The organism is Streptomyces griseoruber, from assembly GCF_001514205.1.
Classification (GTDB): Bacteria; Actinomycetota; Actinomycetes; order Streptomycetales; family Streptomycetaceae; genus Streptomyces; species Streptomyces griseoruber.
Window position 1 is genome coordinate 286,473 of the sequence record NZ_KQ948763.1, and the last position, 56,541, is coordinate 343,013.

Genomic DNA, 56,541 nt, shown 5'->3' on the forward strand with positions numbered 1-56,541 from the left:
GCGCCGCCGCGTCGAAGGCGGCCGTCCGCATCACCGTGTGCCCGAGCGCGGCGGCACCCCCGACCCGGGCGACACGGCGGTGGCCGAGCGCGGCGAGATAGCGCACCGCCTCCGTCACCGCCGTCGCGTCGTCCGTCCACACCGAGGTCAGGGACCCGGTCAGCGAGGGATGCCCGACCGCCACCACCGGCAGTCCGAGCCGCTCGGCCGCCACCACCCGGGGATCGTCGGCCCGGAAGTCCACCAGGATCGCCCCGCCGATCTGCCGCCCCCGCCACCACGACTCGAGGAGACCGGCCTCTTCCTCCACGCTCCTGACCAGCCGCAGCAGCAGCGCGCAGGCGTGCTCGGTCAGCACGCTCTCCACCCCGGAGACGAACTCCATGTAGAACGGCTCCAGGCCCAGCATCCGGGCCGGCCGGCAGATCGCCAGCCCCACCACGTCCACCCGCGAGCTCGACAGCGACCGCGCGGTCAGGTTCGGCTCCCAGCCCAGCTCCCGCGCCGCCGTGAAGATCCGCTCCCGGGTCGCCTCCGACAGGCCCGGCTTGCGGTTGAACGCGAGCGACACCGCCCCCTTGGACACCCCGGCGCGCGCGGCGACGTCCTTGATGGTGACGCGAGAGGTCGTCATCGGGAGGGCTCCAGGCAGTACAGGGCGGCACGGGCCGCGTCGGCATCGGGAGTCTCCCAGCCCGTCACACCGATCGTCACCCGTTCCCCGGGAAGCAGCGTCACCAGCCCCCGGTCGGCCCGTGCGTCCGGCCCCAGCCGGTCGGCCTGGAGCAGCAAATCCCGTACGAGGGTGAGGGCCGTCACCGTGACGCTCCCCGGTGCCACGCTCACCTCGAACTCGGGTGCCGGATAAGGGATGTCACGGTCGGGCAGCGGAAAGTACAGCGCCCGGAGCTCCTCCGCGTCCGCCACCAGGAACTCCTTCGCCCCGGTCGGCTCCAGCTCCGCCGGCACCCGCGCCACGCCCACCGCCCGTGCGCCCGCCGCCAGTTGGACGTCCGCCGTCCCGAGCACCTCCCCGTCGACGGTCATCCGCCGCAGCCGCAGCACCCCCGTCCACGGCTCGGCCGACTGGTTCACGGCCGCCGACACCAGCCCCTCGCCCCGGACCTGGAGCGTCAGCAGCCGGTCCGCGTACAGCCGCCGCAGCTCGTGGTACAGCGGCTTCTCCCGGCCGTCCCCGTCGATCGCCGCCCAGGAGGTCACCGGCCAGCAGTCGTTGAGCTGCCAGACGACCGTGCCCGCGCACACCGGCCAGTGCGACCGCCAGTGCTCGATCCCGGCCGCCACCGCCCGCGCCTGATTGACCTGCGTCAGATAGTGCCAGCGGTCGAAGTCCCCCTCCGGCGCCGCGAAATGCCGGGCGAGCCCGCGCGCCAGCTTGCCGTCGCCGTCGTCCGCCTTCTGCCGGTGCAGCATCCCGGGGGAGTCCGCGGCCAGCTCCTCACCCGGCAGCGCCCGCCGCAGCGTGGCGTACGCGGGCGGCGCCTGCCAGCCGAACTCGGCGACGAACCGCGGCACTTCGGCGCGGTACTCGGCGTAGTCCCGCCGGTTCCACACCTCCCAGGAGTGGTGCGTGCCGTGCGCCGGGTCGTTCGGATGGTGCGCCCAGGAACCCGACCAGGGGCTGCCGGCCGTGTACGGCCGCGTCGGGTCCGACTCGGCGACGACACGCGGCAGTACGCCCAGGTAGTACCCCTCCCCCCAGGAGTCCCCGGCGAGCCGCCCCTCCCAGCCCCAGTCCCGGAACCCCCACAGGTTCTCGTTGTTGCCGTTCCACAGCACCAGCGACGGATGCGGCATCAGCCGTACGACGTTCTCCCGGGCCTCCGCCTCCACCTCGCCGCGCAGCGGCTGCTCCTCGGGGTAGGCCGCGCAGGCGAACGGGAAGTCCTGCCAGACCAGGAGCCCCAGCTCGTCGCAGGCGTCGTAGAAGTCCTCGCTCTCGTAGATCCCGCCGCCCCACACCCGGACCAGGTCCACCCCGGCCCCGGCGGCCTGCCGCAGCCGTTCCCGGTAGCGCTCCCGGGTCATCCGGGAGGGGAAGGCGTCGTCGGGGATCCAGTTCACGCCGCGCGCGAACAGCCGCTCGCCGTTGACGACCAGGGTGAATCCGGTGCCGTGCGCATCGGGCCGCCGGTCCAGCCCGACGGTCCGGAAGCCGATCCGCCGCCGCCAGGAGTCCAGCGCCTCCCCTTCCTGATCCAGCGTCAGCTCGACGTCGTACAGCGGCTGTCCGCCGTAGCCGCGCGGCCACCACAGCCGGGCCCCGGGCACCTCCAGCCGTACGACCGCGCTCGTGCCCTCGACCCGGGCGTGTGCCTTCGCCCCGCCCACCCGGGCCGTCACCGTCAGCCCGGCCTCGACCCGGGTCCGCTCCACCTCCACCCGCAACTCGACCACCCCGGCGCCCTGTTCGACGGTGACCAGGGGCCGTACCCGGGCGATCCGCGCCGTCGACCAGCGCTCCAGCCGCACCGGCCGCCAGATCCCCGCCGTCACCAGGGTCGGCCCCCAGTCCCAGCCGAAGGAGCAGGCCATCTTCCGCAGGTACTGGTACGGCTCGGCGTAGGCGGCGGGCCGCTCGCCCAGCCGTCCGCGCACCGCCTCGGCCTCGGCGTACGCGGACGCGAACCGGACCGTCAGCCGCCCGCTCGCCCCCGTCACATCGAACCGGTACGAGCGGTGCATGTTCCGCACCGAACCCAGCAGCCGCCCGTCGAGCAGGATCTCGGCGGCCGTGTCCAGACCGTCGAAGACCAGATCGGTCTGCTCGTGCCCCGACGGCACGCCCGGCAGCTCCCTCTCGTACGTCCACTCGCGCCGCCCCACCCACGCGACCTCGCGTTCGCCCCGGCCGACGAACGGGTCCGGGATCACCCCGGCGGCCAGCAGATCGGTGTGCACACACCCCGGCACGGAGGCCGCCAGCGCCTCTCCTTCGTGCCGCAGGATCCATCCGTCGACGAGCGGTGAGGCCTCCAGCATGCGCACTCCCTAAACCGGTCGAGCCGAGTGGTGGGTGCCGTCTCTCCATCCTTGGCGGGAATGGGACTTTACCGGTTGAGGAAAGCGCTGTCAGAGTGCCGAATCAGCCAACCCCGTACCTTTCGCCCCACCCACCCGCACGTGCTCGTCCGTCCCCTCGAACGGAGCTGATGCACATGATCCGCCGTACAGCCCTGGCCGCCGCCGTGGGAGCCGCGCTGCTCGTCCTGCCCGCCTGCACCGCCACCGGCGGCACCTCGAAGGGGGCCGACGCCAAGGCCGCCGACGATCCGTCGAAGGTCACCGGCGCCATCACGGTCCTCACCCAGCGGACCGACCTCGTGCAGGACGGCACGATGAAGAAGTACGCGGCCGAGTTCAACAAGACGTACCCGAAGGTGAAGGTCGAGTTCCAGGCCCTCACCAACTACGAGGCCGAAGTCAAGATCCGGATGAACACGGAGAACTACGGTGACGTCCTGATGATCCCCGGGGTCATCAAGAAGAGCGACTACCCGAAGTTCTTCGCCTCCCTCGGCACGGTCGGGGAGCGCAGCGAGAAGTACCGGTTCACCGACTTCACCGCCGTCGACGGCAAGGTCTACGGCCAGAGCCCCATCGGGGTGATGCCCGGCTTCGTCTACAACAAGCGGGTCTGGAAGGAGGCCGGGGTCACCGACTGGCCCATCACCCCCGCCGCCTTCCTCGCCGACCTGAAGGCGATCAGGACGAAGACGGACGCCGTCCCCTACTACACCAACTTCGCCGCGGGCTGGACGCTCACCTCCTGGACCTTCGTCAACGGCTCGGTGCACTGCGATCCGCGGGCCACCACCAAGCTGGCCGAGGGCGACCCCTGGTCCGAGGGCGCCGATCTGCGCGTCGGCGACACGCTCCTGTACGACATCGTCCACGAGGGCCTCGCCGAGAAGGACCCCACCACCTCCAACTGGGAGGCGTCGAAGCCCCGGTTGGCCAAGGGCGAGATCGCCACGCAGTGGCTCGGCACCTGGGCGATCGTCCAGTTCCAGGACGCCGCGCGGAAGGCCGGCGTCGATCCCGACGACATCGGCTTCATGCCCTTCCCGGCCCAGGTGGGCGGAGAGTTCTGCGCGGTCGTCAGCCCCGACTACAACCAGGCCGTCAACGTCCACTCGAAGCACAAGGAGGCCGCCCGCGCCTGGATCGACTGGTTCACCGACAAGTCCGGCTACGACCAGGACAACCTCGCCATCTCCCCGCGGAAGGGCGCGGCCCTGCCCGAGGTGCTGAAGCCGTACGAGGACGCGGGCGTGAAACTCATCGAGCTCGACGACAGCAAGGGCGCCGACGTCAAGCTGATCGACACCGAGTCGGAGGTCGGCATCAACACCCCCGACTACCGCCAGGACCTCGTCGACCTCGCGCGCGGCGCCCGCAAGGGCACCCTGGACGACTTCCTCGCGGACCTCGGCAGGAAGTGGACGGACACGCAGAAGACCGTGGGGTCCTGATGGCGGACACCACCGAGAAGCCGGCGGTGGGACATCCGGGGGCGCGGCCGGTACCGGGGGACGCCCCCGTGCCGGCCCCGGCCCCCCGCCGGGCCCGCTTCTGGCGGCGGCTGACCCCCTGGCTGTTCCTCGCCGCACCGCTCGCCCTGCTGATCGCCTTCACCTACGCGCCGATCGTCAACATGGTCGCGTTCAGTTTCACCGACTGGGACGGTGTCAGCCCCGAGCTGCACTACACGGGCACCGAGAACTACACCGAACTCTTCACCCGCTCCGACCTGTTCGAGGTCTTCTTCGTCAGCGGCTACTACCTGGCCGCCTCGGCCGTGCAGATCGTGGCCGCGCTCTACTTCGCCACGATCCTCAGCTTCAACGTCCGCTTCCGGAACTTCTTCAAGGGCGTGCTGTTCTTCCCGTACCTGATCAACGGGGTCGCGATCGGTTTCGTCTTCCTCTACTTCTTCCAGGACGGCGGCACCCTCGACTCGGTCCTCGCCCTGTTCGGACACCACTCCGACCACGCCTGGCTCGGCACCCCGGCCTCCGCGAACACCTCCCTCGCGGGCGTCTCCGTGTGGCGCTATCTGGGCCTGAACTTCGTGCTGTTCCTGGGCGCGATCCAGTCCATCCCGGGCGAGCTGTACGAGGCGTCCGAACTGGACGGCGCGAACCGGTGGCACCAGTTCCGGCACATCATCCTGCCCGGCATCAAACCGGTGCTGACGCTGACCGTGATCCTCTCGGTCTCCGGCTCGCTGTCGGCCTTCGAGATCCCGTACATCATGACGGGCGGGGCGACCGGCACCGAGACCTTCGTGATCCAGACCGTGAAGCTGGCCTTCCAGTTCAACAAGACGGGCCTCGCCTCGGCCGCCGCCGTGGTCCTGCTGCTGATCATCCTGGCGGTGACCTGGCTCCAGCGCCGACTGGTCCCCGACGACAGGGTGGACCTCGTATGACCCGCCGCGCCGCAGCCCGCACCCTGACGTACCTGTCCCTGGTCCTCGCCTCGCTGGTCGTGCTGCTTCCGCTGGGCGTGGTCGTGCTGACCTCACTCAAGACCGACGAGGAACTGGCGGACGACAGCGGGGCCCTGACGCTCCCGGACGATCCGCTGAACTTCCACAACTACGTGACGGCGTTCCAGGACGGCCGGATGCTCGCGGCCTTCGGGCACACCGCGTTCATCCTGCTGTTCTCGGTCGGCGGGACCGTCCTCATCGGCTCCATGACGGCGTACGCCATCGACCGTTTCACGTTCCGCTTCCGCAAGCTGGTCGTGGCCCTGTTCCTGCTGGCCGCCCTGGTCCCCGGGGTCACCACCCAGGTGGCGACCTTCCAGATCGTCAACAGCCTCGGCATGTTCGACACGCTCTGGGCGCCCATCGCCCTCTACATGGGCACGGACATCGTCTCGATCTACATCTTCCTGCAGTTCGTCCGCTCGATCCCGGTCTCGCTGGACGAGTCGGCCCGCCTGGACGGCGCGAACGCCTTCACCGTCTACCGGAAAATCATCTTCCCGCTGCTGAAGCCGGCGATCGCGACGGTCGTGATCGTGAAGGGGATCACCGTCTACAACGACTTCTACATCCCGTTCCTCTACATGCCCTCACAAGATCTTGGCGTGATCTCGACGTCCCTGTTCCGCTTCAAGGGCCCCTTCGGCGCCCACTGGGAGACGATCTCGGCGGGAGCGGTCCTGGTGATCCTGCCGACCCTGATCGTCTTCCTGGCCCTGCAGAAGTACATCTACAACGGCTTCATGAAAGGAGCGACCAGGTGACGGACCCGTAGCCGCCGTACGACCGGAGGTCCCACGGCGGCCGGGCGCACTCAAGCGGACAGCGCCTTGACCAGCACCGGCGTCACCTGCTCCACCTGCCAGGGCCGGGCGCCGAGTCCGGACAGCACGGCCCCGACGGTCTCCGCGTCGAGCGGCTGGGGCGGCTCCCAGCACACCCGGCGCACACTGTCCGGGGCGATCAGGTTCTCCTGGGGCATGTTCAGCTGCTCGGCCAGCGCGGACACCGCGGCCCGCGCCGCGGAGAGCCGCGCCGCGGCCGCGGGGTCCTTGTCGGCCCATGCCCGCGGCGGCGGAGGCCCCGCGACCGGCTGCCCCGGCTGCGGAAGCTGGGACTCGCCGAGCGCCTTCGCCCGGTCGACGGCGGCCTGCCACTGCTCCAGCTGGCGCCGGCCCATCCGGTGCCCGTAGCCGTTCAGCGCGGTCAGCGCGTGCACATTGGCGGGGAGGGCGAGCGCGGCCTCCACGATCGCCGCGTCGGAGAGCACCTTGCCCGGGGAGACGTCCCGCCGCTGGGCGATCCGGTCCCGGGTCTGCCACAGCTCCCGCACCACGCCGAGCTGCCGCCGCCGGCGCACCTTGTGCATGCCGGACGTGCGGCGCCAGGGGTCCTTGCGCGGCTCGGGCGGGGGAGCGGAGGCGATCGCGTCGAACTCCTGGTGGGCCCACTCCAGCTTGCCCTGCCGGTCCAGCTCCTTCTCCAGCGCGTCGCGCAGGTCGACGAGGAGCTCGACGTCCAGGGCGGCGTACCGCAGCCAGGGCTCGGGGAGCGGGCGGGTGGACCAGTCGACCGCGGAGTGGCCCTTCTCGAGGACGAAACCGAGCACGCCCTCGACCATCGCGCCGAGGCCGACGCGCGGGAACCCGGCGAGTCGCCCGGCCAGCTCGGTGTCGAACAGCCGGGTGGGCACGAGGCCTATCTCGCGCAGACAGGGCAGGTCCTGGGTGGCGGCGTGCAGCACCCACTCGACGTCGGAGAGGGCCTCGCCGAGCCCGGAGAGGTCGGGGCAGGCGACGGGGTCGATCAGGGCGCTGCCGGCGCCCTCACGGCGCAGCTGCACCAGATAGGCGCGCTGTCCGTAGCGGTAGCCGGAGGCGCGCTCGGCGTCGACGGCGACGGGGCCGGTGCCGGCGGCGAAGGCGGCGATCGCCTCGGCGAGGGAGGCCTCGTCGGCGATCACGGGCGGGATGCCCTCGCGGGGTTCGAGCAGAGGGGTCGGCTGAGGTGTGGGCGCCCCGGAAACAGAAGCAGTAGATCCGCCGTCGTCCGGAGGGGCGCCTCCGGTGGTTCGCAGTGAGCTGGCTGCTGCGGTTTCTTGGGCGTCGGTCACCTGTCAAGGGTATCCGTGTGTGGACGGGACCCGCCGACGGAACGTTCCGCCGACGGGCGCCCCAGGGTCGTAAACCAGTCAGGGCCGGGAAGAGGCCGCAAAGGGGCCCGGAGGTGGCCGGCAAGGGACGGGGAAGGGCGGGAAGGGCGGGAAGGGCGGGAAGGGCAGGGAGGAGCGGGGAGGAGCGGGGAGCAGCGGGGAAGGGGCCGTGCGACACCGGGTGCGGGGCCGTGGAAGGCCGGGGGACGGGGAGAGGCCGGACGGGGCCGGGAGGAGGAGTGGGGAAGAGGAGCCGGAAGGGATCCGCCGGCCGGGGGAAACACTTGGGGGCCGGGGGGAAAGGGCCGGGGGGAAAGAGCCGGGGAAAGCTGCCCGGAGGGACCGGAAGTCGCGGTCCCGCCGGGTCTCAGTGGATGATGCCGGTCCGCAGGGCCACTGCGACCATCCCGGCGCGGTCGCCCGTGCCGAGCTTGCGGGCGATCCGGGCGAGGTGGCTCTTGACGGTCAGCGCGGACAGTCCCATCGAGACACCGATCGCCTTGTTCGACTGGCCTTCGGCGACCAGGCGCAGCACCTCGACCTCGCGGCCGGAGAGCTCGCGGTAGCCGCCCGGGTGGCTCGGGGCACCCGGGGGGCGGCGGTGCAGCCGGGCGGCCGCGGATCCGATGGGGGCGGCACCGGGCCGGGTGGGGAGCCCGACGTTGGTGCGGGTGCCGGTGACGACATAGCCCTTGACACCGCCCGCGAGGGCGTTGCGCACGGCGCCGATGTCGTCCGCGGCGGACAGGGCGAGCCCGTTGGGCCAGCCCGCGGCGCGGGTCTCCGACAGCAGGGTGAGACCTGAGCCGTCGGGGAGGTGGACGTCGGCGACGCAGATGTCCCGGGGGTTGCCGACGCGGGGACGAGCCTCCGCGATGGACGAGGCCTCGATGACGTCGCGCACACCGAGCGCCCACAGATGGCGGGTGACGGTGGAACGCACGCGCGGGTCGGCCACGACCACCATGGCGGTGGGCTTGTTCGGGCGGTAGGCGACCAGGCTTGCGGGCTGCTCGAGGAGAACGGACACCAGGCCTCCTGGGGTGGGGGACGGAGCCGGTTCGGGGGCTTGTGGGGAGAGGGCCGCCCGGACGAACCGTGCTTTCAAGGTCACAGTCGTCTTCGGCAGCGGGCCGGGGGTCCTTTAGAAAATGATCACGATCTAGTGAGTAACAATACGTGCAATTCGGACACGCGATCGATCATCCGAAGATCGAATCGGTTTGGGTGGATGCGGTCCGGGATCGAAAGTGGCCGTATCGACAAAGAGATGGTCAATCAGGACGGCCAAATGGGTCGGCCGCCGTTTCCGGCGGCCGACCCACTCGTACAGCTGTACCGGACAGGCCCTAACGCGACTGCGGCCCCCGGCGCTGCGGCAGGGTCACCACCGAGGCGTCGCCGGGGCCGGCCGGGGGCAGGCCCGCGACCTGGGCCAGCAGATCGCACCAGGACGCCAGGTGTGCCGCCGTGTCCGGGACCCCGCCCAGGCCCTCGCGGGGTGTCCAGGAGGCGCGGATCTCGATCTGCGAGTTCGCCGGCCGCTCCGCGAGACCGCCGAAGTAGTGCGAGCCGGCCCGGGTGACCGTCCCGCTCGGCTCGCCGTACGCCAGGCCGCGCGCCTGGAGCGCGCCGGTCAGCCAGGACCAGCACACCTCCGGCAGCAGCGGGTCGGCCGCCATCTCCGGCTCCAGCTCGGCCCGCACCAGCGTCACCAGCCGGAACGTCCCGCGCCAGGCGTCGTGCCCGTCCGGGTCGTGCAGCAGCACCAGCCGCCCGTCGGCCAGATCCTGCTCACCGTCCACGACGGTCGCCTCCAGGGCGTACGCGTACGGGGCGAGCCGCTTGGGCGCCGGGGTCGGGTCGACCTCGATCTGCGGCCGCAGTCGCGCCGCCTTCAGCGCGTCGACGGCGGCCCGGAACGGCAGCGGTGCCGACCTGCTTCCATCGCGGTCCCCCTCGTTCGCCTCGTCCATCCCGCCAGCGCCGTCCGACAGTCGTCCCTGAGCCGCAGCCATGCGGGGAAGATTAAGGGGAACGACCGCCTCGCGCAGGGCAAGACACCCGCGCGGCACCCGCGGGCGGCTGCGCGCTGGGCGAACAGGGCCCCCGCCCGCAAGGGCCGAACGGGTGTCTCGCAGGCACGGTGAGAGGCGGTGGGGGCGGCGCCACCGGTTCCGGCGCCGTGCGAGACTTGCCGTCGTGAGTGCGAACGAGAGCCCCGCGGGCCGGCAGCCGACAGCGACGTACGACAGCCCCTTCCTGAAGGCGTGCAGGCGCGAACCCGTGCCGCACACGCCCGTGTGGTTCATGCGCCAGGCCGGGCGCTCCCTGCCGGAGTACCGCAAGGTCCGCGAGGGCATCCCGATGCTCGAGTCCTGCATGCGGCCCGACCTCGTCACCGAGATCACCCTGCAGCCCGTGCGCCGGCACAACGTGGACGCGGCGATCTACTACAGCGACATCGTCGTCCCGCTCAAGGCCATCGGCATCGACCTCGACATCAAGCCCGGCGTCGGCCCGGTCGTCGAGCGCCCGATCCGCACCCGCGCCGACCTCGCCCAGCTCCGTGACCTCACCCCCGAGGACGTCTCCTACGTCACCGAGGCGATCGGCCTGCTCACCGCCGAGCTCGGCGCCACCCCCCTGATCGGTTTCACGGGCGCGCCTTTCACCCTCGCGAGCTACCTCGTCGAGGGCGGCCCCTCGCGGACCTACGAGAACGCCAAGGCGATGATGTACGGCGACCCGCAGCTCTGGGCCGACCTGCTCGACCGCCTCGCCGACATCACGGCCGCCTTCCTGAAGGTCCAGATCGAGGCCGGCGCGAGCGCCGTCCAGCTCTTCGACTCCTGGGCGGGCGCCCTCGCCCCCGCCGACTACCGCCGCTCGGTGCTGCCCGCCTCCGCGAAGGTCTTCCGCGCCGTCGAGTCCTACGGCGTCCCGCGCATCCACTTCGGCGTCGGCACCGGTGAGCTGCTGAACCTCATGGGCGAGGCCGGCGCGGACGTCGTCGGCGTCGACTGGCGCGTCCCGCTGGACGAGGCCGCCCGCCGGGTCGGCCCCGGCAAGGCGCTCCAGGGCAACCTCGACCCGACCGTCCTGTTCGCCGGCACCGAGGCCGTCGAGACCAAGACCCGCGAGGTCCTCGACTCGGCCGCCGGCCTGGAGGGCCATGTCTTCAACCTCGGCCACGGCGTGATGCCGTCCACCGACCCGGACGCGCTCACCCGTCTCGTGGAGTACGTCCACACCCGCACCGCCCGCTAGGGGGCGTCTCCCACCGCCGTTTCCCGCACACGCCGTTCCCCGGCCGGATAGCCTTCGCGGACCGGGGGAGAGGGGGACGGCGTGGCGTGGGCCTTGCGGGACGGCGAGCCCTGGCTGGTCCGCATCGAGGGCGACGACGGCCGACCGGCCGGATGCGGCTTCCTGGTCACCCCGGTGCTCTTGCTGACCTGTGCCCATGTGGTGACCGGCGCCCTGGGGGTCAGCGAGTACAGCGAGAACGGCCCGCGTGGCCCTTTGTGGGTGGTGCGGCACGGCACCCGGGACCGCCTCGCCACCCAGGTGGTGCCCGGCGGCTGGGTGCCGCTGAGGGAGTCCTCCGGCGATCTCGCTCTGCTGAGCCTGGACCTCCCGCTCGGCACCCCACCGCGGATCGGAACAGCCCGCATCGGCGACCCGGTTCGGGTGCTCACCCCGGACGCGGGGCTGCCGGGCGTCGTCGACGCCCTGCCCGGCGTCGACGAACCGGACAGCTGGGGCCGGCTCGCTTTCCGCGCGGCGACACCGGAACCGGGCAGCAGCGGCAGCCCCGTGGTCGACGACGAGGGCGCCGTCGTCGGCCTCTTCACCGCCGTCGACTCCCCTTCGGGGCTGCGGGACACCGGCCGGTTCCTGCCCCTGTCGACCGCCATGGAGCGGATCCCCGTACCGAGCCCGCGCCCCACCGGGCCGCAGCGCCGGCCGAACGACGGACTCACCCTCCGGGAGCGCGGCGAACTGGTGGAGGCCCTGCTGGCGGTGCCCGTCATGCACGACCCGTCGGCGTTCGAACTGCTCACCCGTGAACTGCGCCACGAGGATCCGGTGGTCGCCGGCCTGCGGGGCGGCATGCCGTCGAGCCGGCTCAGAGCCCTGGAGCTGGTGCGTCTGCTCATGGACCACCCCGATGGCCTGCGTCTGCTGGTCGAGGTCCTCCGCGCGTTCGAGCCGGGCAGTTCGGCGGTGGAGGCGTTCGCGACGCTGGTGGACAAGGTCGCGGCCCCGTCGCTGCTGCTCGCCCATGAGCGCGGGACCCTGCACCGGCTGCTGGCCCGTGCCGAGCCGGCCGACACCCGCGTCCTGCTGGAACGGGCGCGGGGCCTGGAGGGCCGCGGCACCCCGCCCGCCCTCCTGGACTTCGTCGCGGGGCTCGCCGACACGGTGCCGGGGGAGGTCGGCGCGGAACTGGACACCTGGCGGCGGTCGGTGGCCACCCGGCTGGGAGTGGAGCCGCCGCGCGCACGGACGACCGAGCCGCCGGTCCTCGTCATCGGTGTGGACCCCGTCGCCCAAGTGCCGGGCACCTACGACGTGACGGTCTCGGCCCGAGCCACCGACGGCACCACGACCTCGCTCGCGACGCACGACCGGCTGTCGCGCGAGGAACTGCGGACTGTGATCGCGCCCGAGCTGCACAGGCTCCTGGCGCAGCAGGCGGTCCCCTCGGGCCCCGCCGGGCGGGTCGAGTTCATCCTGCCGTTCCGGCTGCTGGACGACCTCCAGGTCGAGGAGTGGGACATCGGAGACGGTGGCGTGCGGCGTCCGCTCGGGGCGCATCACACCGTGGTCGTGCGAGCCGCCGAGCTGCAGGACCGGGAGAGTCTGCGCTGGCGCTGGCAGGAGCGGTGGTCGCGGCTGAAGGAGACCCCGCCCGCGGAGCGCGAACCCGTCTGGCTGGACGGTGCCGACGGCCGGGTCCTGCTGCTGGACGCCGAAGAGACGACATTCCGGTCCTCGGGTGACCCGGTCGCCGCCTGCCTCCTCCAGGGGATCCCGGTGGTGATCTGGTCGAAGGGCGCGTCGCCGGAGACGGAGGAGGAGCTGACGGACCTGGCCCGCACCGTGCCGCTGGAGGGAATCCCGGAGGCGGTGCGCTCCCTGCGGAGCAGGCAGCGGACGACCGGCGCCCGGGAGCGGGTGGGCCTGCTCTTCGCCGACCCCGAGCACTCGCTGCCCGACGGCAGGCGGTGACCCGTGGACCCGAGCGCCGTCCGGCATGCCCTGAGTCTTCTCGGCGGCGTTCCGGACCTCACCCTGGACCTCGTGCTCGACCGGGCGCAGTCCATGGATCTGTGGGCCCGGACCGTGCACGGCCTGCGGGAGACACTGAGCCGGGGGCCGCTTCCCGACCTCCGGGTCCGGACCGTCGACACGTCCGCACCGGGCGAGCTGCGGACCGGTGACACCGTCCAGCCCGTCCCGGGACAGCGGGTCCTGCTGTTGGTGAGCGACTGTGTGGCGCCTGCCTGGCACGACGGCCGTGCCCACGCCCTGCTCGACGAATGGTGCCGCTTCAGCGCCACCGCCGTCGTCCAGCCCCTGCCCCCCTCGCTGCGACACCGGGTGGGCGTCCCGCTCGCCCCGTTCCACTGGTCCGCGGCCCGGCCCGTCACCCCCACCGCATGGCTGACGTGCGGACTCCAGCCGGGCAGTCTGGAGGAGGCTGCCGGTCTCGAAGCGGACTGCGCCGTACCCGTACTGGGCCTGGAGGACGGCCGGTCCTTCACGGACTGGGCCCGTCTCGTGGCCGCCCGCACGGCCGACGGGTACGACGGCGAGGGCATGCCCCTCGGGCTCGCGCCCGGAGCCTGGGACGGCTTGGCCGCTGCCGCCCCGCCGACCGGACCGGCCGCCCAGGTCCGGACGCTCGAAGCCGTCGCGGGCCCTGCCGCGGTCCGGCTCGCCGCGCTGCTGGCGGTCGCCCCGCTGGTCACTCTCGATCTGATGCGCGCCACGCAGCGCAGCCTGCTGCCGGAGGCGGAGGAGACCGTCGCGGAGGTGTTCCACAGCGGTCTGCTGGTCCGCGCACCCGATCGCGACCGAGATGTCGAGGGGCAGCGCGCCCTTGTTCTCGTGGACGGGGCGGTCGACCTGCTCACCGAGATACTGACCCGTTCCGACAGGAGCCGCTCCAGGGATCTGGCCGAGGAGTTCCTGCCGCCGGAGGCATGGGCCCGGAACACGCGCCCGGTGCCGTCGTCCGTGCGGCCCTCGGACGCCGTCCGCCGCGACGGCCCCGCCCTGCGCGTCCGCTCCGCGCTGCCCGCCCGCAACCACCGCTTCGTCGGTCGTACGGCGCTGCTGGACACCGTCCGCTCCACCCTGCACCGGTCCGACGGCGACGGACTGTGCGTACTGCACGGCCTCGCCGGTGTCGGCAAGACCCAGACAGCCCTCGAGTACGCGCACCGTCATCGGGGCGACTACGACTTCGTCTGGTGGACCCAGGCCCGCGACGCCAGGGGACTCGGCCTCGCCCTGGCCCGGCTGGGCGAGGAACTGTCCGTCCCGCCCGGACCCGACGGCCTCGCCCCCGTCGAGGACGTCCTCGACCGGCTGCGGACCGGCCGCGTCGACCGCGGATGGCTGCTCGTCCTGGACAACGCCGACCCGCCGGCCCGGCTCACCCCGATGCTGCCGCTCGGCGCCGGCCACATCCTGATCACCAGCCGCCACATCAGCTGGACCGAGGAGACGGCGCATCCGTTACGCGTGGCCCCGCTGAGCAGGCAGGAGAGCCTCGCCCTGCTCCGCGCCCGCGCGCCCTGGCTCACCGACGACGAGGGGTACGCGGTCGCCGAGCGGGCCGGCTACCTGCCGCCACTGCTGATCCAGTTGGGCCGCTCCCTGTCCAAGCGCCGCCTCGACGTGGCCGAACACCTCGCCGGCTTCGACCGGCTCTGCGCCAAGCTGCTGCTGGCCTACGGCCTTCCCGACTACGACGTGAAGCTCGCGGTCGTATGGAAGCAGGCCGTGACGGAGCTGGCCGCCGCCGACCCGGACGCCGGCGAACTGCTGCGCGTGCTCAGCTGCCTGGGCACCGGTCCCGTCCCGTACGAACTGCTGTCCGCGGCGACCGGGTCGAAGCCGTCCGCCGGTTCCGACGGCGTGCTGCACGACAAGTTCGCCCTCCACCTGGCCCTGATGCGTCTGTCCGACGAGGACCTGGCCACCGTCGAGGGCGCGGGCGGACCGGTCGAGGTGCACCCCGCGCTCCAGACCGTGATGCGGGGCGTGGTCATGCGGCCCGACGAGTACGAGACCGCCGAGGAAGCCGCGTTGGGCCTGCTCTCGGCGGCCCTGCCCGCCGACCCCGGCACCCCGTCCGGCCGCGCCCGGATGACCGAGATCGCCCGTCGCCTGGACCTGCCCGCGGCCCTGCGCGCCCAGCCCGAGCGCACGTACGACCTCGTCCTCGCGGTCATCGACCATCACGCGGCCGTCGGTGACACCAGGGCCGCCGGCCGGCTCGCCCGCGCCGCACTCGATGTCTGGAGCAGGCGCTTCGGCGCGGATTCCGTCCGCATCGCCGCCCTGCGCGCCCACGCCGAACACCCGTCCCCGTCCCCGTCCCCGTCTTCGTTTCCGTCTTCGTTTCCGTCTTCGTCCCGCTGAACCGCCCGTACCACCCGAAGGAGCAGCCTTGCGCCCGCTGACCGACAACCCCATCTCCGACTTCGGCGACGACGCCTTCCGCTTCGAGCCCTACGTGGACGTGCTGCACGGAGCCGTCGAGCAGGCGATGCCGCTGCCCCTCACCGTCGGCGTGTTCGGTTCCTGGGGCACCGGGAAGTCCAGCTTCCTGCGGCTGTGGCAGCGGCGGCTGGAGGACCGGAAGGTGCGCACCATCTGGTTCAACCCCTGGAAATATGATCGCAAGGTCGAGGTGTGGGCGGCGCTGCTGCACACCATCCTGGCCGAGATGGAGGGCGAGGAGGGCCTGAAGGAGAAGGCCCTGCGGCTCGCCAAGGCCGCCACCTGGCTCTCGGTGCGCACGGGACTCGGCACGGCCGCCTCGGCGGCCACCGGCGGGATGATCAAGAGCGGTGACGTCGACTCCCTGCTCACCACGCTGTCCCAGGGCGACGCCGAGCAGTACCGCCAGATCAACCGGTTCGAGAACGACTTCCGGGACGCGGTGAGGGAGTTCGTCGGAGCGGACGGGCGGCTGGTGGTCTTCGTCGACGACCTCGACCGCTGTACCCCGGACTCGGCGATGACCGTGCTGGAGTCCCTCAAACTGTTCCTCGGCGAATCCCAGTGTGTGTTCGTCCTCGCCCTCGACCTCGACGTGCTGGCCGCCGTCGCCACCAACAAGTTCGGCGACGCCTTCAAGGACGCGCCCGCCGAGGTCGTCTCGGGTCTCGCCTACCTCGACAAGATCGTCCAACTGCCCTTCTTCCTCCCGGACGTGGGCTTCGACACCCTGCGCGAGGCGTTCACGCCGTACGTCCACCAGCCCATCGACGACGATGCCTTCTGGGAGCTGCTGCGGCGTGGTCTGGGCGCGAACCCGCGGCGGCTGAAGCGGTTCGTGAACGTCTTCAACATGGCGATGGAGGTGAGCATCGCCCAGGCGGGCGGAGCCTCGCTGGACAGGGCGTTCCACCTGCAACTGGCGGTTCTCCAGATGATCCGCAGTCGGCATCGCGCGTTCTTCCATGTGCTGGCCGCCGAACCGAGGTCCTGGGACACGCTGGCCGGATACTTCCGACAGGTTCAGGACGACCCCGCGGAACGCCCCCGGCTCCTGTCCGGTCTGCCCTCCGAGCTGCACCTTTTCGGCGCGGACCGGGCACTGGAGAGGCTGCTCACCCAGCGTGGCTCCCTGCGGGTGCCGCCGCCGACCCCGCAGACCGTCCGCGCGATGATCACGACGCTCCGTGCCACGGCCGGTCCCGACGGCCTCGGGTCGGCGGACGACTGAGGTACCCGCGACGTCAGCCGGGCACTCCCGCACCTCACCATCCCGGCCGCGCCCGCCGCCCGAACAGCAGGCCGCGCGGCTCCGGGGGCGGTGGGGTGCCCGGCTTGAGGGGCCAGGCCAGCAGCATGCCCGTGAGGAAGCCGACGACATGCGCCGCGTACGCCACCGTGCCCGCCTCGGAGACCCCCTCGCCGGAGGAGTACACCGCCTGGAGCGCGAACCAGAAGCCCAGCACCAGCCAGGCCGGCAACCGCAACGGCAGGAAGACCAGGAACGGCACCAGGACCCACACCCTGGCCCTCGGATACAGCACCAGATAGGCGCCGAGCACGCCCGCGATCGCCCCGGACGCGCCGATCAGCGGGTCGGTGGAGTCGGCGTTCAGCAGCGCGAAGCCGTATGACGCCGCATAGCCGCAGGCGACGTAGAACAGCGCGAAACGGATGTGGCCCATGCGGTCCTCGATGTTGTTCCCGAAGATCAGCAGGAACAGCATGTTGCCCAGCAGGTGCAGCCAGCCGCCGTGCAGGAACATCGCCGTGAACACACTCAGCACCGGCGACTTGGTGTAGTCCGGCGGGCCCAGCGGACAGCCGCCGCCGCGGACGGCGCCCGTCGGCACGAGCTGCGGGAGCTGATCGTGGATCAACTCGCGCGGCACGGCCGCGTAGTGCTCCAGGAAGGCGTGCAGATGGCAGGTCTGCGCCAGGGCGCTGTCGCCGGCCACGGAGCCCGACAGGCCCGGCATGAACCAGAAGACCAGCACGTTCGCCGCGATCAACGCGTATGTCACCACGGGCGTGCGGCGCACCGGGTTCACGTCATGGACGGGGATGACCACAAGGAAGTACTGCCCCCGATCCGTTCGTCGAATCGGTGAACGCGGTCGGCGGCGGCCGCGTATGAACCGGCAACTGCCCGCGGCCCGGGGAAGGCGGACCGTGGGGACGACGTGAGGAACAAGCGATGAACGACCGAGTTACCCCCGCGATGCACGCCACGCCCGACGGCGAGGCGGAGATCGCCCTGGTCATCCGGCTGCCCTGGGAGGACGTGGCCCGGCTCGGCCAGGAGGCCGGGCGGCTTGCTTCGCAGATGCAGCGGCCGGTGACCTTGGACGAGGCCGTCAGCCACCGGTTGCGTTCCCGGCCTGCGGCCGCCGCACATGCCAAGCCGGCTGAGCAGCCTGTCGCCGCGGCGCCGGTTTCCGCCCTGCCGCGGCTCGGTACGGCCTAGGCCGTCGTCAGGTCCGGGTGCGTGGGGGCTGGTCGCGCAGTTCCCCGTGCCCCTGGCTCGGCCGCCCTGCCCCGCGTAGCTTCGTCGCCGCCTTTCTGGCCGCCACCAGAACCGGGTCCCAGACCGGGCTGAACGGCGGGGCGTAGCCCAGGTCCAGGGCTGTCATCTGTTCCACCGTCATTCCGGCCGTCAGGGCGACCGCCGCGATGTCGACCCGCTTGGCCGCGCCCTCCCTGCCCACGATCTGGACGCCGAGGAGGCGGCCGGTGCGGTGTTCGGCGAGCATTTTGACCGTCATGGGGGAGGCGCCGGGGTAGTAGCCGGCGCGGCTGGTGGACTCGATGGTGACCGTCTCGTACTTCAGGCCCACCCTGCGCGCGTCCTTCTCGCGCAGGCCCGTGCGGGCGATCTCCAGGTCGCAGACCTTGCTGACGGCGGTGCCGACGACACCGGGGAAGGTGGCGTAGCCGCCGCCGACGTTGGTGCCGATGACCTGGCCGTGCTTGTTGGCGTGGGTGCCGAGGGCGATGTGGCGCTCCTGCCCGGAGACCAGGTCGAGGACCTCCACACAGTCGCCGCCCGCCCAGATGGCCCCGCCGGCAAGGGGTCCGCGCACCCGCATCGCCAGGTCGGTGAGCAGGCCGCCGTGTGCGCCCAGGGGCAGACCGGCGGCCCTGGCGAGGGTGGTCTCGGGGCGGACGCCGATGCCGAGGACGACCACGTCGGCCGGGTACTCGGCGTCCTTCGTCACCACCGCCCGCACCCGGCCGTCCTCGCCGGTGGCCAGTTCGGTGACCTCGGCGTCGTTGACCATGGTGATGCCGAGGCCCTCCATGGCCCGGTGGACCAGGCGGCCCATGTCCGGGTCCAGGGTGGACATCGGCTCGCTGCCGCGGTTGACGACGGTCACCTCGTAGCCGCGGTTGATGAGCGCCTCGGCCATCTCGACGCCGATGTAGCCCGCGCCGACGACCACGGCCCGCTTCCCCCGAGCGCGGGCCAGCGTGTCCAGCAGCGCCTGGCCGTCGTCCAGCGTCTGCACACCGTGCACCCCGGGGGCGTCCGCGCCCGGCATGTCCGGCCGGACCGGGCGTGCCCCGGTCGCGATCACGAGCTTGTCGTACGACGTCCAGTACGCCGACCCGGCCCCGGAATCGACGTCACGCGCGCGTACCCGCCGCCCGGGCACGTCGATCTCCGTGACCTCGGTGCGCAGCCGCAGGTCGATCCCGCGCGCGCGGTGCTGCTCCGGGGTGCGGGCGATCAGGTCGTCCCGGTCGGTGACGTCGCCGCCCACCCAGTACGGGATCCCGCACGCGGAGTACGAGGTGAAGTGGCCGCGTTCGAAGGCGACGATCTCCAGTTCCTCCGGCCCCCTGAGGCGGCGGGCCTGGGACGCCGCGGACATGCCCGCCGCGTCCCCGCCGATCACGACCAGTCGTTCCCGTCCAGGCATGCTCATACGAACACGCTACGGGGGAGGCGCACTTCAGTCCCCCTCGGGCCCGCCCGTGGGGCCGGTTCCGGTCGTCGGGCCCGCTTCGGTCTCCGTGCCCGCCGTCCGCCGGCGCGGCAGCCGCAGCCAGGCCAGCAGCAGCAGCGCGGCCACCACGAGGAACGGCAGTACCGCGCCGAAGACGACGGCGATCCAGCGCAGCATGCTCACGAACGCGTCCCAGCCGCCCGCCAGCGCGTCCAGGAAGCCCGGGTCGTCGTCCTCGGCCGCCTTCGGGGCAGGCTTCTCCGACAGGCTCAGCGTGATCGTCGCCAGGCTGGTGCGGTCCTTCAGGGACGCCTGCTGGGCGAGCAGCGCCTCCAGGTCGGCCTCCCGGCTGCTGAGTTCACCCTCCAGGGTGACCACGTCGCTCAGTTTGGTGGCCCGGTCCATGAGTTCGCGGACCCGGGCGACGCTGGCCCGCTGGGACTTGATGCGGCTGTCGACGTCGACGACCTGGTCGGTGACGTCCTGGGCCTTCGCCGTGCGCTCCAGCAGTTCGCCCGTGCCCTGGAGGGCGGAGAGGACCTCGTCGTACCGCTCGACGGGCACGCGCAGCACGACACGGGTGCGCTCGGTGCCGTCCCCGTCCCGGTTCGTGGTCTCGTCGCCGACGTAACCACCCGCGGTCTCGGTCGTCGTACGGGCCTCGTCGAGGGCCTTCGGAACGTCCTTGACCCGCACGCTCAGCGAGGCGGTGCGGATGATCCGGTTCGCGGTGAGTTTCGGCGCGGACGAGGCCTGGGAGCCGCTCGCCCCGGCGCCCGCCTTGGCGTCGGACCGGTCGACCTCGCCGGCGGCGGCCTTGTCGGCGAGGCTAGAGCTGTCGCCTCCCGAGTCGCTCGCACCGCTGCACCCGGTGAGCGCGAGCGCGGCGGCGAGCAGGACGCCGGCCAGGGCGTGGACGGGCCGTACGGATCGTCGTGCGTGCATGTGGACGTACCCCCGAGGGTTGTGACGACTGATGCTCCTTCGACGCCGGGGTGGGCCGGGACGTTGGACGGAATCGGTTCCGAAGAGGTCACGGTCGGGACTCGGAGGGGCCACATGGCCCTGGCGGCGGTGTCGGTGGGGTCTGAGAGAGTGGGGGACATGAGCGCAACGGGTACGCGTGCGGGGCAGCACGTCGTCGTCATCGGAGCCGGCATCGCCGGTCTGGCCGCCGCCCACCGCCTGCTGGCGCGCGGGGCGCGGGTGACCGTGCTGGAGGCCTCCGAGCGGGTCGGCGGCAAGCTGCTGCCCGGCGAGATCGCGGGCGTGCGCGTGGACCTCGGCGCCGAGTCGCTGCTGGCCCGCCGCCCCGAGGCGGTCGCCCTCGCGCGCGAGGCGGGTCTGACGGACCTGTTGCAGCCGCCCGCCACGGCCACCGCCTCGATCTGGACCCGCGGTGCGCTGCGCCCCATGCCCAAGGGCCATGTCATGGGCGTCCCCGGCACCGCGGCGGCCCTGTCCGGTGTGCTGTCCGACGAAGGCCTCGCCCGGATCGAGCGCGACGCCGACCTGCCGCGCACGGAGGTCGGCGAGGACGTCGCGGTCGGGGAGTACGTGGCGGCCCGCCTGGGCCGTGAGGTCGTCGACCGTCTGATCGAACCCCTGCTCGGCGGGGTGTACGCCGGTGACGCCTACCGCATCTCGATGCGTTCGGCCGTACCGCAGCTCTACCAGGCGGCGCTCACCCACACCTCGCTCACCGAGGCCGTCCGCGAGATCCAGGCCGGGGCCGCCGCGCAGCAGCAGACCGGACCGGTGTTCACGGGCATCGAGGGCGGGGTGGGCCGGCTGCCGCTCGCGGTCGCGGAGGCGGTCCGCGCGCGGGGCGGCGAGATCCACACGCGCGTGCCCGTCACCGGGCTGCGCCGCGAGCCCGGCGGCTGGCGGGTCACCACCGGCGAGCGCGCGCTGCACGCGGACGCCGTGGTCGTCGCCGTGCCCGCGCCCGCCGCCGCCGCGCTGCTGGCCGCCGAGTCCCCGGCGGCCGCCGCCGAACTGCGCACCGTCGAGTACGCCTCGATGGCCCTGATCACCCTCGCCTACCGCCGCTGCGAGGCCGCCCTGCCCGAGGGCAGCGGCTTCCTCGTCCCGCCGGTCGACGGCCGCACGATCAAGGCGTCGACGTTCGCCTCACGGAAGTGGGGCTGGATCGCCGAGGAGGACCCGGACGTGATCGTGCTGCGCACCTCCGTCGGGCGGTACGGCGAGACGGAGATCCTCGGCCGCGACGACGCCGGCCTGGTCGAGGTCTCCCGCCACGACCTGCGCGAGGCCACCGGCCTGACCGCCACGCCCCTGGAGACCCGGGTCACCCGCTGGACGGACGGCCTGCCCCAGTACCCGGTCGGCCACCACGCGCGTGTGGCCCGCATCCGTGAGCACGTGGCGAAGCTCCCCGGCCTCGCCGTGTGCGGCGCGCAGTACGACGGCGTCGGCGTCCCCGCGTGCATCGCGAGCGCCTACGCGGCCGCCGACCAGATCCACGGCGACCTGAGCGCCGTACAGGAGCTCACCGCCCACCCCGTGCAAAGTCTGCACGGCGGAGCAGGAGAATAAGAACCATGAGTGACGACGCCCCCACCACCGAGTCCGGCAGGATCCCGAACAAGGGCAAGCTGGCCAAGGACCTCAACGAGGTCATCCGCTACACGCTGTGGTCGGTCTTCAAGCTGAAGGACGTGCTGCCCGAGGACCGCGCGGGCTTCGCCGACGAGGTCCAGGAGCTGTTCGACCAGCTCGCCGCGAAGGACATCACGATCCGCGGCACGTACGACGTGTCCGGCCTGCGTGCCGACGCCGACGTCATGATCTGGTGGCACGCCGAGACCAGCGACCAGCTCCAGGAGGCGTACAACCTGTTCCGCCGCACCCGGCTGGGCCGCGCCCTCGAGCCGGTCTGGTCGAACATGGCGCTGCACCGCCCGGCCGAGTTCAACCGCTCCCACATCCCGGCGTTCCTCGCCGACGAGACGCCCCGTGACTACGTGAGCGTCTACCCCTTCGTCCGCAGCTACGACTGGTACCTGCTGCCCGACGAGGACCGCCGCCGGATGCTCGCCGACCACGGCAAGATGGCCCGCGGCTACCCGGACGTGCGCGCCAACACGGTCGCGTCCTTCTCCCTCGGCGACTACGAGTGGATCCTCGCCTTCGAGGCCGACGAGCTGTACCGCATCGTCGACCTGATGCGCCACCTGCGCGCCTCGGAGGCCCGTATGCACGTCCGCGAGGAGGTCCCGTTCTACACGGGCCGCCGCAAGTCGGTGCCGGACCTGGTCGCGGGCCTCGCGTAGAGCCGCCCCGAAGGGGGCGCGGGGAACTGCGGACCAGCCACAGCCGGTCCGCAGTTCCCCACGGCCTCACTTCTGCTTCGAGGCACCCGGTGTCGGCTCCACATGCCCGGTGCAGGCGGCCCGCCGCCCCGGCACCCGGTCCTCCAGCAGATACGCTTCGACGTGCCCGTTGACGCACTTGTTCGGCCCCCCGGCGATCCCGTGCGTCCCCGAGTCCCGTTCCGTCACCAGCACCGACCCCGACAGGCGCCGCTGCATCTCCAGCGCCCCGTCATAAGGCGCGGCGGCGTCCCGCTCGGAGGCGAGGATCAGCGTCGGCGGCAACTCACCGGGCCCGGTCCGCACGTCCACCGGCTTCTGCCGGGCCGCGGGCCAGTACGCGCAGGGCAGGTTCGCCCATACGTTGTCCCAGGTCTCGAACGGTGCCACGCGCGCGAGCCGGGTGTTGTCGCGGTCCCACACCTTCCAGTCCGTCGGCCAGGGCCCGTCGTTGCACTCCACGGCCGTGTAGACGGCGGCGGAGTTCTCCGACTCGGCCGCGGCCTCGGTCACCGGTCCGGCCTGTGCGATCAGCTCCTTCGGGTCGCCCCTCAGATAGTCCGACAGGGCCTGCGCCCGGTACGGCCAGTAGTCGTCGTAGTACCCGGCCTGCAGGAACGCGCTCTGCAGCTGCGCCGGTCCGACCTTCCCGCCGGCCGGCTCCGCGGCCAGCCGGGCCCGGGCCCGCTCATAGCTGTCCAGCACCTTCTCGGGCGTGTCGCCCAGCCGGTACACCGTGTCGTGCTTGGCGACCCACTCCCGGAAGTCGGTCCAGCGGCTCTCGAACGCCATCGACTGGTCGAGGTTGTTGCGGTACCAGATCCGCTCCGGGTCCGGGTTGACCGCCGCGTCGAACACCATGCGCCGTACGTGCGAGGGGAACAGGGTGGCGTACACCGCCCCGAAGTAGGTGCCGTACGACGCCCCCATGAAGGTGAGCCGCTTCTCGCCCAGCGCGGCCCGCAGCACGTCCAGGTCGCGGGCGTTGTTGACCGAGTTGTAGTGCCGCAGGCCGCTGCCGGACCGCTCGGCGCAGCCGCGCGCGTACGCCTTCGCCTCGGCGATCCGCTCCCGCTTGTACGACTCGGAGGGGTGGACGGGCGACTGGGAGGGGCCCTTGAAGAAGTTCTTGGGGTCCTGACAGGACACCGGGGCGGAGCGGCCGACGCCGCGCGGATCGTAGCCGACGAGGTCGTACGCCGCGCCGATGCGCTTCCACTCCGGGAGCAGGCCGGCCAGCGGGAAGTACAGCCCGGAGCCGCCCGGGCCGCCGGGGTTGAAGACCAGCGCGCCCCTGCGGGGCACCCGGTGCTTGCTGTTGCGCGGGTCCCGCTGGGTGGCCCTGACCCGGCTGACGGTCAGTTCGATCTGCTTGCCGTTCGGCCGCGCGTAGTCGAGCGGGACGCCGACCGTGCCGCACTCCATGCTGCCGGGCAGGTCCTGTGCGTCGGAGCACTTCCCGAAGGCGATGCCCCGGGCGGCGGCCCGGGCGGCGGCGAGCGCGACACCGGCGGGAGCGGCTCCGGCCCGCGGAGAGCCGGGGACGCCCGGGGTGGTCGGAAGGCCGCCGGCGGGGGCGGCGGAGAGGGTGGTCAGGAGCAGGGCTCCCATGGCCGAGTAGAGCGCGCCAGCTCTCATTCGCGTGTCCCTTCGGTGCGCTGCTGCGACAAAAGGGATGTTTCGTACGGCCGTGAGGGAAGGCAAGCACCGCCCCCGGGTGTCGGCGCCAATGCTCCAAGTGCGCCCCCGGGGAGGCGAACGCGCGGGGTGTCAGGGCTCGCGGTGGGCGAACGCGGCGCGCAGATCGGGCTCGTCGACCGCGCGGATGCCGAGGACGGCCACGGACGTCAGATACGAACGGTCGTCGCCCCCGGTGCCGTCCGCGCCGCCGGCCCGCCGGGCCAGGGTGCCCAGCAGGCGCTGTCCGGCCGGGGAGGCCCAGCGTGCATAGGGATGCACCTCGACCCGCGCTATCGCCAGACAGCTCAGGGTGAGCGCCAGGGGCAGCGCGAACCACAGGGCGATCAGCCCGCGCGGCATCCCCGTACCGTCGGAGGGCACCGGCATCAGCAGCGCGACCGCGCCCACCGCCAGCACGAACCCGGCCGCCAGCCGCACCTGACGCACCCCGGCCTCGACCGTCGTACGGGCCCCGTCGGGCACCGCGAGCCCCGCGCTGACCAGCCGGTCGGCGAGACCGCGCACCGCGTCGGCGGACGCCGCACCGGCCCGCGCCGGCGCGATCCGGGACTGCCCCTCGGGCCCGATGGCCCCGATCACCGACCGCTCCATCTCGTCGCGCCCGCGCGGGTCCACGACGGTCGCCCAGCCGGTGCGGGCGAGCAGCAGCCGCCGCTGCCGGGCCATCGACACCATCGTCAGATCGGCGACCCGGCCGGGTCCACCGGACAGGAAGGCCGCCTCGTAGAGCGTCAGGTCGTGTCCCCGACCCGCGAGCGCGTCCTCGGTGTCCACGGCCGCCGCACGGACGGCGGCCAGGCACAGCCGGGTGCACGACGTGCCCGCGGCGGCCCAGGCCAGCAGCAGGAGAAGGACCCAGAACATGTCACGTTTCTATGCCGTGTACACGGGAGAACGCCATGCCCTGTTCATCATCCGGACGGAGCGTTGTGGGTATGTGACGTTCCGCTTGACTCAGGACGGCGACGGCGTCAGTGGCACCACGACCCCGGGGGTGACCGTGGGCGCGGGCGTGCCGGTCGCCGTCAGGTCCCGGGCCAGGGCCTCGAAGTCGACGTACCCGGTGGCCTCCAGGATCTCGATGTGGTCCAGGACGGTCGTGTTGGCGTCGTCGGCGAGCGCCCGCACCAGCGAGTTCTGCGTACCGGCCCGCACCTGCGCGACGACGGTGAACACCCGGCCGTGCGCCAGCCGCAGGATGTTGGCGAACTTCCGGTCGAAGTCCACGCCCTGCGCCGCGTCCAGCTCCGCCAGCCAGGCCCTCTGCTGGTCGTTGGGCTCGTTCGGCAGACCGAGCCCCAGCTTCGCGGCCACGTCCCGCACCCGCTCGTCCAGGAACGTGTGCCCCTCGACGAGGTGCTGCCCCGCGGTCCGTACGGCCTCGGTCGTGCCCTTGCGCTGCGCCAGCTGCCCGGCGGGCAGCTCCCACAGCCCGGCCAGCCGGACCTTCGTGACGAACTCCCGGTCGAGCTCGGACAGCGGACCGTACTGCGTCAGCACGGTCTGCCCGTTCAGTACGTCCGCCCCGGTGACCCCGGTCGACGACTGGTTCGAGTACGACGCGACGGGGATGAACAACGCCACGCCGGTCATGGCCAGGCCCGTGACGATGATCCCGGTCCCGCTGAAGATGCCTCTGCCCTTGACGGGGGGTCGCGGTCGCATGGGGGCCTCCTGCTCACGGCACCGCACACCAGTGCGCTTCGGGTGCGAAAAGGCATATTACTGCCCGGCAACTTGGCACTCCGTGCGGGGGTGAAGGAAGCGTGAACGCCCTGGCTACCGCCGGATCAGCGCCCGGCCCACCCGCGCCAGCCGTGACCCCGACCGCGGTGCCGGCCCCGACCGGTCCAGCCACCAGGTACGCAGCTCCCGCCGGACCCGCCCCTGCGCCGGCGGCCCGTCGAGCAGCACCCGCTCGACGAAGTCCAGGGCGTCCTGCCGGTAGCCGCCGCGCATCGGATGGCCCTGGGCGTACGCGAGGAACGCCGGCCGGTACCCGTCGCCGAGGAGGACCGGCAGCTCCGGCGCCACCTTGGCCACCACCCCGGCCCGCTTCGCCGCGAGCGCCCTCGCCTGCACCCCGATCCGCACCCGGTCGAAGCCTTCCGGCACCGGCGTCCCCGCGACGAGCGCGGACAGCAGCGCGGCCTGGGCGAGCCCGACCCGCTGCCGGGTCACGTCGGCGACGCCGGGCACGGGCACGAGCGCCGGTGCGCCGGCGGGGCCGGCGGTGCGTGCCACGGTGGATGCGACGGGGGGTGCCACCGCGACGGCGGACACGGGTGCCATCGCGACCGCCGTTCCCGTCCCCCCTCCGTCGCCCCGCCCCGCCGGCCCGCGCCGTCCGGCCCGGGCCGCCCCCGCCGCCGCCCGCGCGTCCCGGCCGAGCCGTACCAGCTCCCGCTTGACCGCGAGCCGCTCCCCGTCCCGCACCGCGTCCCGGATCGTCTCCAACTCGAGTTCCAGCACGGCGGGTTCGGGGAAGTTCTCGTCGCGCTCCAGCAGTACCCCGGGCGGCGAGACCCGCGACGCGAGGTCGGTCAGGATGTCGAGGACCGGACGCGGCACGGGGTGGGCGTGGCTGTCGTGCCAGACGCCGTCCCGGGCGAACCCGCCCGCGACATGGACGTAGGCGATGGCCTCCAGGGGCAGTTCGTCGAGCGCCCTGGCGGGGTCCTCGCCGCGGTTGACGTGATTGGTGTACAGGTTCGCCACGTCGATGAGCAGCCGTACGCCCGTCCGGTCGGCCAGCTCGTACAGGAACTGTCCCTCCGTCATCTCCTCGCCCGGCCAGGCGATCAGCGCGGCGATGTTCTCGACGGCCAGCGGCACGGGCAGCGCGTCCTGCGCGATACGGACGTTCTCGCAGAGCACGTCGAGGGCGTCCCGGGTGCGCGGCACCGGCAGCAGATGACCGGCCTCCAGCCGCGGGGTCGCGGTCAGCGGGCCGCCCGCGCGGACGAACGCGATGTGCTCGGTGACCAGCGGCGACCCCAGGATCCCGGCCCGCTCGGCGAGCGCCGCGAGCCGCCCCCCGTCCGGCCGTTCGGCGCCGCCGAGCCCCAGCCCGACGCCGTGCGGGACGACGGTGACCCCGCGCTCGCGCAGCCGTACCAGGGACGCGGGGAGGTGTCCGGGGCAGGTGTTCTCCGCCACGACCTCGACCCAGTCGATGCCCGGCATCCGCTCCACCGCGTCCGCGATCTCCGGCCGCCAGCCTATGCCCGTTCCCAGTCGTGCCATGGTCACCGCCTCCTTGGTCCCCCCTCGGTGGTGACGGTGGTATGACCCCGCCGCCGACCGCCGAACCACCCGGCGCCCACCTTCAGAGCTACATTTGAGGTTCAGCGCAGGGCCGGATGATCCGCCACGACGGTGCAACTGCCCGGCGCGATCTCGGTGAACCCAGCGTCCCGTACCAGCGGCAGCCCGCTCGTCGTCAGCTCCCGCCACCGTTCGGGGCCGGCGGTCCGCACGGCGAGCGCGAAACCGGACGCGCGCCAGGCGCTCCGCTCCTCCTCCGGCAGCTCCCACCAGGCGAGCTGGGCACCGTGCCCGGCCTGCGCCATCGCCTTGCCGGCGGACATGTCGAGCTCCGGGTTCAGCCAGATGACCGGGACCGCGGGGTCGGCCTCGGCCGGCGGCTCCGGGTCGTCGAGATCGGTCCCGGAGACCTGGAGCCGGGCCAGGTCCTTGGGCCACCCGTCCAGCGGCACGGGCGGAAACACCCGCACCTCGGCGGTCTTCCCGCCGACGGTGACCCCGTCCAGCGCCTCGGCCCGCCGCCACTCGGCCCCACGGGCCCGCCGCACGACCTTGCGGATCCGGGCGTCCTGCCAGTCCCGCACGGCCTGCGCCCACGCGCCGTCGTCCAGCGACCTCTCGTCGCTGAGCATGACGAGCACGGCCCGGGCGGCGGTCTCGAGCGCGTCGGTCCGGGCGGGCGGCGCGCTCTTCTCCATCCGTACGACGAGGGGAAGGACGTACTGCGGCGCGGAGTCGCGAGGACTGGCCTCGGGCCGGAAGGGGCTGTCGTCGGGGGACTGATGATCGGGGCTCACACCAGCCAACTCTAAGGGGCCCGGGGAACTGCGCGACCAGCCACGAACAACCCGCACGCGCGATACGACAGGATGACCTCCCATGGACCGCGCCCTACGCCTCACCAACGCCGGCCGCCGCTACGGCTTCCGCGGCCCCTGGGTCATCCGCAACATCGACCTGCACGTCACCCCCGCCACCCTCGTCCGCGTGGAAGGCCCCAACGGCAGCGGCAAATCCACCCTCCTGCGCCTCCTCGCCCGCGTCGACGCCCCGACAGAGGGCCGCGTGAGCGGCCGCCCCCGCACGGCCTACGTCCCCGAACGCTTCCCGGCCGCCCTCCCCTTCACTTCCTTCGACTACCTCACCCACCTCGGCACGATCCACGGCCTCACCCCGCCCTCGGCCAGGCGCGCCGCAGGCGACTGGCTGGACCGCTTCGGCGCCTCCGCCCACGCCCGCACCCCCATGTCCCAGCTGTCGAAGGGCAGCAGTCAGAAGGTCGCCGTCGCCCAAGCCCTCCTCGCCGAGCCGGAGTTGCTGATCCTGGACGAGGCGTGGACCGGCCTGGACACCGAAGCACGCGCCGAACTGGAGAGGGCGGTCGCCGAACGCACGGCCGCCGGCGCCGCCGTCGTCTTCGTCGACCACGACCCCCGTCGCCTCACCGGCACCACGGACGCCGTGTACACGGTCGGCGACGGCACCCTTCACCGCCGTGCCGCAGCAGGCGAAGGCGGAGGCGGCGGACCGTCCGTCGGCCCCGAGGGCCCGCACACCACGATCGAGGTGCGGGGTCCCGCACCCCTCCCGCCGGAGGCGGTGGGCAGGGCCACCGTGACCGAGGGGACGGCCGACCGCACCCACCGCCTCACCGTCCCCGCCTCCCACTCCGACGTCGTCCTCCGCGCCCTGTTGACCGCCCGCCCGCCCTACCACGTGGTGAGCGTGCGCCCGTCCGACCCCGAAGGCCCCCGATGACCGCCCTGCTGCGCTACCAGACCGCCCTGCTCCTGCGCTCCCAGCGCTGGCTGCCGCCGTTCCTGCTGTACGTCGTCTTCCTGGGCATCGGTGTGCAGGGCGGCCAGCCGCTGCTGGACTCGCTCGGCTGGACGGCCGCCGTGCTGCTGCCCACCGCCGCATGGCTGGTGCGGATCTGCGTCATGGGCGAGCCCCCGGCCGCGCGGACCGTCGTGGCGGCGGCGGCCGGGCCCGCCCGGGCGCACCTCGCCGCCGTCCTGACCGCGCTGGCCGCGGCCGTGCTCCTCGGTACCGTCGCCACGGCGGTGGTCGTGTTCATCAGCGACCCGGTCGGCGCGGACCATCAGCGCCGCGTCCCCGTCCCCGAGGCCGGCGCGGCCGGCTTCCTCGCCGCCCTGACCTGCGCCCTGCTCGGCACGGCCGTCGGCGCGCTCACCGCCTCGCCCGTCCTGCGCTCCACGGGCCGGGCCGTCCCGGCGCTGCTGCTGGGGGCCCTGCTGGCGCTGGTGGTGAGCGGCTCCCCGGCCCACGCGGCGGTCACCGGCCTGGTCACCGGCTCCCGCTCGGCGACGGTCGGGCTCCCGCTGCTCCCGCTGCTCCCGCTGGCCGGCGCCGTCCTCGTCACGGCCGCGGCGGTCGCGGCGGCCTGCGCGCTCACCTCCCGCAGATCACCCTGAACAGGCAGATCACCCTGAACAGGCGGTCCGCTGCGCCTCCTGCCACTCACAGACCGGGCACAACGTGATCCCCCCGTACGACTCCGGGTACTCCGTCGGCTCCCGGCACAGCACACACTCCGCGTACGGCGGCCCGTCCGCCCTCGGCGGCCTGGTCGGGTCGGTCAAGCAGTAGGCGGCGTCCTCACTCATCCCTCCAGCGTATGACTCTCACGACGACGCCCGGACGGCGCCGATCAGCTCCGACACCTTCACGAACCGGTACCCCCGCCGCCGCAGCTCGGGCACGATCGCCCGCACCGCCCGCTCGGTCACCGGCGCGGCGCTGCGGGTGCAGTGCATGACGACCACGGACCCCGGCCGCACCCCGTCCAGCACCTCCCGGGCCACCGCGTCGGCGTCCGTCGCGAAGGCGTCCCCGCTCACCACGTCCCACTGCACCGCGGTCACCCCGAGTCCGCCGACCGCGCGCAGCGCCCGCTGGTCGTAACAGCCGCCGGGGAACCGGAAGTACGGCATCGCGTCCGGCACCCCCACCGTGCGGAACGCGGTGTACGCCCGCTCCACGTCCGCCCGCATCCGGTCCTCGGAGACGGTCGGCAGGCCGTAGCAGTCGTCGGTGAACGCGTAGTGGCTGTAGGAGTGGTTGGCGACCTCGAACAGCGGGTCCCGCCCGATGGAGCGGGCCTCGGCCGGGTACTCCTCGGCCCACCGCCCGGTCATGAACACGGTGGACGGCACCTTCAGTCCGCGCAGCGCCGAGATCAGCCCCGGGTTGTCGAAGTGCTCCCCGCCCGCCGCCCGCGGTCCCTGATCGGCGGTCATGTCGGCGTCGAAGGTGAGGGCGACGGTCTTGCCGAGCGTGCGCGGACCGTTCTTGAACACCGGGGTGAGCCCGGCCGGCCCGGGCGCCAGGGTCGGCGCCCGGGAGGGCTCGGCGGAGGCCGGGTCCGAGGGAGAGGCCGGGTCCGAGGGAGAGGCCGGGTCCGAGGGAGAGGCCGGGTCCGAGGGAGAGGCGGAGGCCGAGGAGGGGGCGGGTGCCGACGGGCGGGCGGCCCGGGGGGCCGGGGAGGTGCCGCAGGCGGCAAGTGCGGCGCCGAGGGCACAGACGGCGGCCAGACGACGTACAGGAATGATCACCGTACGAACATACGAGAGATCAAGTCTTAGTTATGACCATAGGACTCCGACACTTCCATCGGCGTCACTCATCCGCCTCCGGCGGAAGCGGCGGAGGCACCGGAGGTTCGAGGGGCTGCTCCGCACGGGGTCCCGCGGGCGGGCCCGGCTGCTGCGGGGCCCGCTCCAGGAAGCGCAGCAGCTCCACCGGGATGGGCAGCACCAGTGTGGAGTTCTTCTCCGCCGCCACCGCCATCACCGTCTGGAGCAGCCGCAGCTGGAGCGCGGACGGTGTGTCGGCCATCTGCTGGGCCGCCTCGGCGAGCTTCTTCGACGCCTGGAGCTCCGCGTCCGCGTTGATGATCCGGGCCCGGCGCTCCCGGTCGGCCTCGGCCTGGCGGGCCATGGAACGCTTCATGGACTCCGGCAGGGACACGTCCTTGATCTCGACCCGGTCGATCTGCACGCCCCAGCCGATGGCCGGACTGTCGATCATCAGCTCCAGGCCTTCGTTGAGCTTCTCCCGGTTCGACAGCAGATCGTCCAGCTCGCTCTTGCCGATGATCGAGCGCAGCGAGGTCTGCGCCATCTGGGAGACGGCGAACCGGTAGTCCTCGACGTTGATGACCGCCGCCGCCGCGTCCACGACCCGGAAGTAGACCACCGCGTCGACCCGCACGGTCACGTTGTCGCGGGTGATGCCCTCCTGCGCCGGAATGGGCATGGTCACGATCTGCATATTGACCTTGCGCAGCCGGTCCACGCCGGGGATCACCATGGTGAACCCCGGCGTGCGCGTCTGCCCGCGCAGCCGGCCCAGCCGGAGCACGACCCCGCGCTCGTACTGCTTGACGACCCGCGCGGCCGCCCCGAAATACACCAGGCTGACCGCACCGGCCGCCAGGATCGCGCCGAGCACTTCCTCGAACATGACGACCTCCTCGACAGAGGGCCGTTCTGTCTGCATATGCAACGATATGCCCGCCGTCCGGCCCGGGGCCACGCCCCGGGCCACGGACCGGACGACGGTGTCCCACGGCCCTCGGGCCGCCGCAGCCGAGCCCCTCAGACCGCCGTGGTCCGGACCGGCTCCGTGACCCTGACGGGCTCGGTGCCGGCCGCGCTGTGCTGCTGGGCCCAGGACTCCAGGGCCGTGCGGCAGGCGTGGTCGAGGTGGTGCAGGCCGGTGAGGTTCAGCTCGACGGGACGGTCCTGCGGGAGGGCCTCCAGGCTGTCGAGGATCTTCGGCAGCCGCAGGAAGGTCGCGTTGCCCGACAGATGCGCCTGGACCGGTCCGGCGCCCTTGTCGACCACCTCCAGCCGGATGTGCGAGGCCTCCCAGGCCGTCTTCACCACGGCGAGCGCCAGACCGATGAGGACACCCTCGAACATGCTGACCGCGACGATCGACACGGCCGTGACGACCAGGATCAGCGCCTCCCCGCGGTGCTCGCGCCACAGGGACGCGATCGCGCGGAGCGGGACCAGCTTGGCGCCGGCGTGGACGAGGATGCCGGCCAGCGCCGGGATCGGGATGTAGGCCAGAGCGTCCGGCAGCAGGGCCGCGAACAGCAGCAGCCACACGCCGTGCAGCACCCGGGACGCCTTGGTGCGGGCGCCCGCCTGGACGTTGGCGGCGCTGCGCACGATCACCGCGGTCATCGGCAGCGCGCCGAGCAGCCCGCAGAGCGCGTTGCCCGCGCCCTGCGCGACCAGCTCCCTGTCGTACTCGGTGCGCGGCCCGTCGTGCAGCCGGTCCACGGCCGCCGCGCTGAACAGCGACTCGGCGGACGCGATCAGGGTGAAGGCGACGATCGTGCCGAGCAGTCCGACGCCCGCGAGCTCGCCGAAGGCGGACAGCGGCGGCGGCTGGATCGAGCCGAGCAGGCCGTGCACCTCCACGGTGGCCACCGGCAGGTCGAGCAGCAGAGCGGCGAGGGTCGCCAGACCCACCGCGGCGAGCGGTCCCGGCACGGTGCGCACCTTCGCGGGCAGCCGCTTCCACAGGACGAGGACGGCGACGGTTCCCGCGCCGAGCGCGAGCGAGGCCGAGGCGCCGGAGCTGCCGAACGCGTCCACGAGCGCCCCGGGCAGGCCCGCGATCTTCTCCGGGCCGGAGTCCGGGGCCTTGGCGCCGACCAGCGCGTACAGCTGGCCGGCGATCAGCACCAGACCGATCCCGGCGAGCATCCCCTCGACGACGGAGACCGAGATGGCCCGGAAGTACCGGCCCAGCCTGAGGGCGCCCATGGTGATCTGGAGGGCGCCCGTGGCGAGGACGATCACTCCGAGGGCGGGCAGGCCGAACTCCCGCACCGCCTCGAAGACCAGCACGGTCAGTCCGGCCGCCGGTCCGGAGACCTGGAGGGAGCTGCCGCGCATCAGACCGGTGACGATGCCGCCGACGATGCCGGTGACGAGCCCGAGCTCGGCCGGCACGCCGGAGGCCACGGCCACGCCCACACACAGCGGGAGCGCGACCAGGAAGACGACGAGCGAGGCGGCGAAGTCCTGCCGCAGGTGGGGGAACCTGGCTATTCGGGTGTTCTTCGGCTGGGTCATCGCGGCGCTCACAGGGCTTCGAAGCCGTCGGTGTCCACGTGGTGTTCGAGCACCGCGCCGGTGTGCACCTCGTAGTACCAGCCGCGCACCCGCAGCCGGCCGTCCGCGAGCCGCTTCTCCACGCAGGGGTAGGAGCGCAGCCGCAGCAGCTGGGCGAGGACGTGGTTCTGGACCGCGAGGGCGACCGTCGGGTCGTTCGGGTCGGCGGCTCCCGGCTCGTCCGCCGCGTGCGCGAGCCAGTCGCGTACGGCGGGTACGGCGTCGAGGTCGTCGCCGCGCACCAGCGCGCCGACCGCGCCGCAGTGGGAGTGGCCGCAGACGACGACGTCCTGGACGCCGAGGACCTCCACCGCGTACTCGATGGTGGCGGCCTCGCCGGTGGGGCGCTCGGAGCCGTACGGCGGGACGATGTTGCCCGCGGTGCGCAGCTCGAAGAGCTCGCCGGGACGGGCGCCCGTGATCAGCGCGGGGACGACCCGCGAATCGGAGCAGGTGATGAACAGGACCTGCGGGGACTGGCCTTCGGCGAGCTTGGCGAACTCCTCAGGGCGCTGTCCGAACGTACGGGCGTTGTCGATGAGGGGCTGCATGACGTGGTGACTCCTCCTGGCGCGCTGTGGGGGCGCGTCGGATGTGCAAAACAGGACAGGTGGGGGAAGTGCGAACTGCTGTTCTGCTCTGCTCGGTGAGCGGGTCTCCGCTCGGCGAGCAGAGGGAGTCGCCCTCAGCAGCGGAAGACCTGGAGCGCCGCCGGGGAGTGGCCCGCCGAGGATCTCGACGAGCGGTGATGGGGTTCGGCCGGGCGGCCCGGTGGGTGCTCGGCCGCCGGGTCCAGCGCCAGCAGGGCGCGCTCGGGCTCCTGGGGGGCCGAGGCGGCGGTGGCGGTGGCGCGGTGACGGTCGCGGGAGCGCAGGGGGTCCGCGGGGCCGCCGTGGCCGCAGTCGCGGACCGTGACGAACTCGTCGCGCAGCGGCTTGCCGGCGGGTGTGATTCCGGTCTTGGTCTTGGCCTCTGCCTGACGCACCGTGTGCGCGTGTGCGAAGGATGACGTGGGTGCGAAGAACGGGAGGGCGAGCAGGACGGCGGCGAGGAGCGCGAGTGCGGTCCGGGCCGTCGCACCTCGGAACATGGGCCCCCCTCCCGGCTGTGCGCACGTCTAGTACAGACCAATGACGGGTCAATGGTTGGTCAAGAAACACGTTAACCCTGCAAAGTTGTTTGCAGGGTTAACGCGGCGTTTCGGGAAGAAGTGCGCCTCAAAAGCGAGGGGTATGTGGCGCGAACTAGTCCTTGACCAGCCGCTTGGCGTCCCGGGCCAGCGCGGTGAGCCGGGAGATCGCGCGGAAGTACTTCTTGCGGTAGCCGCCGTTCAGCATCTCCTCGCTGAACAGCCGGTCGAAGGGGAGCCCGGAGGCCAGCACCGGGACCTCGCGGTCGTAGAGCCGGTCGGCCAGGACGACGAGCCGCAGCGCCGTCGACTGGTCGGGAACGGGCTGCACATCCGTGAGACACACCGCCTTCAGGCCATCGGCGAGCGCTCCGTAACGGCTCGGGTGGACCCGGGAGAGATGCCCGAGGAGGTGCGGGAAGTCGTCGAGCGAGGCCCCCGGGGTGGCGTACGCCGTCTTCGTCACCTGTTCGTCGGAGTACGGCGCCGGAGCCTCGGGCAGACCGCGGTGGCGGTAGTCCTCGCCGTCGATGCGCAGGGTGCGGAAGTGCGCGGACAGGCCCTGGATCTCGCGCAGGAAGTCGACGGCCGCGAACCGGCCCTCGCCGAGCTTGCCGGGCAGGGTGTTGGAGGTGGCGGCCAGCGCCACCCCCGCCTCGACCAGCTTGCCGAGCAGCGACGACACGAGCACGGTGTCGCCCGGGTCGTCCAGCTCGAACTCGTCGATGCACAGCAGCCGGTGCCCGGAGAGCGTACGGACCGTCTGCTGGAAGCCGAGGGCGCCGACCAGGTTGGTCAGCTCCACGAAGGTGCCGAACGCCTTCAGCCCGGGCTCGGCCGGGGTGGCGTGCCAGAGGGAGGCGAGCAGGTGGGTCTTGCCGACGCCGTAGCCGCCGTCGAGGTAGACCCCGCGCGGGCCGGCCGGCGCCTTGGGGGCCTTCGCCCTGCCGAAGCCGAGGAACCCCCGCCGGGCGCCGCCCACGGCGTGCGCCCCGCCGAGCCCGCCCGCGAAGCCCTCCAGGACCGACACGGCCTCGGTCTGGCTGGGCTGGTTCGGGTCCGGGAGGTAGGTGCTGAAGCGCACCGAGTCGAAGCGGGGCGGCGGCACCATCTCGGCGACCAGCCGGTCCGCCGGGACGTACGGCTCAAGGGCGCACAGGGACAGCGGGGCCACGTCGGCTATCTCGTCGACAGGGGCGGAAGGGGAGGAGGACGACACGGTTCCCCATGCTAATCCGCGTGCCAGACTGCGAGGCATGCGACGGCTGTTCCCTGTGACCGACCAGACACCGCCCCCGGCTCCGGATGACCGGGAGTGGAGCCTCGACGAGCTCGCCGAGGCCTACGCCTATCCCGAGCCCCCGCCCGGGGAGCCGCGGCCCTGGCTGCGGGCCAACATGGTCTCCACGCTCGACGGCGCCGCCCAGCACGACGGGCGCTCCCAGCCCATCTCCACCGCGGCCGACATGCGGATCTTCGGCACGCTCCGGGGGCTCGCGGACGTCGTGGTCGTGGGCGCGGAAACGGTACGGCAGGAGGGGTACCGGCCGGCCCGCGCGCGGGCGGAGTTCGCGGGGCGGCGGGAGGCGGCCGGACAGGCGCCCGCACCCGCGATCGCCGTGGTCACCGCCAGCCTGGACCTGGACCTCTCGTTGCCGCTGTTCACCTCGCCGCTGGTGCCGACCCTGCTGCTCACCGGTGCCGCGGCCGCCCCCGACAAGGTGGCCGCGGCCGAGAAGGCGGGGGCGCGGGTGGTGATCGCCGGTGACGGGATGGGCGTGGACCCCGCGCGGGCCGTCGCGGCCCTCGCCGGGCTGGGGCACACCCGGCTGCTGACCGAGGGCGGGCCCCGGATGCTGGGGCAGTTCGTCGCCGCCGGGGTGCTGGACGAGCTCTGTCTGACCGTCTCCCCGATGCTCACCGCGGGGGACGCGCAGCGCATCGCGGGCGGGCCCTCGATCCCGGTGCCGCAGCGGTTCGCACTGGTGTCCCTCCTGGAGGAGGGGGGTTTCCTGTTCGGCCGCTATCGGCGGTCCTGACATCGTTCAGGGGTACCAGTGGTCCCGAAAATGGCGGAATGGATCGTTCCGCTTGGCTTCGGGCGGGCACACTGAAACTCGCAGTCCCCGTGAGATCACGGGGCAGGATGGTTTCCGCAGAAGGGGCGGCGTCCGGTGTTCACAAGCGTTCTGATGATCGAGAAAGCACTGACCTCAGCCGACGTGGAGTTCGTCACCACCCTGCACGGGGACGAGGACGTCGCCTTCCACGTCCTGCTCCAGCCGCGCGGCGACCAGGCGGACCGCCTGCTGCGGGCCATCGACGACGTCGCCCTCGGCGAGCTGGACGAGGCGGCGCGGGAGCGGGAGACGCCGGAGGGGGCAGAGGCGAAGGGGTTCGGGGAGCGGGCGCTGGAGGTGTCCTTGCAGGCGCTTCACGCCTCCGGCAGCGAGGCGTCGGGACGGTTGGTGGAGGACCACCCCTTGGATGCGCTGAAGACTCTTGTGGGGGAGGTGGAGGCGGACGAGGTGATCGTGCTGACCGATCCTCACTATGTGGAGGAGTTCTTCCACCGGGACTGGGCCTCCCGGGCTCGGCACAAGGTGGGGGTGCCGGTGCTGAAGCTTTTCTCGCACAGCAAGGTGTAGCCGCGGGGTTCCCCACGCCCTGGGTCGGCCGCAAGAGCCCGTGCCCCATAAAGTGGGGGCGCTCATCACCGTCGTACGCACCCCTGGAGAACACGCATGGCACCCGGCCTCCCCACCGCCATGGACCGACCGCACTTCATCGGCATCGGCGGCGCCGGGATGTCGGGGATCGCGAAGATCCTCGCCCAGCGCGGGGCGAAGGTGGCCGGCAGTGACGCCAAGGAGTCCGGGACCGCGGCGGCGCTGCGGGCCCTCGGCGTCACCGTGCACATCGGGCACGCGGCGGAGCATCTCGCGGACGACGCGAGCTGTGTCGTCGTGTCCTCGGCCATCCGCAAGGACAACCCGGAGCTGGCCCGCGCGGCCGAACGGGGGATCCCGGTCGTGCACCGGTCCGACGCGCTCGCCGCGCTGATGGAGGGGCTGCGGCCGATCGCGGTCGCCGGTACCCACGGCAAGACCACCACCACGTCCATGCTGGCGGTCTCGCTCTCCGAGCTGGGCCTGAAGCCGTCGTACGCGATCGGCGGCGACCTGGACGCCCCCGGCTCCAACGCGCTGCACGGCGACGGCGAGATCTTCGTCGCCGAGGCGGACGAATCGGACCGCAGCTTCCACAAGTACGCACCCGAGGTCGCGATCGTCCTCAACGTGGAGCTGGACCACCACGCCAACTACGCCTCGATGGACGAGATCTACGAGTCCTTCGAGACCTTCGCCGGGAAGATCGTGCCCGGCGGCACGCTGGTGGTCTCCGCCGACCAGGCGGGCGCCCGTGAGCTGACCCGGCGCGTCGAGGGCGTGCGGGTGGTGACGTACGGAGAGACCGAGGACGCCGACGTCCGGGTGCTGTCCGTCGTACCGCAGGGGCTGAAGAGCCTGGTGACGGTGGTGCTGGACGGGCGGGAGATCACCTTCACGGTGTCCGTGCCCGGCCGGCACTACGCGCTCAACGCCGTCGCCGCGCTGACCGCGGGGGCCGCCCTCGGTGTCCCCGCCACCGAGCTCGCGCCCGCGATCGCCGCGTACACGGGCGTCAAGCGGCGCCTCCAGCTCAAGGGCGAGGCGGCCGGAGTCCAGGTGATCGACTCCTACGCCCACCACCCCACCGAGATGACCGCCGACCTCGAGGCGATGCGCGCCGCGGCCGGGGACGCCCGCATCCTGGTCGTCTTCCAGCCGCACCTGTTCTCCCGGACACAGGAGCTCGGCACCGAGATGGGGCAGTCCCTGGCCCTGGCCGACGCCTCCGTCGTCCTCGACATCTACCCGGCCCGCGAGGACCCGGTCCCGGGGGTGACGAGCGCGCTGATCATCGACGCGGGCCGGGCGGCCGGCGCCGACGTGACGGCCGTGCACGACAAGGACGAGGTGCCCTCCGTGATCGCGGGAATGGCGAAGCCCGGTGATCTCGTTCTCACCATGGGCGCGGGCGACGTGACCGACCTGGGCCCGCGCATTCTGGACCGTCTTTCGAACTGAGGGGCTGAGAATCGTGTCGTACGACGTCGAGAAGCCGGACGAGCAGTGGCGGGCGGAGCTGACGCCGGCCGAGTACGCCGTGCTGCGCCAGGCCGCGACGGAGCCGGCCTTCACCGGTGAGTACACCGACACCAAGACCGAGGGCGTCTACTCCTGCCGGGCCTGCGGCGCCGAACTGTTCACCTCCGGCACCAAGTTCGACTCGCACTGCGGCTGGCCGTCCTTCTTCGACCCGAAGGACACCGACGCGGTCGAGCTGATCGAGGACCGCTCGCACGGGATGCTCCGCACCGAGGTGCGCTGTGCCCGCTGCGGCTCCCACCTCGGGCACGTCTTCGAGGGGGAGGGCTATGCGACGCCCACCGACCAGCGCTACTGCATCAACAGCATCTCGCTGCGGCTGGCGCCGGACGCGGGCTGAGGCCGGCGCCTGACGCCGGTCACAGCAGCTTGCGCTGCACCATCGCCGACAGCACCAGCATCCCCGGCAGCAGGGGCAGCCAGACGGTGAGGGTGCGGTAGCCGATCACGGTGGCGGTGGCCAGGGCGAGCGGGGTGCCGTAGCCCGCCAGGGTGAGGATCAGGGCCGCGTCCACCGGGCCGATACCGCCCGGGGCGGGGACGGCGCCCGCGGCGGTGCTGGCGGCGAGGAACGCGAACAGCAACTGCGGCCAGGACAGGGGCAGGTCGAGCGCCTTGCCCACCGAGGCGACCACGCTCGCCTGGATCAGCGGGGCGGCGGCGGCCCCGCCCCACAGGGGCAGGAAACGGCTCGGACGCGTGTGCAGATGGCGCGCGTCCGTGAGCGCCGTACGGACGAACTCCATGACCGGGCCGCGCACCGCCCGCACCAGGGCCAGGACCACCGCGGCCCCCGCGGGGACCAGGAGCAGTCCGGCCACCGCGCCCAGCAGGGTCCGGCCGTCGGGGACGAGCGCGGCCGGGCGGACCGCGCTGGGGGCGAGCAGCAGGAAGGCGAGCACCACCGGGGTCTTCGCCACCGCTCTGACCAGGGAGTACAGGGCGATGGAGGCGGTCGCCCGAGGGAGCGGCACGCCCTGGCGCCGGAGGAAGCGGACGGTCACCGCGTGGGCGCCGATGCTCGCGGGCAGGACGTGGTTCGCGGCGCCCGCGGCGATCTGTGAGGCCACCAGCGACCCCGGCGGCAGCCGGTCGGGGACCGCGCCCTGGCGGACACAGGCGGCGGCGACCGAGCCGAGGTAGGTGAAGACCAGGCCGGCCAGCAGCCACCACGGGTCGGCACCGGCCAGCCGGGCGGTGCCGTCGCGTACGGCGTGCCAGTCGACGGCCGCCCACACGCCCAGGTACAGCACGGGGAGCAGACTGACGGCGTGGCGGGCGAAAGGGCGGAAGCGCCGGAAGCGGCGGGGGAGCGCGGTGGCCGGCGGGGTCGGGGTGAGGGCGGTGGGGAGCTGGGGCGGGGTGGCGGGAGTGGCGGGCAGCAGGGTCACGGCGCACGTCGTCCTTCCGCGGCGCCACGGTGGCGCCGTACAGGCCCTGGGCGGGGAGGGGACGGGGGAGAAGTTTCCCCTCCGGTGTGACGGCGCGGTGTCCGGGAGCCGACGAGGTGCGGGCGGAGGGGCGACCGGGGTGCGGTGCGGCTGTGGGAGTTCTGCCCTGACCGGGTACGGCTCATCCCGTCGGCGCCGCGGTTCAGGCGCGTCCCAGGGGCAGCCTCAGCAGGAACGCGGTGGACTCCGGGGTCTCGGCGAGCTCCAGCGTGCCGCCGTGGGCGCGGACCAGGGAACGCGCCACGGACAGACCGAGTCCGCTGCCGCCGCGGTCGCGGCTGCGGGCCTTGTCGACGCGGTAGAAGCGGTCGAAGACCCGGTCGCGGTCGCCGGGCGGGATGCCGGGACCCCGGTCGGTGACCCGGACGTGGGCCGTGCCGGGCGAGGCGGAGACCTCGATGCTCACCGGGGTGCCGGGCGGGGTGTGCACGGCCGCGTTGGTGAGGAGGTTGTCCAGGACCTGGCGGATGCGGTGCGGGTCCATGCGCAGGGGGACGGCGGCGGGGCCGGGGACGAGCGTCAGCGGGTGGCCGGGGTGACTCGCGCGGAAGGCGTCGGCGGCCTGCCCGACCAGCTCCACCAGGTCGGCGACCTCCATCCTGAGCGGGGTCTCCACCTCCGCCGCGTCCAGCCGGGCCAGCAGCAGGAGGTCGTCCAGGAGGACCCCCATCCGGGCGGCCTCGGCGCGCAGGCGGGCCAGGTGCTTGTCGCGCTCCTCGGGGACGTTGGCGGCCGCGTACTGGAAGAGGTCCGCGTAACCGCGTACCGACATCAGCGGGGTGCGCAGCTCGTGCGAGGCGTCCGCGACGAACCGGCGCAGCCGCTGCTCGGCCTGCGCGCGCACGGCGAGCGAGTCGTCGATGTGCTCCAGCATGGTGTTGAAGGCGAGGCGAAGCTCCTCCACCTCCGGGCCGCCGCCCGCCCGGTCGGCGCGCAGCGGCAGCCGGGACGCCGACTCGGTCAGGTCGTGGGAGGTGATGCCGTGCGCGGTGTGCGCCATGTCGCTGAGCGGATTCAGCCCGCGCCGCAGCATGGCCCGCCCGAACACCACCAGGGCCGCCAGCGCGAGCGCGAACGTGACGACCTGGATGGTGATCAGGTGCTGCACGGTGTTGTCGATGTCCTCCATGGGCGCGCCGCTGACCAGGACCACCCCCGGCTCCACCTCGCAGGCGCGCAGCCGGTAGACGCCGTCGCCCCGCAGGGACTCGGTGCGCACCACCTCGTGGTCGGCGAGGGTCTGCGCCCGGGCCAGGGTGGTGAGGTCGTCGATGTCCTCGGGCACGTCGCCGGGGTCCTCCGGCTTGCGCAGCACGGGCGTGCCGTCGCGTACGTCGTACACGGCGTAGTACCAGCCCCAGTACTTCTTCCCGGCCAGGCTGCCGGAGTCGACGATGCTCTTGGACTGGGCGACCTGGGCGATCGCGAGCTGCTCGTTGAGCTGGGCCGACAGATAGTCCCGCATATAGGTGGTGAGGGCCGTGCCGACGACGGCGAAGACCACCAGGGCCAGCGCGCCGAGGCTCAGCGCCAGCCGGGTGCCGAGCCGCATCCCGCGGTACGTCCGCCGCAGTCCGCGGATCACTCGGCCGCCGCCTGCCGGATCACGTACCCGAAGCCCCGTACCGTCTGGATCAGCGGATCGTCGCCGGTCATGTCCAGCTTGCGGCGCAGCCGGCTCACCACCAGCTCCACCACGTTGGAGCGGCCGCCGAAGCCGTACTCCCAGACGTGGTCGAGGATCTGCGCCTTGGTCAGCACGGTCGGCGACTTGCGCATGAGATAGCGCAGCACCTCGTACTCGGTGGGGGTGAGCGTCAGCAGCCTCCCGGCGCGGCGGACCTCGCGGGTGTCCTCGTCCATCGTCAGGTCGGCGACCCGCAGCACGGAGCGCTGGAAGCCGGGCCCGGCGCTGCGCCGCAGCACGGTCCGCAGCCGGGCCATCAGCTCCTCCACGGCGAACGGTTTCACCAGGTAGTCGTCCCCGCCCCGGGTCAGCCCCGCGACCCGGTCCGCGACCCCGTCCCGGGCCGTGAGGAACACCACCGGCACCATGGTCCCCGACTGCCGCAGCCGGTCCAGGACGCCGAAGCCGTCGATGTCGGGCAGCATCAGGTCCAGCACCACGATGTCCGGATGGAACTCGGCGGCTCGGCGCAGCGCCTCCTCACCGGAGTTCGCGGTGACCGCGCTCCAGCCCTCGTAGCGGGCGACCGTCGCCACGAGATCGGCGATCGGCGGGTCGTCGTCCACGACGAGGAGTCGTACTTTTTCCACCCGCTCATACTGCGCCACCCGCGCCCCGGCGCCAGACCCGCGTCCGGCCCCGCGCACAGATCGATAAACTCTTGAAAGTTGTACGACAGCAAATCGACAGCCAAGCACGGAGAAGCTCTGTGTTCTGAGGACCCGATCAAGGAGTTTCCGTCCGTGACGACCGTCCAGTCGCCTCCCGTTCCCCCCACGGCGATACGTCCCAAAGTAGTGGCCCGCACCGGCCTGTACGCCGTGCTGGCCGTGAACGCGGCCGTCGTGACCCTCTTCGCCGTCCAGGCCGGCTTCGCCTCCAACGCGCTCGTCGTGATCGGCCGGTTCGCCGGTCTGTACGGCGCGCTGCTGATGGCGTTCCAGCTGCTGCTGGTGGCCCGGCTGCCCTGGCTCGACCGCCGGATCGGCATGGACCGGCTGACCAACTGGCACCGCTGGACCGGCTTCGGTCTGCTGTGGACGCTGGTGGGCCATGTGGTGTTCATCGCCTTCGGCTACGCCGAATCCTCCTCGATGAATCCGGTCAGCCAGCTCGTCGACCTCGCCGAGACCGTCGAGGGCGTGCTGCGCGCCACGGTCGCCCTGGTGCTGATCCTGGTCGTCGGCGGCGCCTCCGCCCGCTGGGCCCGCCGCCGGCTCGCCTACGAGACCTGGCACTTCGTCCACCTGTACACGTACGTCGCCGTGGTGCTGGCCTTCACCCACCAGGTCGCGGTCGGTACGACGTTCACCGCCTCCTCCGCCGCCACCGCGTACTGGTACGCGGTGTGGGGCGTCGCCCTCGGCTCGGTGGTCCTCGGCCGGGCGGTCCTGCCGCTGTGGCGCAACTGGCGTCACCAGCTGCGCGTCGAGAAGGTCGTCCCCGAGTCGGACAACGTCGTGTCCGTCTACATCACCGGCCGCGACCTGGACCGGCTGCCCGCACGGGCCGGCCAGTTCTTCCTGTGGCGCTTCCTGACGAAGGACCGCTGGTGGCAGGCGAACCCCTTCTCCCTGTCCGCCGCCCCCGACGGCACCCGGCTGCGGCTGACCGCCAAGGCCGCCGGTGACGGCTCCGCGGGCCTGCGCCACCTCAAGCCCGGCACCCGCGTCTTCGCCGAGGGCCCCTACGGCGCCTTCACCACGATGCACCGCACCCGCCCCGAGTCCCTGCTCATCGCCGGCGGCGTCGGCGTCACGCCCATCCGGGCGCTGCTGGAGGAGATCGACGGCCACGCGGTCGTCGTCTACCGCGTCGGCGGCGAACGCGACGCCGTCCTCTACGACGAGCTGCGCGACCTCGCCGTCGCCAAGGGCGCCGAGCTGCACCTGGTCACCGGTCCGCCGGTGCCGGACCGGCTGGCGCCGCGCGAACTGGCCGCGCTGGTGCCGGACATCGCCGAGCGGGACGTCTTCCTGTGCGGACCGCCGCCCATGATGAACGCGGTGCTGGGCTCCCTGCGCGAGCTGGACGTGCCCAGGACGCAGATCCACTTCGAACGCTTCAGCCTGGCGGGATGAGGAAGAAACAGTGAAGCGAGCCATCCCCGTCCTGGTCCTGAGCGTGGCGGGCCTGATCCCCGTCTGGCGCTACGAGCCGTCCACCGCGGCCTCGTCCTCCTCCTCGTCCGTGGCGGAGTCGGGGACCACCCCCTCCACCTCCGCCTCGGGCACCACCTTCACCGGCACGACCGTGACCACCGAGAAGGGCGACGTCCAGGTCCGGGTGACCTTCGAGGGCGACACGATCACGGCTGTGAAGATGCTGAAGCAGCCGAACCATCCGCAGACGACCGCCGCGGTGCCGAAGCTGATCTCTCAGACGCTGGAGGCGCAGAGCGCGGACATCGACACCGTCTCCGGCGCGACCCTCACCAGCGACGCCTACAAGGAGTCCCTCCAGGCCGCGATCGACGAGCAGGCGTCGTCCGCCTCGGCATCCCCGTCGGCGGCTGCTTCTTCTTCCTCTTCCCGGACGGTCTCGGGTTCCACCGTGACCACGGAGAAGGGGGACGTCCAGGTCCGGGTGACCTTCGAGGGCGACACGATCACGGCCGTGAAGATGCTGAAGCAGCCGAATCACCCGCAGACCACGGCGGCGGTGCCGAAGCTGATCTCTCAGACGCTGGAGGCGCAGAGCGCGGACATCGACACCGTCTCCGGCGCGACCCTCACGAGCGACGGCTACAAGGAGTCCCTCCAGGCCGCGATCGACGCGAAGGGCTGACATGCACAGGGTCGAGCACGTCATGGGCTTCCCCGTCTCGCTGCGCATCGACGACGAGCCGGTCCCCGAGGGGGCCGCGGACGCCGTCTTCGCCTGGCTGCGGGAGGTCGACGAGCGGTTCAGCCCCTTCAAGGAGGGCAGCGAGGTGTCCCGCCTGGACCGGGGCGAGCTGTCCCGCGACGAGGTGAGCGCCGATCTCGCCGAGGTGCTCGCCCTGTGCGAGGAGTACCGGGTCGCCACCGGCGGCGCCTTCGACGTACGGCTGCCCGGACGGGGCCTCGACCCCTGCGCGGTGGTCAAGGGCTGGTCGGTTCAGCGGGCGGCGGAGCTGCTGACCGGCGCCGGGATCAGCCGCTTCTGCCTCAACGCCGGGGGTGACGTGGTCGTCTCGGGCGGGCCCTGGCGGGTCGGCGTACGGCACCCCCAGCTCGCCGACAAGGTCTGCGCGGTGCTGGAGCTGACCGACGCGGCGGTCGCCACCTCCGCGCGCTACGAGCGCGGCGACCACATCCTCGACGGCCGCACCGGTCTGCCCGCCACCGGCCTCGACAGCCTCACTGTCGTCGCCGCGACCCTCACCCTCGCGGACACCGTCGCCACGGCCGCGTTCGCACAGGGCGCGGAGGGCGTGGAGTGGGCGGCCGGCCGGGCGGGCTGCGAGGTGTTCGCGGTGCTGGAGGGCGGCCGCGTGCTGCGCACCCCGGGCTTCCCGACCGCGGGGGAGCGGACCGCCGCCCGGGTCCTGTCGGCCTAGGGTCTCTCGCCGGAGGCTTCGGAAGCTCTCGACTTCCTCAAGTCGTGCTTGGCGTGCGGTCCGTGCGGGGCATCCCCCAGCCACACAGCTGCACAGCGAGAGGCAACGGGGGGCAGGAGAGATGGAGTTCTTGGTGATCGTGGGGTTCGGGCTCGTCGTGATGTTCGTGGTCGGGGCCCTGAGCGGGACCGGATCCTCGCGCCGTCGGCGCAGGGGCGGCTGGGGAGACGGCGGCGGGGGCGGCTGCGGAGACGGGTCGTCCTGCGGGGGCGGTTCGTCCTGCGGCGGCGGTGGCTGCGGGGGCGGTGGCGGAGGCGACTGACACCCCGGACCTGCCGGCGGGCGGGCCACCGGATGGGTGTTCCGGTGGCCCGCCCGCGTGCGGTGGGAGGGGTCAGCCGACGTCGGAGGCGTCCAGGCGGTACAGACCGCTGTAGTCGGAGACCGCCGTTCCGTGCTTCTTGACCCAGGTCGAGATCTCGGTGTTCGACGAGCCCTGGCCGCTGTCGCCGACCACGATGTAGCGCAGCTTGCCGGACTTCACCAGGGACTTGAGCTTGGCGAGGGTCATCGCGTTGTCGGAGCCGGACCAGCCGCCCATCGAGATGACCGGCTGACCGGACTCCAGGATGATCGAGGAGGCCGTCTGGTCGGTGGCCACCGCCACCAGCCAGGTGGCGCCGTCCTGGTGCTTCTTCAGGTACGTGATCATCGCGGAGGAGACCTGGCTGCCGCCGCCCATGCCGCCACCGCCACCGGTGCGGCTCGTGTCCGTGCCGGACTCGGCGGACTCCGTGCCGGACCCGCTGGCGGAGGGGGCGGTGCCCGACGGGGGCACGCCCGTCGACCCGCTGGCGGTGCTGCCCGAGCTGTTCGTGTCGCCGGTGGTGCCGCCCGGTCCGCCGTCACCGCTCGGCCGCTGGCCGCCGCCCATGCCGCCCCCGGTGCTGGGACCGGCCGTCGGGTTGGTGCCGTTGGTGCTGGAGGTCGCCGCCGAGACCGAGTAGGCCGCCGGACCGGCGAGCAGGGCCACGACCGCCGCGAGGGCCGCGACGCCCATCAGCCGGTGCCGCCGGGTGAAGCGGCCGGCCAGCAGGCCGAGGACGGACAGGGCGCCCAGGGCGGCCACCACGATCTCCGCGACCGTGTACAGCGTGCCGGAGCCGGAGACCCGCTGGAGCAGTACGACCGCCCAGACGGCGCTCGCCGCGATCGCGGCCGGCAGCACCCAGCTCCACTTCGCCGCCGGGCCCTCACGGAAGGCCTGGTACAGCATGACCCCGCCCGCACCGGCCAGGGCCGCGACGCCGGGCGCCATGGCGGTGACGTAGTAGGGGTGGAAGGTGCCCTCGGCGAGGGCGAAGGTCAGGTAGTGGAAGACGAACCAGCCACCCCACAGGAGCAGGGCCGCCCGCCTGGCGTCGGTGCGGGGAGCCCGGCCGCGCAGGACCAGACCGGCCACCAGGGCGATCGCCGCGAAGGGGATCAGCCAGGAGATCTGGCCGCCCATGATCTCGTTGAACAGCCGGTACAGGCCGGCCTCGCCGCCGAAGCTGGCGCCGTTGCCCTGCGAGCCCACCGACGAACTCGCGCCGAAGATCCGGCCGAAGCCGTTGTAGCCGATGACCAGGTCCCAGACCGTGTTGTCGGTGGAGCCGCCGATGTAGGGGCGGGAGGAGGCGGGGATCAGGTCGACGACCACCATCCACCAGGCGCTGGAGACGACGAGCGCGACCGTGCCGACGGCGAGGTTGCGGATCCGGCGGCCGAGGGAGGCGTTCGCGGCCCACAGGTAGACCAGGAAGAACGCGGGCAGGACGACGTACGCCTGCATCATCTTGGTGTTGAACGCGAAGCCGATCGCGACCCCCGACCACACCAGCGGCAGCAGCCGGCCGGTGCGCACGGCCTTCAGCAGGGCCGCCGCGCCCAGCAGCATCAGGAAGACGAGGACCGGGTCGGGGTTGGTGTCCCGGGTGATGGCGACGGTGATCGGGGTGAGGGTCAGGGCGAGGGCGGCGATCGTCGCCGCGACCGGGCCGAAGTCCCGCTTGACCAGGCGGTGCAGGAGGGCGACCGAGCCGACCCCGACCGCGACCATCGGCAGCATCAGCTGCCAGGTGCCGTAGCCGAACACCCGGGCCGACAGGCCCATCACCCACAGGGCGAAGGGGGGTTTGTCGACGGTGATGAAGCTGCCGGCGTCCAGGGCGCCGAAGAAGAACGCCTTCCAGCTCCTGGTGCCGGAGTAGACGGCCGCGTCGTAGAAGGTGTTGCCGGTGATGGAGGACAGGTTCCAGGCGTACAGGGCCGTCGCGAGGACGAGGATCGCCCAGAGGGCCGGGCGGGCCCAGCGCGGGTCGTCGGGGGCGCCGGTGAACAGGCGCCGGGCGCGGGCGGCGAGGCCGGAGCCGGCGCCGTCGGCGGGCGGGGCCGCCCGGTGACGGGGGCCGTCCTCCCGGGACGGGGCGGGCGGCGGGGCGAGGGTCGTCATGACGCGTACTCCAGGTGGGCGTTCGCCCCGGCGGGCCGGGCGGTGGGGACGGGGGATGCGGTCGTGGTGGTGCGCGCGGCGGGCACCTGCGGGGTGCTCGTGCGGCGGGGGACGGCGGGGACGCGGGTGCGGCCGGTGAGGGTGGAGCGGAGCATCCGACCCATGCCCAAGAGGTCGTCGACGGCCGTGCGGACGATGTCGACGCGGCTGTCGGGGTCGTCGGTCCAGTCGACCGGCACCTCGTGGATGCGCAGCCGGTTGCGCTGGGCCAGCACCAGCAGTTCGGTGTCGAAGAACCAGGCGGTGTCCTCGATGTGCGGGGCCAGGGCCCGGAAGACCTCGGCGCGGACGGCTTTGAAGCCGCACTGGGCGTCCGAGAAGCGGGCGCCGAGACCGGCCTTGAGCAGGGTGTTGTAGGAGCGGGAGACGAACTCCCGCCTGGCGCCCCGGACCACGGCCGACTGCCGGTGCAGCCGGCTGCCGATCGCGAGGTCGCTGTGGCCGGACAGCAGCGGGGCGACCAGGGGGAGGAAGGCCTCCAGGCCGGTGGAGAGGTCCACGTCCATGTAGGCGACGACATCCGCCGCGGACCGCGACCACACGTGCTTCAGGGCGCGGCCCCGGCCCTTCTCCTCCAGCCGCTGGGCGTGCACGTGCGGCAGACGCAGGGTCAGGTCGGTCGCCACGCTCCAGGTGGCGTCCGTGCTGGCGTTGTCCGCGATCGTGATGCGGAACGGGAACGGGAAGGAGTCTTCGAGGTGTGCGTGGAGACGGGCGATGCTGTCGGCGAGGACGTGTGCCTCGTTGTACACCGGCACCACGATCTCGACCGACCGGCGCCGGACGCCTCCCGCGTTCGTTGCGTTCATGGCCTCGACGATGGAGGCCGTCTCTGGGCAATCCCTGAGCCGCCTCTGAGGGGAGAGTGAGAATCAGCGGACTCACAGGTCAGGCACAGCGGGCGGGGATTGAAGCGCGCCATACACCCGCTGCCCGTCTGAAACACAACCGGTCTAGACTCTCCCCGCAACAGTCCGAACTCGGGTGGTCGAGAGCGGGCGGGAACGGCCAGACCCGAAGGGTGTTCGGCGTTTTGATACGGATAGATTCAGTCACCAAGCGGTACCCGGACGGCACGGTGGCGGTCGACCGGCTCTCCCTCGAGATACCGGACCGCGCGATCACCGTCCTCGTCGGCCCTTCCGGATGCGGCAAGACGACGACCCTGCGGATGATCAACCGGATGGTCGAGCCCAGCGAGGGCACCATCTGGATCGACGGCCAGGACAGCCGGCGGCAGCCCGTCAACACCCTGCGCCGGTCCATGGGTTACGTCATCCAGAACGCCGGGCTCTTCCAGCACCGCACGATCGTCGACAACATCGCCACCGTGCCCCGGCTGCTCGGCTGGAGCAAGGACCGGGCCCGCTCCCGGGCCCGCGAGCTGATGGAGCGCGTCGGACTCGACGCGTCCCTCGCCAGGCGCTACCCCTACCAGCTCTCCGGCGGCCAGCAGCAGCGCGTCGGTGTGGCCCGGGCGCTCGCCGCCGATCCGCCGGTGCTGCTGATGGACGAGCCGTTCTCCGCCGTCGACCCCGTCGTCCGCAAGGGACTCCAGGACGAACTCCTGCGGATCCAGGACGAGCTGGGCAAGACCATCGTCTTCGTCACCCATGACATCGACGAGGCCGTCAAGCTCGGCACCATGGTCGCGGTCCTGCGCACCGGCGGCCGGCTCGCCCAGTACGCGCCGCCCGCCGACCTGCTGTCGAACCCCGCCGACGCGTTCGTCGAGGACTTCCTCGGCGCCGACCGCGGCATCCGCCGGCTGTCCTTCTTCTCCGCCGCCGGACTCGACCTGCTCACCGCGCCGATCGTCGCCGTCGACGCCACCGCCGAGCAGATCGCCCGCGCCGCCCAGGGCGCCCCGTACCTCCTCGTCACCGGCATCGACGGCAAGCCGCTCGGCTGGAGCGAGCCGGGCGCCCTGACCGCGGGGAGCGTCGACACCGGCCGGCTCCTTTCGTACGGACGGCCGTTCGTCGCCGGCGAGGACTCGCTGCGCTCCGCCCTCGACTGCGCCGTGCTCTCGCCCGCCGGCTGGGCGGTCGCCGTGGACGGCGAGGGCCGCGCCACCGGTGTCATCTCCCAGACCGCCATCGCCGAGGCGATCCGCGGCGCGCACGAGGCCGCCCCGGGCGTCGGCGGCACCACCGGCGCGGGCGAGCCGAAGGCCCTGCGATGAACCGCTTCTTCGACATCCCCAGCGACCTCCAGCACGACTGGATCGGTCTCGTCGGACTGCATCTGCGCGAGGCCCTGCTGCCGGTCCTCGGCGGCCTGCTGCTGGCCCTGCCGATCGCCCAGCTGTGCGTGCGGCTGCGCTGGTTGTACCCGCCCGTGCTGTGGGTGACGACCGTGCTCTACGCCATCCCGTCGCTCGCCTTCTTCGTCGTCCTCATCGACTACACCGGCCAGACCGAACTGACGGTGATGATCCCGCTCACCGTCTACACCCTGGTCGTGCTGGTCCCGGCGATCGTCGACGGCGTCCGCTCGGTGCCGCAGGAGACCCTCGCCGCCGCGACCGCGATGGGCTTCGGGCCCGTACGCCGCTACGTCCAGGTCCAGTTGCCGATCGCCACGCCCGCGATCGTCGCCGGGCTGCGGGTGGCGACGGTGTCCAGCATCAGCCTGGTCAGCGTCGGCATGCTGATCGGCAACCAGGGCGCGCTCGGCAACCTGCTGCACGACGCGCAGATCTACAACCGGCCCGAACTCGCCTGGAACTCCGTGCTCACCACGGCGGCCCTCGCCGTCCTGGTGGACGCCCTGCTGGTCGGCGTACGGGTCCTGCTCACCCCCTGGATGCCGAGCGGATCGGGCGCGACCCGCACCCGGAAGGAGGCCACGGCCCGGTGAACGTCCTGCACTTCATCACCTCCTTCTTCACCGACGGCGCCCACTGGTCGGGCTACGACGGCATCCCCACCCGTCTGCTGGAGCACCTCCAGTACTCCCTGGAGGCGCTCGGTCTCGCCGCCCTGATCGGACTGCCCGTCGGCCTGGTCACCGGGCACTACGGCAAGGGCGGCAACACCCTCACCCTGATCGCCACTGCCGCGCGGGCCCTGCCCACCTTCGGTCTGCTGGTGCTCATCGTCATCATCGCCGGCTTCGGCATGCTGCCCGTGATGATCCCGCTGGTCGTGCTCGCCGTCCCGCCGATCCTCGTCACCACCTACGAGGCGGTGCGCTCCGTCGACCGCTCCCCGGTGGACGCCGCGCGCGGCATCGGCATGTCGGAGACCCGGATCCTGCTCCAGGCGGAACTCCCGGTCGCGCTCCCGCTGATCCTCGGCGGGCTGCGCTCGGCGGCCATCCAGATCGTCTCCACGGCCACCATCGCCGCGTACGTCGGTCTCGGCGGCCTCGGCCGCTACATCGTCGACGGGCTCTACCAGCACGACTACGAGAAGGTCGTCGGCGGCGCCACCCTGGTCGCGGCCATGGCCCTCACCACGCTGGGCATCTTCTGGGCGCTGGGCCGCGTGGCGGTGTCGCCGGGGGTACGGCGAGCGGGCTGAGCAGTCGGGGGGGCGCCGGGGGAGGCGCCCTGAAGGGGCGCGGGGAACGGCGCGACCGGCCACAACCGGCCCGCGGTTCCCCACCCCCCTGTCGGCCTGCCTACCCGCCGCTCCGGGCGAGCGCCTGCTCCAGCACCACCAGCAGAGCGTCCCGCACGGACCCGCGCTCACGTGCGTCGAACACCAGCACAGGGACGCCCTCGGAGACGTCGAGGGCCCAGCGGACCTCGTCGAGCGAGTGCTCGACCTTGCCGTCGAAGGCGTTCACGGCCACCGCGAACGGGATCTGCCGGTGCTCGAAGTAGTCCACGGCCGCGTAGCAGTCGTCGAGCCGGCGGGTGTCGACGATGACCAGACCACCGACCGCGCCCTCCACGATGTCGTCCCACATGAAGCCGAAGCGTTCCTGGCCGGGCGTGCCGAACAGATACAGCTTCAGCGTCGGGTCGATGGTGATGCAGCCGAAGTCCATCGCCACGGTGGTCGTGGTCTTGCGCGGGGTGTGGCTGAGGTCGTCCACCCCCGCCGCGACCTCGGTGATGGCCGCCTCGGTGGTGAGCGGCTCGATCTCGGAGATGGAGCCGACGGCGGTGGTCTTGCCCACGCCGAAGCCGCCCGCGATCACCAGCTTCACCGGCAGCGGCGGCCGCACGGCGGCCTGGCCGGCGGCCGGACGGGCGAGCGGTTCAGTCGGAGTCACGGAGTACCCCCCGGGAGTCGGGGATGGCCCGCAGGCCATCGATAACCCTGCGCAGGACGGACGCGTCATGGGTGACGCCGGAGTCGGGCACGTGCACCGAGAGCTGCCCCACCGAGCGCAGGTCCTCGGCGAGGACCCGCACCACGTTCAGGTGCAGCCGCAGCCGTGCCGCGATCTCCGCGATGGACTGCGGCACCCGGCAGGCGGCGACGATGTCGTGCTGTTCGAAGGAGAGCCGGCCGAGCGCGTCGATCCCCTCGGTGGTCGCCACCAGCTGGGTCTCCACGGGCATCGCCCGTCCGGACGCGGCCTCGCCCGCGCCCGCGACCCGGCCCGCGGTCACCAGGAAGGGCCGTACCGCGGGTGCGGGGCCGACCGGGCCGGCCGGGGCGAGGGGTTCCTCGCCGGGGCCGTGCGGGCTTTGGCCGTCCGCCATCGGTGTTCGCTTCCTCTGCCGGTGGCCGCGGTCAGCGGGTCCGGGTGGCGCCGACGCTGTTCTTCAGCTCCAGGACGAGCTGCGGGCTCAGCGCGGCGCCGGCACGGTTGGCGAACACGGTCATCTCGTAGGCGATGTTGCCCAGCTTGGCCTCCTTGTCGGTGACCACGCCGAGGACGGCGCCGCTGCCGATCGCGGAGACCAGGACGTGGCCGCCCTCCAGATCGATGATGACCTTGTTCAGGCCGCCCAGGCCGTAGTTGCCGGAGGCGCCCGCGGCGAGGCTGGTGATGCCGGAGACGATCGCCGCGAGGCGCTCGGAGTCGGCGTGCTCGCGCAGCTCCGACACGGCGATCAGCAGGCCGTCGGAGGACACCGCGATGGCGTCCACGACCCCCGCGGTCTCGGTGGCGAAACGGTTGAGCAGCCAGGTGAAGTCGGCTGCGGCAGCCCGCAGATCGGTCGGCGTGGTGTCTCCGGTGGGAGTTCCACCTGTCGACGTGCTCACTGCTCGGCTCCTTCCGGAAGGTGGTTCTGGTGGTGCGGGGGGTTCCGGCGCTCGTCCGGGACCCGTCGGTCGTGCGGGCTGTCGGTGTCGCGGTGGGCGCGTTCCACGGCCGCCTCGAACTCCTCCAGCGCGCTGCGTACGGCGTCCGCGTCGGCGGGCCGCGCCGCCTGCCGCGCCATTGCGGCGGACGCGTCCACGGTGGTCCGCAGGGTGGCCCCCCGCACCCGCCGCCGCAGCGGCCGGGCCCCGTCGGCGGCGGCCGGACGCTCCTCGCCACGGGCGGCCGGGGTGCCGGCCGCCGGGCCGGCGGGACCGGGGGTACGGGCGTGGGCCGCGGAGGACGCCGCGGCGGCGCCCGGCGCGGGACCGGAGGCGGAAGCCGGGACGCCGGCCGTCGGGTCCGCCGCCCGTCCGCCGGACGCCGACGGGGTGGTCGGGTCCGCCGTACGGCCGTCGTGTGCCGAGGCGGACGTCCGGGGAGCCGTACGGCCCTCCGCGGACGCGGAGGCCCAGGTCGTGGTCCGTCCGTCGGCCGCCCCGGTGCCGTTCGACACGGCGGCCGGAGCGGTGGTGTCCGGTGCCGTCGTGGCCGTCGTGGCCGTCGTGGCCGTCGTGGCCGTCGTGGCCGTGCGGCGGGGCAGGGCGGGGGCTTCCGTGAAGGGCTCCTCGGCGGTACGGCGGGGGGCCGCCGTCTCCGGGGCCGCGCCGTCGGCCGCCGTCGCCGGCTCGGGGTCCCGCTCGGCCCAGGAGGGCTGTTCGCGGCGCGGGACCCGGCGCGGGAGCGAGGTCGCCTCGTCGCCCGTGACGGAGGCCGCGGAGGCGGGGGAGGGACCGGCGGAGGGGGCCGACGGGGCCGGGAGGGGCTGGGCCGCGGCGGTGGGCACCCCGACCTCGCTGAGTGTCAGCAGCAGCGTGGCCGGGATGCGGACCTCGGCCGTCACACCGCCGCCCGGGGTACGCGACAGGGTGACGTCGACGTCCCAGCGGCGGGCCAGCGCACCGACGACGAACAGACCGAGCACCTTCGTCGGCACGAGGTCGAGCCGCTCGCGGCGCACCAACCGGGCGTTCTCCTCGGCCAGCCGCTCGGCGCTCATGCCGAGACCGTGGTCGGAGACGGTGATCGAGGCGCCGCCCTGGTCGGAGCCGACCCGCACCTCGACGGGGCTGCCCTCCGGCGAGAACGACACGGCGTTCTCCAGGAGTTCGGCGATCATCAGCGTGAGGTCGCCGACGATGTCGGGCTCCACCACGGCCTCGCCGCGGGCGTACAGCTGCACCCGCTGGTAGCCCTCGATCTGGCCGAGCGCGGCGCGCACCACGTTGGTCAGCTCGGTCGGACCGGAGTCGAGGACGGTCTCGCGGATGCCGGCCAGCAGCATCAGGCTGTCGGCGTTGCGGCGCAGGCGGACCGCGATGTGGTCGATGGAGTAGAGCCGCTCCAGCAGCGCCGGGTCGGTCTCCCCGCGCTCCACCCAGTCGATCAGCGCGAGCTGGCGGGTCGTCAGGTTGGAGACGCGGCGGCCGACGTTGCCGAACATCTCGGCGACGTTGCGCCGGCTGAGCACCTGGCGCTCCAGCAGCGCCGCCGCTGTCGTCTGCACGTTGTTGAACGCCTCGGCCAGCTCACCGATCTCGTCGTCCGCGGTGACCGGCAGCTCGCGCAGCCGCGGCGAGCCGGTCTCCTCGGCGTCGTCGTCGGCGACCCGGGCGAGCTCGCGCCCGGCGACGTCGGCGACCTCCTGCGCGGCACCGGTCAGGGCCAGCACCGGGCGCACCACGGAGCGCCGTACGAGGATGGAGAACGCGATCCACAGGGCGAAGCAGACCAGCGCGAGGTTGAGCAGCAGACCGGCGCGCCACTGGGCGCTGACGGAGGCGTCGTCGGCGCGGTCGGCGATCTGGTCGATCAGCGAGGTGGTGATGTTCAGCCGGGCATCGGCCTGCGCGCTGTACTCCGGGTACGAGGCGAGGGCCACCCGGAACGCCTTGCGGATGTCCGCCTGGGACTCGGCCTGCAACGCGCTGGGGTCGACGGCCAGTTCGGCGAAGTGCTGGCTGATGGAGGCCTGCGCGGAGTTGTGCTCGATGCCGCCGAGCTTGTCGGCCTGCGCCGCGGAGGCGAACCGGCCGAAGCGATCGGCCTGGTAGGTGTACAGCTCGTACGAGCCGACCGCGCCGGTGTACTCGATCAGCGCGTTGCTGTCGCCGGTGCGTGAGGAGAACACACCGGTCTCGTAGGCGCCGTGGGCGGCGTCGGCGCGCAGCAGCGAGTCGAGCAGGTTGCCGGTGAAGGTGCTGGCCAGGTTGGAGTCGCGGTCCAGGCCCAGTCCGTCGATGACGGCGTCCGAGGCGCCGGAGTACGCCGGGTCGATGTTGTCGGCGGGCAGATAGCCCTGCTCGATCGTGGTCCGCAGACCCGCCAGGCCCTCGATCCCGCGCAGCGCCTGCGCCTCGCTGTCCGGCAGCCGGTCGCCGAAGGCGTCGACCACTTTGCGCACCTGGGTGTCCACGGCGAGCTGCGCCTTGCGGTAGGCGTCCGTGGAGGGGGTGCCGCCGTCGAAGGACGCCTGGTGCCGCACCGAGAGCAGGATCGCCTGCTGGTGCTCGTTCTGGAGGTCCGAGACGAGCCGGGCCACCTGGGTGCTGTTCCGCACCAGCTGGGCGGCGTTCTCGGCCTGGTTGGACTCCTGCACCAGCTCGGTGAAGAGGTACGCCAGCATCAGGGCGATGACCCCGAGCGGGATGCCGACGAGCAGGTTGAGCTTGCGTTGGAAGGGCCACCGGTCGGCGAAGCTCCGCAGCCCCCGGCGCACGGACGACGGTGCCGAAGTCGCTGACCGGGCGGGCGCGTCCACCTCTTTCGTGGACACCGGGCCTCCTTCGAAGGGGTGTTGCGGGCGTGCCGGGCCACGCGTGTGGCCGAATGTGAACGAAACAGCATTCGAGTGGCCCCCGCACACCGCCGTGGCCGGT

At 72.7% G+C, this 56,541-nt stretch carries 51 protein-coding genes (1 of these 51 cut by a window edge); 22 read left to right on the forward strand and 29 right to left on the reverse strand.

Annotation, left to right across the window (positions count from 1 at the left end):
* Together AQJ64_RS01195 and AQJ64_RS01200 are read right to left on the reverse strand one after the other, a co-directional pair.
* Positions 1 to 634, reverse strand: partial view of a LacI family DNA-binding transcriptional regulator gene (locus AQJ64_RS01195; RefSeq protein ID WP_059202317.1) — the 5' portion only. The gene continues 395 nt to the left of window position 1, outside the view; the window shows 634 of its 1,029 coding nt (coding positions 1-634); its start codon is at positions 632 to 634; its stop codon lies beyond the left edge, outside the window.
* The gene (locus tag AQJ64_RS01200; protein ID WP_059202318.1) at positions 631 to 3,003 is read right to left on the reverse strand and encodes a glycoside hydrolase family 2 protein; all 2,373 of its coding nucleotides are present in this window, start codon (positions 3,001 to 3,003) and stop codon (positions 631 to 633) included. Before AQJ64_RS01200 ends, AQJ64_RS01195 begins: the two co-directional genes overlap by 4 nt.
* A 176-nt stretch (positions 3,004 to 3,179) precedes the next feature.
* Between AQJ64_RS01200 and AQJ64_RS01205 the strand changes: the two genes are divergently transcribed.
* The 3 genes from AQJ64_RS01205 to AQJ64_RS01215 are packed head-to-tail and all read left to right on the forward strand — an operon-like array spanning position 3,180 to position 6,282.
* Positions 3,180 to 4,496 carry an ABC transporter substrate-binding protein gene (locus AQJ64_RS01205; protein ID WP_055638941.1) on the forward strand — a complete coding sequence of 439 codons (1,317 nt, stop codon included), beginning with the start codon at positions 3,180 to 3,182 and terminating at the stop codon, positions 4,494 to 4,496.
* The gene (locus tag AQJ64_RS01210) at positions 4,496 to 5,455 is read left to right on the forward strand and encodes a carbohydrate ABC transporter permease (protein WP_055638938.1); all 960 of its coding nucleotides are present in this window, start codon (positions 4,496 to 4,498) and stop codon (positions 5,453 to 5,455) included. Before AQJ64_RS01205 ends, AQJ64_RS01210 begins: the two co-directional genes overlap by 1 nt.
* On the forward strand, positions 5,452 to 6,282 hold the full coding sequence (locus tag AQJ64_RS01215) for a carbohydrate ABC transporter permease (RefSeq protein WP_055638939.1): 831 nt from the start codon (positions 5,452 to 5,454) through the stop codon (positions 6,280 to 6,282). The genes AQJ64_RS01210 and AQJ64_RS01215 overlap by 4 nt, the downstream gene beginning before the upstream one ends.
* A gap of 50 nt (positions 6,283 to 6,332) precedes the next feature.
* On the opposite strand, the gene AQJ64_RS01220 is transcribed toward AQJ64_RS01215, so the two are convergent.
* The 3 genes from AQJ64_RS01220 to AQJ64_RS01230 form a co-directional block, all read right to left on the reverse strand.
* Positions 6,333 to 7,631, reverse strand: coding sequence for a ribonuclease D (locus tag AQJ64_RS01220; RefSeq protein WP_079061402.1), 1,299 nt, complete (start codon positions 7,629 to 7,631; stop codon positions 6,333 to 6,335).
* Positions 7,632 to 8,037: 406 nt separating this feature from the next.
* Positions 8,038 to 8,700 carry a response regulator transcription factor gene (locus tag AQJ64_RS01225; protein WP_059202319.1) on the reverse strand — a complete coding sequence of 221 codons (663 nt, stop codon included), beginning with the start codon at positions 8,698 to 8,700 and terminating at the stop codon, positions 8,038 to 8,040.
* Positions 8,701 to 9,019: 319 nt separating this feature from the next.
* Positions 9,020 to 9,688: a DUF3000 domain-containing protein gene (locus tag AQJ64_RS01230; RefSeq protein ID WP_079061403.1), complete on the reverse strand. Its 669-nt coding sequence runs from the start codon at positions 9,686 to 9,688 to the stop codon at positions 9,020 to 9,022.
* Positions 9,689 to 9,872: 184 nt separating this feature from the next.
* On the opposite strand from AQJ64_RS01230, the gene hemE reads away from it, so the two are divergent.
* The 4 genes from hemE to AQJ64_RS01250 all read left to right on the forward strand — a co-directional run bounded on the left by hemE (position 9,873) and on the right by AQJ64_RS01250 (position 16,644).
* Entirely contained in the window at positions 9,873 to 10,940 is a 1,068-nt protein-coding gene (gene hemE / locus AQJ64_RS01235) for a uroporphyrinogen decarboxylase (protein ID WP_055636966.1), read from the forward strand.
* Positions 10,941 to 11,021: 81 nt separating this feature from the next.
* Positions 11,022 to 12,908 carry a VMAP-C domain-containing protein gene (locus AQJ64_RS01240; RefSeq protein WP_055636965.1) on the forward strand — a complete coding sequence of 629 codons (1,887 nt, stop codon included), beginning with the start codon at positions 11,022 to 11,024 and terminating at the stop codon, positions 12,906 to 12,908.
* Between the two features lie 3 nt (positions 12,909 to 12,911).
* The gene (fxsT, locus tag AQJ64_RS48855; protein ID WP_055636964.1) at positions 12,912 to 15,332 is read left to right on the forward strand and encodes an FxSxx-COOH system tetratricopeptide repeat protein; all 2,421 of its coding nucleotides are present in this window, start codon (positions 12,912 to 12,914) and stop codon (positions 15,330 to 15,332) included.
* Between the two features lie 28 nt (positions 15,333 to 15,360).
* A complete protein-coding gene (locus AQJ64_RS01250) occupies positions 15,361 to 16,644 on the forward strand; it encodes a KAP family P-loop NTPase fold protein (protein WP_055636963.1) in 1,284 nt (427 codons plus the stop codon).
* Positions 16,645 to 16,678: 34 nt separating this feature from the next.
* On the opposite strand, the gene AQJ64_RS01255 is transcribed toward AQJ64_RS01250, so the two are convergent.
* Positions 16,679 to 17,485: a rhomboid family intramembrane serine protease gene (locus AQJ64_RS01255; RefSeq protein ID WP_055636962.1), complete on the reverse strand. Its 807-nt coding sequence runs from the start codon at positions 17,483 to 17,485 to the stop codon at positions 16,679 to 16,681.
* Between the two features lie 125 nt (positions 17,486 to 17,610).
* Here AQJ64_RS01255 and AQJ64_RS01260 point away from each other — a divergent pair, with 125 nt between their 5' ends.
* Entirely contained in the window at positions 17,611 to 17,880 is a 270-nt protein-coding gene (locus AQJ64_RS01260; RefSeq protein ID WP_055636961.1) for a hypothetical protein, read from the forward strand.
* 7 nt (positions 17,881 to 17,887) lie between these two features.
* Here AQJ64_RS01260 and AQJ64_RS01265 read toward each other — a convergent pair whose 3' ends face one another.
* Positions 17,888 to 19,342 carry an FAD-dependent oxidoreductase gene (locus AQJ64_RS01265; RefSeq protein WP_055636960.1) on the reverse strand — a complete coding sequence of 485 codons (1,455 nt, stop codon included), beginning with the start codon at positions 19,340 to 19,342 and terminating at the stop codon, positions 17,888 to 17,890.
* A gap of 27 nt (positions 19,343 to 19,369) precedes the next feature.
* Positions 19,370 to 20,308, reverse strand: coding sequence for a DUF4349 domain-containing protein (locus tag AQJ64_RS01270; protein WP_055636959.1), 939 nt, complete (start codon positions 20,306 to 20,308; stop codon positions 19,370 to 19,372).
* A 159-nt stretch (positions 20,309 to 20,467) separates the two neighbouring features.
* Here AQJ64_RS01270 and hemG point away from each other — a divergent pair, with 159 nt between their 5' ends.
* Together hemG and hemQ are read left to right on the forward strand one after the other, a co-directional pair.
* Complete coding sequence (gene hemG / locus AQJ64_RS01275; RefSeq protein ID WP_055636958.1) at positions 20,468 to 21,922, forward strand: protoporphyrinogen oxidase; 1,455 nt, start codon at positions 20,468 to 20,470, stop codon at positions 21,920 to 21,922.
* 5 nt (positions 21,923 to 21,927) lie between these two features.
* Positions 21,928 to 22,659: a hydrogen peroxide-dependent heme synthase gene (gene hemQ / locus AQJ64_RS01280; RefSeq protein ID WP_055636957.1), complete on the forward strand. Its 732-nt coding sequence runs from the start codon at positions 21,928 to 21,930 to the stop codon at positions 22,657 to 22,659.
* A gap of 66 nt (positions 22,660 to 22,725) precedes the next feature.
* Here hemQ and AQJ64_RS01285 read toward each other — a convergent pair whose 3' ends face one another.
* From AQJ64_RS01285 to AQJ64_RS01305, 5 genes are all read right to left on the reverse strand, one after another.
* Positions 22,726 to 24,336 carry an alpha/beta hydrolase gene (locus AQJ64_RS01285; RefSeq protein ID WP_055636956.1) on the reverse strand — a complete coding sequence of 537 codons (1,611 nt, stop codon included), beginning with the start codon at positions 24,334 to 24,336 and terminating at the stop codon, positions 22,726 to 22,728.
* Between the two features lie 132 nt (positions 24,337 to 24,468).
* Positions 24,469 to 25,263 carry a TIGR04222 domain-containing membrane protein gene (locus AQJ64_RS01290; RefSeq protein ID WP_055636955.1) on the reverse strand — a complete coding sequence of 265 codons (795 nt, stop codon included), beginning with the start codon at positions 25,261 to 25,263 and terminating at the stop codon, positions 24,469 to 24,471.
* A 90-nt stretch (positions 25,264 to 25,353) separates the two neighbouring features.
* On the reverse strand, positions 25,354 to 26,064 hold the full coding sequence (locus AQJ64_RS01295) for a DUF4142 domain-containing protein (protein WP_055636954.1): 711 nt from the start codon (positions 26,062 to 26,064) through the stop codon (positions 25,354 to 25,356).
* Positions 26,065 to 26,178: 114 nt separating this feature from the next.
* Positions 26,179 to 27,645, reverse strand: a complete 1,467-nt coding sequence (locus AQJ64_RS01300; protein WP_059202320.1) for an MbnB/TglH/ChrH family RiPP precursor modification enzyme — start codon at positions 27,643 to 27,645, stop codon at positions 26,179 to 26,181.
* A gap of 101 nt (positions 27,646 to 27,746) precedes the next feature.
* Positions 27,747 to 28,472: a peptidyl-tRNA hydrolase gene (locus AQJ64_RS01305; RefSeq protein WP_397803263.1), complete on the reverse strand. Its 726-nt coding sequence runs from the start codon at positions 28,470 to 28,472 to the stop codon at positions 27,747 to 27,749.
* Between the two features lie 73 nt (positions 28,473 to 28,545).
* Here AQJ64_RS01305 and AQJ64_RS01310 point away from each other — a divergent pair, with 73 nt between their 5' ends.
* On the forward strand, positions 28,546 to 29,424 hold the full coding sequence (locus AQJ64_RS01310; protein ID WP_055637241.1) for an ABC transporter ATP-binding protein: 879 nt from the start codon (positions 28,546 to 28,548) through the stop codon (positions 29,422 to 29,424).
* On the forward strand, positions 29,421 to 30,101 hold the full coding sequence (locus AQJ64_RS01315; protein WP_055637240.1) for a hypothetical protein: 681 nt from the start codon (positions 29,421 to 29,423) through the stop codon (positions 30,099 to 30,101). Before AQJ64_RS01310 ends, AQJ64_RS01315 begins: the two co-directional genes overlap by 4 nt.
* 9 nt (positions 30,102 to 30,110) lie before the next feature.
* Here AQJ64_RS01315 and AQJ64_RS50430 read toward each other — a convergent pair whose 3' ends face one another.
* The 7 genes from AQJ64_RS50430 to zapE all read right to left on the reverse strand — a co-directional run bounded on the left by AQJ64_RS50430 (position 30,111) and on the right by zapE (position 36,208).
* Positions 30,111 to 30,293 carry a hypothetical protein gene (locus tag AQJ64_RS50430; RefSeq protein WP_055637239.1) on the reverse strand — a complete coding sequence of 61 codons (183 nt, stop codon included), beginning with the start codon at positions 30,291 to 30,293 and terminating at the stop codon, positions 30,111 to 30,113.
* A gap of 18 nt (positions 30,294 to 30,311) precedes the next feature.
* Positions 30,312 to 31,241 carry a polysaccharide deacetylase family protein gene (locus AQJ64_RS01325; RefSeq protein WP_107120586.1) on the reverse strand — a complete coding sequence of 310 codons (930 nt, stop codon included), beginning with the start codon at positions 31,239 to 31,241 and terminating at the stop codon, positions 30,312 to 30,314.
* Positions 31,242 to 31,305: 64 nt separating this feature from the next.
* A complete protein-coding gene (locus AQJ64_RS01330; protein WP_059202321.1) occupies positions 31,306 to 32,151 on the reverse strand; it encodes a slipin family protein in 846 nt (281 codons plus the stop codon).
* A gap of 134 nt (positions 32,152 to 32,285) precedes the next feature.
* Positions 32,286 to 33,782 carry a SulP family inorganic anion transporter gene (locus tag AQJ64_RS01335; RefSeq protein WP_059202322.1) on the reverse strand — a complete coding sequence of 499 codons (1,497 nt, stop codon included), beginning with the start codon at positions 33,780 to 33,782 and terminating at the stop codon, positions 32,286 to 32,288.
* Between the two features lie 8 nt (positions 33,783 to 33,790).
* Positions 33,791 to 34,372: a carbonic anhydrase gene (locus AQJ64_RS01340; protein WP_059202323.1), complete on the reverse strand. Its 582-nt coding sequence runs from the start codon at positions 34,370 to 34,372 to the stop codon at positions 33,791 to 33,793.
* Positions 34,373 to 34,506: 134 nt separating this feature from the next.
* The gene (locus AQJ64_RS01345) at positions 34,507 to 34,911 is read right to left on the reverse strand and encodes a hypothetical protein (protein ID WP_059202324.1); all 405 of its coding nucleotides are present in this window, start codon (positions 34,909 to 34,911) and stop codon (positions 34,507 to 34,509) included.
* Between the two features lie 154 nt (positions 34,912 to 35,065).
* Positions 35,066 to 36,208 carry a cell division protein ZapE gene (gene zapE, locus AQJ64_RS01350; protein ID WP_063808068.1) on the reverse strand — a complete coding sequence of 381 codons (1,143 nt, stop codon included), beginning with the start codon at positions 36,206 to 36,208 and terminating at the stop codon, positions 35,066 to 35,068.
* On the opposite strand from zapE, the gene AQJ64_RS01355 reads away from it, so the two are divergent.
* The 4 genes from AQJ64_RS01355 to msrB all read left to right on the forward strand — a co-directional run bounded on the left by AQJ64_RS01355 (position 36,207) and on the right by msrB (position 39,501).
* Positions 36,207 to 36,989 (forward strand): pyrimidine reductase family protein, encoded by a 783-nt coding sequence (locus tag AQJ64_RS01355; RefSeq protein WP_059202326.1) that lies wholly within the window; start codon positions 36,207 to 36,209, stop codon positions 36,987 to 36,989. The genes zapE and AQJ64_RS01355 overlap by 2 nt on opposite strands.
* A 135-nt stretch (positions 36,990 to 37,124) precedes the next feature.
* A complete protein-coding gene (locus AQJ64_RS01360; protein WP_211286455.1) occupies positions 37,125 to 37,598 on the forward strand; it encodes an indole-3-glycerol phosphate synthase in 474 nt (157 codons plus the stop codon).
* A gap of 96 nt (positions 37,599 to 37,694) precedes the next feature.
* A complete protein-coding gene (murC, locus tag AQJ64_RS01365) occupies positions 37,695 to 39,080 on the forward strand; it encodes a UDP-N-acetylmuramate--L-alanine ligase (protein WP_059202327.1) in 1,386 nt (461 codons plus the stop codon).
* A gap of 13 nt (positions 39,081 to 39,093) precedes the next feature.
* Complete coding sequence (gene msrB / locus AQJ64_RS01370) at positions 39,094 to 39,501, forward strand: peptide-methionine (R)-S-oxide reductase MsrB (protein ID WP_059202328.1); 408 nt, start codon at positions 39,094 to 39,096, stop codon at positions 39,499 to 39,501.
* Positions 39,502 to 39,520: 19 nt separating this feature from the next.
* On the opposite strand, the gene AQJ64_RS01375 is transcribed toward msrB, so the two are convergent.
* The 3 genes from AQJ64_RS01375 to AQJ64_RS01385 form a co-directional block, all read right to left on the reverse strand.
* Entirely contained in the window at positions 39,521 to 40,552 is a 1,032-nt protein-coding gene (locus AQJ64_RS01375; protein WP_059202329.1) for a lysylphosphatidylglycerol synthase transmembrane domain-containing protein, read from the reverse strand.
* A 202-nt stretch (positions 40,553 to 40,754) separates the two neighbouring features.
* Entirely contained in the window at positions 40,755 to 42,197 is a 1,443-nt protein-coding gene (locus AQJ64_RS01380; RefSeq protein WP_055638323.1) for a sensor histidine kinase, read from the reverse strand.
* Complete coding sequence (locus tag AQJ64_RS01385; protein WP_079061406.1) at positions 42,194 to 42,889, reverse strand: response regulator transcription factor; 696 nt, start codon at positions 42,887 to 42,889, stop codon at positions 42,194 to 42,196. Before AQJ64_RS01385 ends, AQJ64_RS01380 begins: the two co-directional genes overlap by 4 nt.
* A 153-nt stretch (positions 42,890 to 43,042) precedes the next feature.
* Between AQJ64_RS01385 and AQJ64_RS01390 the strand changes: the two genes are divergently transcribed.
* From AQJ64_RS01390 to AQJ64_RS01400, 3 genes are read left to right on the forward strand one after another with little or no spacing between them, the layout of a single operon-like run.
* Positions 43,043 to 44,380 (forward strand): ferredoxin reductase family protein, encoded by a 1,338-nt coding sequence (locus AQJ64_RS01390; RefSeq protein WP_055638325.1) that lies wholly within the window; start codon positions 43,043 to 43,045, stop codon positions 44,378 to 44,380.
* 10 nt (positions 44,381 to 44,390) lie between these two features.
* On the forward strand, positions 44,391 to 45,086 hold the full coding sequence (locus AQJ64_RS01395; protein WP_055638326.1) for an FMN-binding protein: 696 nt from the start codon (positions 44,391 to 44,393) through the stop codon (positions 45,084 to 45,086).
* Between the two features lies 1 nt (position 45,087).
* Complete coding sequence (locus AQJ64_RS01400) at positions 45,088 to 45,840, forward strand: FAD:protein FMN transferase (RefSeq protein WP_055638327.1); 753 nt, start codon at positions 45,088 to 45,090, stop codon at positions 45,838 to 45,840.
* 394 nt (positions 45,841 to 46,234) lie between these two features.
* Here AQJ64_RS01400 and AQJ64_RS01410 read toward each other — a convergent pair whose 3' ends face one another.
* Positions 46,235 to 48,334, reverse strand: a complete 2,100-nt coding sequence (locus tag AQJ64_RS01410) for an ArnT family glycosyltransferase (protein WP_059202330.1) — start codon at positions 48,332 to 48,334, stop codon at positions 46,235 to 46,237.
* Positions 48,331 to 49,203: a dolichyl-phosphate beta-glucosyltransferase gene (locus tag AQJ64_RS01415; RefSeq protein ID WP_059202331.1), complete on the reverse strand. Its 873-nt coding sequence runs from the start codon at positions 49,201 to 49,203 to the stop codon at positions 48,331 to 48,333. The genes AQJ64_RS01410 and AQJ64_RS01415 overlap by 4 nt, the downstream gene beginning before the upstream one ends.
* A gap of 224 nt (positions 49,204 to 49,427) precedes the next feature.
* Here AQJ64_RS01415 and AQJ64_RS01420 point away from each other — a divergent pair, with 224 nt between their 5' ends.
* Genes AQJ64_RS01420 through AQJ64_RS01430 form a run of 3 tightly spaced genes read left to right on the forward strand, consistent with a single transcriptional unit; the run spans position 49,428 to position 51,921 of the window.
* On the forward strand, positions 49,428 to 50,579 hold the full coding sequence (locus AQJ64_RS01420; protein ID WP_079061407.1) for an ABC transporter ATP-binding protein: 1,152 nt from the start codon (positions 49,428 to 49,430) through the stop codon (positions 50,577 to 50,579).
* The gene (locus AQJ64_RS01425; RefSeq protein WP_055638952.1) at positions 50,576 to 51,256 is read left to right on the forward strand and encodes an ABC transporter permease; all 681 of its coding nucleotides are present in this window, start codon (positions 50,576 to 50,578) and stop codon (positions 51,254 to 51,256) included. Before AQJ64_RS01420 ends, AQJ64_RS01425 begins: the two co-directional genes overlap by 4 nt.
* Positions 51,253 to 51,921, forward strand: a complete 669-nt coding sequence (locus AQJ64_RS01430) for an ABC transporter permease (protein WP_055638953.1) — start codon at positions 51,253 to 51,255, stop codon at positions 51,919 to 51,921. Before AQJ64_RS01425 ends, AQJ64_RS01430 begins: the two co-directional genes overlap by 4 nt.
* A 100-nt stretch (positions 51,922 to 52,021) precedes the next feature.
* On the opposite strand, the gene AQJ64_RS01435 is transcribed toward AQJ64_RS01430, so the two are convergent.
* Genes AQJ64_RS01435 through AQJ64_RS01450 form a run of 4 tightly spaced genes read right to left on the reverse strand, consistent with a single transcriptional unit; the run spans position 52,022 to position 56,438 of the window.
* A complete protein-coding gene (locus tag AQJ64_RS01435; RefSeq protein WP_059202332.1) occupies positions 52,022 to 52,621 on the reverse strand; it encodes a GTP-binding protein in 600 nt (199 codons plus the stop codon).
* The gene (locus tag AQJ64_RS01440) at positions 52,608 to 53,057 is read right to left on the reverse strand and encodes a DUF742 domain-containing protein (protein WP_059202333.1); all 450 of its coding nucleotides are present in this window, start codon (positions 53,055 to 53,057) and stop codon (positions 52,608 to 52,610) included. Before AQJ64_RS01440 ends, AQJ64_RS01435 begins: the two co-directional genes overlap by 14 nt.
* Positions 53,058 to 53,088: 31 nt before the next feature.
* On the reverse strand, positions 53,089 to 53,565 hold the full coding sequence (locus tag AQJ64_RS01445; RefSeq protein WP_059202334.1) for a roadblock/LC7 domain-containing protein: 477 nt from the start codon (positions 53,563 to 53,565) through the stop codon (positions 53,089 to 53,091).
* Positions 53,562 to 56,438, reverse strand: a complete 2,877-nt coding sequence (locus AQJ64_RS01450) for a sensor histidine kinase (protein WP_059202335.1) — start codon at positions 56,436 to 56,438, stop codon at positions 53,562 to 53,564. The genes AQJ64_RS01445 and AQJ64_RS01450 overlap by 4 nt, the downstream gene beginning before the upstream one ends.
* Positions 56,439 to 56,541 lie beyond the last annotated feature (103 nt).

Coding starts and splice junctions, on each gene's coding strand:
- murC (WP_059202327.1), top strand. CDS start 37,695: ATGGCACCCGGCCTCCCCACCGCCATGGACCGACCGCACTTCATCGGC.
- AQJ64_RS01200 (WP_059202318.1), bottom strand. CDS start 3,003: ATGCTGGAGGCCTCACCGCTCGTCGACGGATGGATCCTGCGGCACGAA.
- AQJ64_RS01315 (WP_055637240.1), top strand. CDS start 29,421: ATGACCGCCCTGCTGCGCTACCAGACCGCCCTGCTCCTGCGCTCCCAG.
- AQJ64_RS01290 (WP_055636955.1), bottom strand. CDS start 25,263: ATGTTCTGGGTCCTTCTCCTGCTGCTGGCCTGGGCCGCCGCGGGCACG.
- AQJ64_RS01205 (WP_055638941.1), top strand. CDS start 3,180: ATGATCCGCCGTACAGCCCTGGCCGCCGCCGTGGGAGCCGCGCTGCTC.
- AQJ64_RS01260 (WP_055636961.1), top strand. CDS start 17,611: ATGAACGACCGAGTTACCCCCGCGATGCACGCCACGCCCGACGGCGAG.
- AQJ64_RS01295 (WP_055636954.1), bottom strand. CDS start 26,064: ATGCGACCGCGACCCCCCGTCAAGGGCAGAGGCATCTTCAGCGGGACC.
- AQJ64_RS01425 (WP_055638952.1), top strand. CDS start 50,576: ATGAACCGCTTCTTCGACATCCCCAGCGACCTCCAGCACGACTGGATC.
- AQJ64_RS01285 (WP_055636956.1), bottom strand. CDS start 24,336: ATGAGAGCTGGCGCGCTCTACTCGGCCATGGGAGCCCTGCTCCTGACC.
- AQJ64_RS01265 (WP_055636960.1), bottom strand. CDS start 19,342: ATGAGCATGCCTGGACGGGAACGACTGGTCGTGATCGGCGGGGACGCG.
- AQJ64_RS01400 (WP_055638327.1), top strand. CDS start 45,088: ATGCACAGGGTCGAGCACGTCATGGGCTTCCCCGTCTCGCTGCGCATC.
- hemQ (WP_055636957.1), top strand. CDS start 21,928: ATGAGTGACGACGCCCCCACCACCGAGTCCGGCAGGATCCCGAACAAG.
- AQJ64_RS01340 (WP_059202323.1), bottom strand. CDS start 34,372: ATGCAGCCCCTCATCGACAACGCCCGTACGTTCGGACAGCGCCCTGAG.
- AQJ64_RS01230 (WP_079061403.1), bottom strand. CDS start 9,688: ATGGCTGCGGCTCAGGGACGACTGTCGGACGGCGCTGGCGGGATGGAC.
- AQJ64_RS01345 (WP_059202324.1), bottom strand. CDS start 34,911: ATGTTCCGAGGTGCGACGGCCCGGACCGCACTCGCGCTCCTCGCCGCC.
- AQJ64_RS01300 (WP_059202320.1), bottom strand. CDS start 27,645: ATGGCACGACTGGGAACGGGCATAGGCTGGCGGCCGGAGATCGCGGAC.
- AQJ64_RS01270 (WP_055636959.1), bottom strand. CDS start 20,308: ATGCACGCACGACGATCCGTACGGCCCGTCCACGCCCTGGCCGGCGTC.
- AQJ64_RS01440 (WP_059202333.1), bottom strand. CDS start 53,057: ATGGCGGACGGCCAAAGCCCGCACGGCCCCGGCGAGGAACCCCTCGCC.
- AQJ64_RS01410 (WP_059202330.1), bottom strand. CDS start 48,334: ATGACGACCCTCGCCCCGCCGCCCGCCCCGTCCCGGGAGGACGGCCCC.
- AQJ64_RS01310 (WP_055637241.1), top strand. CDS start 28,546: ATGGACCGCGCCCTACGCCTCACCAACGCCGGCCGCCGCTACGGCTTC.
- AQJ64_RS01210 (WP_055638938.1), top strand. CDS start 4,496: ATGGCGGACACCACCGAGAAGCCGGCGGTGGGACATCCGGGGGCGCGG.
- AQJ64_RS01415 (WP_059202331.1), bottom strand. CDS start 49,203: ATGAACGCAACGAACGCGGGAGGCGTCCGGCGCCGGTCGGTCGAGATC.
- hemG (WP_055636958.1), top strand. CDS start 20,468: ATGAGCGCAACGGGTACGCGTGCGGGGCAGCACGTCGTCGTCATCGGA.
- AQJ64_RS01215 (WP_055638939.1), top strand. CDS start 5,452: ATGACCCGCCGCGCCGCAGCCCGCACCCTGACGTACCTGTCCCTGGTC.
- AQJ64_RS01355 (WP_059202326.1), top strand. CDS start 36,207: ATGCGACGGCTGTTCCCTGTGACCGACCAGACACCGCCCCCGGCTCCG.
- AQJ64_RS01335 (WP_059202322.1), bottom strand. CDS start 33,782: ATGACCCAGCCGAAGAACACCCGAATAGCCAGGTTCCCCCACCTGCGG.
- AQJ64_RS50430 (WP_055637239.1), bottom strand. CDS start 30,293: ATGAGTGAGGACGCCGCCTACTGCTTGACCGACCCGACCAGGCCGCCG.
- AQJ64_RS01330 (WP_059202321.1), bottom strand. CDS start 32,151: ATGTTCGAGGAAGTGCTCGGCGCGATCCTGGCGGCCGGTGCGGTCAGC.
- zapE (WP_063808068.1), bottom strand. CDS start 36,208: ATGCCTCGCAGTCTGGCACGCGGATTAGCATGGGGAACCGTGTCGTCC.